Origin of the sequence: Phenylobacterium conjunctum, assembly GCF_042679085.1 — a bacterium.
Taxonomy (GTDB): domain Bacteria; phylum Pseudomonadota; class Alphaproteobacteria; order Caulobacterales; family Caulobacteraceae; genus Phenylobacterium; species Phenylobacterium conjunctum.
Window position 1 is genome coordinate 1 of record NZ_JBHTLQ010000026.1, and the last position, 55,859, is coordinate 55,859.

General features: G+C 67.8%; 50 protein-coding genes, 1 other RNA gene and 1 pseudogene (1 of these 52 running past the window's edge). 25 read left to right on the top strand and 27 right to left on the bottom strand.

From position 1 onward, the window contains the following. Nucleotides 1–372 precede the first annotated feature (372 nt). Nucleotides 373–1,122 (top strand): hypothetical protein, encoded by a 750-nt coding sequence (locus ACFQ27_RS12245; protein WP_377353785.1) that lies wholly within the window; start codon nt 373–375, stop codon nt 1,120–1,122. Between the two features lie 733 nt (nt 1,123–1,855). Here ACFQ27_RS12245 and ACFQ27_RS12250 read toward each other — a convergent pair. Together ACFQ27_RS12250 and ACFQ27_RS12255 are read right to left on the bottom strand one after the other, a co-directional pair. Beyond that, a complete protein-coding gene (locus ACFQ27_RS12250; protein WP_377353786.1) occupies nt 1,856–2,593 on the bottom strand; it encodes an NYN domain-containing protein in 738 nt (245 codons plus the stop codon). Nucleotides 2,594–2,761: 168 nt separating this feature from the next. Continuing rightward, nucleotides 2,762–2,893 (bottom strand): annotated as a pseudogene (locus tag ACFQ27_RS12255) (IS1595 family transposase); the annotation flags it as partial. A 343-nt stretch (nt 2,894–3,236) separates the two neighbouring features. Here ACFQ27_RS12255 and ACFQ27_RS12260 point away from each other — a divergent pair. Together ACFQ27_RS12260 and ACFQ27_RS12265 are read left to right on the top strand one after the other, a co-directional pair. Further along, nucleotides 3,237–3,461, top strand: a complete 225-nt coding sequence (locus tag ACFQ27_RS12260) for a hypothetical protein (protein WP_377353787.1) — start codon at nt 3,237–3,239, stop codon at nt 3,459–3,461. 272 nt (nt 3,462–3,733) lie between these two features. Continuing rightward, nucleotides 3,734–4,516, top strand: a complete 783-nt coding sequence (locus ACFQ27_RS12265; protein WP_377353788.1) for a tetratricopeptide repeat protein — start codon at nt 3,734–3,736, stop codon at nt 4,514–4,516. Here the strand turns inward: ACFQ27_RS12265 and ACFQ27_RS12270 are convergent. Next, nucleotides 4,513–4,740: a hypothetical protein gene (locus tag ACFQ27_RS12270; RefSeq protein WP_377353789.1), complete on the bottom strand. Its 228-nt coding sequence runs from the start codon at nt 4,738–4,740 to the stop codon at nt 4,513–4,515. The two genes, ACFQ27_RS12265 and ACFQ27_RS12270, sit on opposite strands and share 4 nt — an antisense overlap. A 656-nt stretch (nt 4,741–5,396) precedes the next feature. On the opposite strand from ACFQ27_RS12270, the gene ACFQ27_RS12275 reads away from it, so the two are divergent. After that, a complete protein-coding gene (locus tag ACFQ27_RS12275; protein ID WP_377353790.1) occupies nt 5,397–5,702 on the top strand; it encodes a hypothetical protein in 306 nt (101 codons plus the stop codon). Between the two features lie 165 nt (nt 5,703–5,867). On the opposite strand, the gene ACFQ27_RS12280 is transcribed toward ACFQ27_RS12275, so the two are convergent. From ACFQ27_RS12280 to ACFQ27_RS12295, 4 genes are all read right to left on the bottom strand, one after another. After that, nucleotides 5,868–6,446: a hypothetical protein gene (locus tag ACFQ27_RS12280; RefSeq protein ID WP_377353792.1), complete on the bottom strand. Its 579-nt coding sequence runs from the start codon at nt 6,444–6,446 to the stop codon at nt 5,868–5,870. A 68-nt stretch (nt 6,447–6,514) separates the two neighbouring features. After that, a complete protein-coding gene (locus tag ACFQ27_RS12285; protein ID WP_377353793.1) occupies nt 6,515–7,156 on the bottom strand; it encodes a DUF2306 domain-containing protein in 642 nt (213 codons plus the stop codon). 75 nt (nt 7,157–7,231) lie between these two features. Further along, the gene (locus ACFQ27_RS12290; protein ID WP_377353794.1) at nt 7,232–7,630 is read right to left on the bottom strand and encodes a DUF2442 domain-containing protein; all 399 of its coding nucleotides are present in this window, start codon (nt 7,628–7,630) and stop codon (nt 7,232–7,234) included. Beyond that, nucleotides 7,623–7,871, bottom strand: a complete 249-nt coding sequence (locus ACFQ27_RS12295; protein ID WP_377353795.1) for a DUF4160 domain-containing protein — start codon at nt 7,869–7,871, stop codon at nt 7,623–7,625. Before ACFQ27_RS12295 ends, ACFQ27_RS12290 begins: the two co-directional genes overlap by 8 nt. 168 nt (nt 7,872–8,039) lie before the next feature. Here ACFQ27_RS12295 and ACFQ27_RS12300 point away from each other — a divergent pair, with 168 nt between their 5' ends. Continuing rightward, nucleotides 8,040–8,771, top strand: a complete 732-nt coding sequence (locus tag ACFQ27_RS12300) for a hypothetical protein (protein WP_377353796.1) — start codon at nt 8,040–8,042, stop codon at nt 8,769–8,771. 60 nt (nt 8,772–8,831) lie between these two features. Beyond that, a complete protein-coding gene (locus ACFQ27_RS12305; RefSeq protein ID WP_374343492.1) occupies nt 8,832–9,290 on the top strand; it encodes a hypothetical protein in 459 nt (152 codons plus the stop codon). Between the two features lie 19 nt (nt 9,291–9,309). On the opposite strand, the gene ACFQ27_RS12310 is transcribed toward ACFQ27_RS12305, so the two are convergent. The 4 genes from ACFQ27_RS12310 to ACFQ27_RS12325 form a co-directional block, all read right to left on the bottom strand. Continuing rightward, entirely contained in the window at nt 9,310–10,146 is an 837-nt protein-coding gene (locus ACFQ27_RS12310) for a TIGR00282 family metallophosphoesterase (protein ID WP_374343490.1), read from the bottom strand. A gap of 37 nt (nt 10,147–10,183) precedes the next feature. Continuing rightward, nucleotides 10,184–10,759, bottom strand: a complete 576-nt coding sequence (locus ACFQ27_RS12315; RefSeq protein WP_377353797.1) for a 5-formyltetrahydrofolate cyclo-ligase — start codon at nt 10,757–10,759, stop codon at nt 10,184–10,186. A gap of 34 nt (nt 10,760–10,793) precedes the next feature. Further along, nucleotides 10,794–10,956, bottom strand: a non-coding RNA gene (gene ssrS, locus ACFQ27_RS12320) — 6S RNA. Nucleotides 10,957–10,979: 23 nt separating this feature from the next. Continuing rightward, on the bottom strand, nt 10,980–11,963 hold the full coding sequence (locus tag ACFQ27_RS12325; RefSeq protein WP_377353799.1) for a DODA-type extradiol aromatic ring-opening family dioxygenase: 984 nt from the start codon (nt 11,961–11,963) through the stop codon (nt 10,980–10,982). A 127-nt stretch (nt 11,964–12,090) separates the two neighbouring features. On the opposite strand from ACFQ27_RS12325, the gene ACFQ27_RS12330 reads away from it, so the two are divergent. Genes ACFQ27_RS12330 through ACFQ27_RS12340 form a run of 3 tightly spaced genes read left to right on the top strand, consistent with a single transcriptional unit; the run spans nt 12,091 to nt 14,988 of the window. Next, nucleotides 12,091–13,326 carry an acyl-CoA dehydrogenase family protein gene (locus ACFQ27_RS12330; protein WP_374343484.1) on the top strand — a complete coding sequence of 412 codons (1,236 nt, stop codon included), beginning with the start codon at nt 12,091–12,093 and terminating at the stop codon, nt 13,324–13,326. 11 nt (nt 13,327–13,337) lie between these two features. Then, entirely contained in the window at nt 13,338–14,309 is a 972-nt protein-coding gene (locus tag ACFQ27_RS12335; RefSeq protein WP_377353800.1) for a fumarylacetoacetate hydrolase family protein, read from the top strand. Nucleotides 14,310–14,349: 40 nt separating this feature from the next. Continuing rightward, the gene (locus ACFQ27_RS12340; RefSeq protein ID WP_377353801.1) at nt 14,350–14,988 is read left to right on the top strand and encodes a TetR/AcrR family transcriptional regulator; all 639 of its coding nucleotides are present in this window, start codon (nt 14,350–14,352) and stop codon (nt 14,986–14,988) included. 3 nt (nt 14,989–14,991) lie between these two features. On the opposite strand, the gene ACFQ27_RS12345 is transcribed toward ACFQ27_RS12340, so the two are convergent. Next, the gene (locus tag ACFQ27_RS12345) at nt 14,992–15,318 is read right to left on the bottom strand and encodes a cell division protein ZapA (RefSeq protein WP_377353802.1); all 327 of its coding nucleotides are present in this window, start codon (nt 15,316–15,318) and stop codon (nt 14,992–14,994) included. 3 nt (nt 15,319–15,321) lie between these two features. Then, nucleotides 15,322–15,612, bottom strand: a complete 291-nt coding sequence (locus ACFQ27_RS12350; RefSeq protein WP_374343476.1) for a DUF4164 family protein — start codon at nt 15,610–15,612, stop codon at nt 15,322–15,324. A gap of 147 nt (nt 15,613–15,759) precedes the next feature. Here ACFQ27_RS12350 and tkt point away from each other — a divergent pair, with 147 nt between their 5' ends. Next, the gene (tkt, locus tag ACFQ27_RS12355) at nt 15,760–17,733 is read left to right on the top strand and encodes a transketolase (RefSeq protein WP_377353803.1); all 1,974 of its coding nucleotides are present in this window, start codon (nt 15,760–15,762) and stop codon (nt 17,731–17,733) included. Here the strand turns inward: tkt and ACFQ27_RS12360 are convergent. Continuing rightward, the gene (locus ACFQ27_RS12360) at nt 17,730–18,734 is read right to left on the bottom strand and encodes an AraC family transcriptional regulator (protein ID WP_377353804.1); all 1,005 of its coding nucleotides are present in this window, start codon (nt 18,732–18,734) and stop codon (nt 17,730–17,732) included. The genes tkt and ACFQ27_RS12360 overlap by 4 nt on opposite strands. 100 nt (nt 18,735–18,834) lie before the next feature. Here ACFQ27_RS12360 and ACFQ27_RS12365 point away from each other — a divergent pair, with 100 nt between their 5' ends. The 5 genes from ACFQ27_RS12365 to fba all read left to right on the top strand — a co-directional run bounded on the left by ACFQ27_RS12365 (nt 18,835) and on the right by fba (nt 24,592). Next, nucleotides 18,835–19,674 carry a DUF2306 domain-containing protein gene (locus ACFQ27_RS12365; RefSeq protein WP_377353805.1) on the top strand — a complete coding sequence of 280 codons (840 nt, stop codon included), beginning with the start codon at nt 18,835–18,837 and terminating at the stop codon, nt 19,672–19,674. A gap of 62 nt (nt 19,675–19,736) precedes the next feature. Beyond that, the gene (purT, locus tag ACFQ27_RS12370) at nt 19,737–20,939 is read left to right on the top strand and encodes a formate-dependent phosphoribosylglycinamide formyltransferase (protein WP_377353806.1); all 1,203 of its coding nucleotides are present in this window, start codon (nt 19,737–19,739) and stop codon (nt 20,937–20,939) included. Nucleotides 20,940–21,141: 202 nt separating this feature from the next. Then, a complete protein-coding gene (gene gap / locus ACFQ27_RS12375) occupies nt 21,142–22,152 on the top strand; it encodes a type I glyceraldehyde-3-phosphate dehydrogenase (protein ID WP_377353808.1) in 1,011 nt (336 codons plus the stop codon). A 157-nt stretch (nt 22,153–22,309) separates the two neighbouring features. After that, nucleotides 22,310–23,500 (top strand): phosphoglycerate kinase, encoded by a 1,191-nt coding sequence (locus ACFQ27_RS12380; RefSeq protein ID WP_377353809.1) that lies wholly within the window; start codon nt 22,310–22,312, stop codon nt 23,498–23,500. A gap of 24 nt (nt 23,501–23,524) precedes the next feature. Beyond that, nucleotides 23,525–24,592: a class II fructose-bisphosphate aldolase gene (gene fba / locus ACFQ27_RS12385; protein WP_374343462.1), complete on the top strand. Its 1,068-nt coding sequence runs from the start codon at nt 23,525–23,527 to the stop codon at nt 24,590–24,592. Between the two features lie 61 nt (nt 24,593–24,653). Here the strand turns inward: fba and ACFQ27_RS12390 are convergent, their stop codons facing one another. Both ACFQ27_RS12390 and ACFQ27_RS12395 read right to left on the bottom strand, forming a co-directional pair. Beyond that, on the bottom strand, nt 24,654–26,294 hold the full coding sequence (locus ACFQ27_RS12390) for an MFS transporter (RefSeq protein WP_377353810.1): 1,641 nt from the start codon (nt 26,292–26,294) through the stop codon (nt 24,654–24,656). A 70-nt stretch (nt 26,295–26,364) separates the two neighbouring features. Beyond that, complete coding sequence (locus ACFQ27_RS12395; RefSeq protein ID WP_377353811.1) at nt 26,365–27,084, bottom strand: hypothetical protein; 720 nt, start codon at nt 27,082–27,084, stop codon at nt 26,365–26,367. 127 nt (nt 27,085–27,211) lie between these two features. On the opposite strand from ACFQ27_RS12395, the gene ACFQ27_RS12400 reads away from it, so the two are divergent. After that, nucleotides 27,212–29,155: a winged helix-turn-helix domain-containing protein gene (locus tag ACFQ27_RS12400; protein WP_377353812.1), complete on the top strand. Its 1,944-nt coding sequence runs from the start codon at nt 27,212–27,214 to the stop codon at nt 29,153–29,155. Nucleotides 29,156–29,234: 79 nt separating this feature from the next. Here the strand turns inward: ACFQ27_RS12400 and ACFQ27_RS12405 are convergent, their stop codons facing one another. Further along, nucleotides 29,235–30,437 carry an acetyl-CoA C-acyltransferase gene (locus ACFQ27_RS12405; RefSeq protein WP_374343448.1) on the bottom strand — a complete coding sequence of 401 codons (1,203 nt, stop codon included), beginning with the start codon at nt 30,435–30,437 and terminating at the stop codon, nt 29,235–29,237. 107 nt (nt 30,438–30,544) lie between these two features. Then, entirely contained in the window at nt 30,545–32,626 is a 2,082-nt protein-coding gene (locus ACFQ27_RS12410; RefSeq protein ID WP_374343446.1) for a 3-hydroxyacyl-CoA dehydrogenase NAD-binding domain-containing protein, read from the bottom strand. A 173-nt stretch (nt 32,627–32,799) separates the two neighbouring features. Between ACFQ27_RS12410 and ACFQ27_RS12415 the strand changes: the two genes are divergently transcribed. The 5 genes from ACFQ27_RS12415 to ACFQ27_RS12435 all read left to right on the top strand — a co-directional run bounded on the left by ACFQ27_RS12415 (nt 32,800) and on the right by ACFQ27_RS12435 (nt 38,659). Continuing rightward, entirely contained in the window at nt 32,800–33,576 is a 777-nt protein-coding gene (locus ACFQ27_RS12415) for an SDR family oxidoreductase (RefSeq protein ID WP_374343444.1), read from the top strand. A gap of 94 nt (nt 33,577–33,670) precedes the next feature. Then, on the top strand, nt 33,671–36,733 hold the full coding sequence (locus ACFQ27_RS12420) for an intermembrane phospholipid transport protein YdbH family protein (RefSeq protein ID WP_377353813.1): 3,063 nt from the start codon (nt 33,671–33,673) through the stop codon (nt 36,731–36,733). Nucleotides 36,734–36,768: 35 nt separating this feature from the next. Beyond that, nucleotides 36,769–36,954 (top strand): YnbE family lipoprotein, encoded by a 186-nt coding sequence (locus tag ACFQ27_RS12425; RefSeq protein WP_374343440.1) that lies wholly within the window; start codon nt 36,769–36,771, stop codon nt 36,952–36,954. Between the two features lie 13 nt (nt 36,955–36,967). After that, nucleotides 36,968–37,330, top strand: coding sequence for a YdbL family protein (locus ACFQ27_RS12430; RefSeq protein WP_374343438.1), 363 nt, complete (start codon nt 36,968–36,970; stop codon nt 37,328–37,330). Nucleotides 37,331–37,429: 99 nt separating this feature from the next. Further along, nucleotides 37,430–38,659 (top strand): TetR/AcrR family transcriptional regulator, encoded by a 1,230-nt coding sequence (locus tag ACFQ27_RS12435; RefSeq protein WP_377353814.1) that lies wholly within the window; start codon nt 37,430–37,432, stop codon nt 38,657–38,659. 108 nt (nt 38,660–38,767) lie between these two features. Here the strand turns inward: ACFQ27_RS12435 and ACFQ27_RS12440 are convergent, their stop codons facing one another. The 4 genes from ACFQ27_RS12440 to ACFQ27_RS12455 form a co-directional block, all read right to left on the bottom strand. Beyond that, a complete protein-coding gene (locus ACFQ27_RS12440; RefSeq protein ID WP_377353815.1) occupies nt 38,768–40,213 on the bottom strand; it encodes an MFS transporter in 1,446 nt (481 codons plus the stop codon). A gap of 37 nt (nt 40,214–40,250) precedes the next feature. Further along, entirely contained in the window at nt 40,251–41,738 is a 1,488-nt protein-coding gene (locus ACFQ27_RS12445; RefSeq protein WP_374343432.1) for an MFS transporter, read from the bottom strand. 269 nt (nt 41,739–42,007) lie between these two features. Beyond that, on the bottom strand, nt 42,008–44,683 hold the full coding sequence (locus tag ACFQ27_RS12450; protein ID WP_377353816.1) for a TonB-dependent receptor: 2,676 nt from the start codon (nt 44,681–44,683) through the stop codon (nt 42,008–42,010). Between the two features lie 527 nt (nt 44,684–45,210). Next, nucleotides 45,211–47,952, bottom strand: coding sequence for a TonB-dependent receptor (locus ACFQ27_RS12455; protein ID WP_374343428.1), 2,742 nt, complete (start codon nt 47,950–47,952; stop codon nt 45,211–45,213). 241 nt (nt 47,953–48,193) lie between these two features. On the opposite strand from ACFQ27_RS12455, the gene ACFQ27_RS12460 reads away from it, so the two are divergent. After that, nucleotides 48,194–49,063 (top strand): SDR family NAD(P)-dependent oxidoreductase, encoded by an 870-nt coding sequence (locus ACFQ27_RS12460; RefSeq protein ID WP_374343426.1) that lies wholly within the window; start codon nt 48,194–48,196, stop codon nt 49,061–49,063. Here ACFQ27_RS12460 and ACFQ27_RS12465 read toward each other — a convergent pair. Then, entirely contained in the window at nt 49,060–50,040 is a 981-nt protein-coding gene (locus tag ACFQ27_RS12465; RefSeq protein WP_377353817.1) for an NAD(P)H-quinone oxidoreductase, read from the bottom strand. The two genes, ACFQ27_RS12460 and ACFQ27_RS12465, sit on opposite strands and share 4 nt — an antisense overlap. An 84-nt stretch (nt 50,041–50,124) precedes the next feature. Between ACFQ27_RS12465 and ACFQ27_RS12470 the strand changes: the two genes are divergently transcribed. Both ACFQ27_RS12470 and rcdA read left to right on the top strand, forming a co-directional pair. Next, nucleotides 50,125–50,337: a DUF1192 domain-containing protein gene (locus ACFQ27_RS12470; RefSeq protein ID WP_377353818.1), complete on the top strand. Its 213-nt coding sequence runs from the start codon at nt 50,125–50,127 to the stop codon at nt 50,335–50,337. A 105-nt stretch (nt 50,338–50,442) separates the two neighbouring features. Continuing rightward, nucleotides 50,443–50,952 (top strand): protease adaptor protein RcdA, encoded by a 510-nt coding sequence (gene rcdA, locus ACFQ27_RS12475; RefSeq protein WP_374343420.1) that lies wholly within the window; start codon nt 50,443–50,445, stop codon nt 50,950–50,952. A gap of 145 nt (nt 50,953–51,097) precedes the next feature. Here rcdA and rpmE read toward each other — a convergent pair whose 3' ends face one another. Then, nucleotides 51,098–51,322, bottom strand: a complete 225-nt coding sequence (gene rpmE, locus ACFQ27_RS12480; protein ID WP_374343418.1) for a 50S ribosomal protein L31 — start codon at nt 51,320–51,322, stop codon at nt 51,098–51,100. A 121-nt stretch (nt 51,323–51,443) separates the two neighbouring features. Here rpmE and ACFQ27_RS12485 point away from each other — a divergent pair, with 121 nt between their 5' ends. Then, nucleotides 51,444–53,294, top strand: a complete 1,851-nt coding sequence (locus tag ACFQ27_RS12485) for an ABC transporter transmembrane domain-containing protein (RefSeq protein WP_374343415.1) — start codon at nt 51,444–51,446, stop codon at nt 53,292–53,294. Here ACFQ27_RS12485 and ACFQ27_RS12490 read toward each other — a convergent pair. From ACFQ27_RS12490 to thiE, 3 genes are all read right to left on the bottom strand, one after another. Further along, on the bottom strand, nt 53,291–54,355 hold the full coding sequence (locus ACFQ27_RS12490; protein ID WP_377353820.1) for a glycerophosphodiester phosphodiesterase: 1,065 nt from the start codon (nt 54,353–54,355) through the stop codon (nt 53,291–53,293). The genes ACFQ27_RS12485 and ACFQ27_RS12490 overlap by 4 nt on opposite strands. Before the next feature lie 204 nt (nt 54,356–54,559). After that, the gene (locus ACFQ27_RS12495; protein WP_377353821.1) at nt 54,560–55,354 is read right to left on the bottom strand and encodes an inositol monophosphatase family protein; all 795 of its coding nucleotides are present in this window, start codon (nt 55,352–55,354) and stop codon (nt 54,560–54,562) included. 207 nt (nt 55,355–55,561) lie between these two features. Continuing rightward, on the bottom strand, nt 55,562–55,859 hold the final stretch of the coding sequence (gene thiE, locus ACFQ27_RS12500; RefSeq protein WP_377353823.1) for a thiamine phosphate synthase. Its footprint extends 353 nt past the window's final position; only the last 298 of its 651 coding nucleotides appear in the window; the start codon falls outside the window, past its right edge; the stop codon is at nt 55,562–55,564.

Consider the following 55,859-nt stretch of genomic DNA (forward strand, 5'->3'; position numbering starts at 1 on the left):
GGCTCTTTGCGTCGGGCCATGGGAGGTCTCCTTCTTTCCCATTATGCCCGCCCACACACGAAATTCCTGACAGTCCCCCAGGGTTCCTGACCCTGAAAAACCTCAATCAATACAATCTATAGTGGCCAAAAGGGTCAGGAGGGACAGGAGATTTCAAAACTAACTGGAATTGGTCTGAGGGAGGTGGGGCGAGCCCCCGCGCTGGCTGCGGGAGAAGCCAAAAATATTCCGACCGTCCCTCCTGACCCTCCTGACCCTGCCGACCGCCGCATCCACCCCGACCATCAAACCCAAAACACCCAAACCACCCCGACCAGTCATCCCCCACTGACAGTCACCCGGCGCAGCGTCGCGCCACACGGAGTAACACCGATGACATCACCTCAAATCCTCGCCTCGGACTGCACGGGCGTCCGCGTCCGCCGCCTTGAGGGCCTCTGGCTGGGCGAAGCCTACTTCCCGGACGGCGTCACAAAGACCACAGCACGCGCCGCGTCGCCGGGGCAGGCTTGGCTGGATCTCGCGGATAGTCTTGCGGGTCGGCCGTCCCCATCCAAGCCATGGGCTTCCGACGTGGACGCCCTGGCGCACACGCTGGACGCCCTGGCTCAGTCGATGGGGTGGGCCGTCACTTTGGCGTACAACCCGGCTGATGAGGTTATGTCAGGCGAGCCGCCGCCTTTAGGGCGTGACGAGCTTGATGTCGTTGGCACGCATGCAATGGCGCACAACGACCTGTACGGCGCGCTGATCTCAGCGCTGGAACACGCCGCCGCACTAGAGGCTGACCCCCAGGCGACAGCGCTTCGCACCTCCAACCTTTGGCGGTTGTTTGAGGCAGTGACGGAGCGAGCCCAGCAGCGTGTGCTCAGGTCGGCCATCGACCTCGGCCTGCTGGACGTCTCCATAGGCTCAATTTCAGAACTGGCTGATGGCGGGAAGGTGCTTCAGGGCATCGCCCAAATGCGGCCGGTCAAAATCGCGCCCGGCGGTGTCGCAGAAGACTGGGCGGTCGCGGTGGCGCAGCGCTGGGCGAGCAATAGGCGACGGCACGCCGAGCACCGTATGCGGTCAACGAGGCTCGCCAACGCTGAGATCATTGCCGCGGCTGGGCTCATGTAGACTGTCTTGCAGGTTGTCTCGGCTCGTTGGGGGCAAATGCGCACCAGCGCGTCTGTTGAAGAGGTGAGCGGTGGCGCGCCGCGTTGGCTGCGGTCTGGCTGACGCGGTGGGCGGCGCGGGGGCCCTCAAAATTGGCCCTACTTTGTCCATGGTGCGGAAGCGTATCGGGGCGACGCTCAAGGCCCTACATCACAAGGGAGCCGTCAGGCAGGACGGCCACCTTGAGGGGCGGAGCGGATGGCAGATTTGCAATTTTGATGAAGTCCCCTCGGCCCCCATCGAGATAAGGATATAAGCAATCCTTTAAGTCGTCAGAACGCTACATCTTGTAGCGTTCAAGACCAGAGACACCCAAATTAGAGTGAAGGTGTTGCAATCTCTTTGGAGGCGCCGTACTGAAGCTGCTGGCGCTCGTCGCGTCTTTTCTGGCCATCCACCCCTCGGTGCAAATTGCACACGCACATGGGGTGCTGTGGAGGCCCGGCTTTTTCCGGGACACCAGAGGAGAAATGACATGAGCAGTCGTGTTGTTTGTTCGTGGCCGAAAGCGGTTAGCGTTATTCGCTATATCCGCTTCCGGTTCGGCCGTTGGGAGCATGTTTGCGCCCACTGCCGTAGCTATCCGTCCCGCTAGGTCGGTAGTCGAACTTGAGCGGCGAGCGCCACCCAGGAAGCGTTTGAATCACACCCTGGATAGATTGTCCATAACCGGTTGGAAAAGTAATTTTCGCAATCAGACCGGTTCTTCAGACTCAACGGCGCTCGTTCTGGGCTCTTCAGATTTTGCCAATTTCGCACGTTGCCGGCGGCGACGTTGTTTCTCGCGCTTGACCTCCTCGGGGGTCGGTATAGCCGTCAAGCGCAAGTCGCTATGCTCAATGAGCTCCGGCCTAGGGCGAACGCCTAGAGTGTCCAGGTAAACTCGAATGCCTTCTCGCCTGGCAAACTTGAAGGCTGGGACGAAATCGGAATCAGCCGTCACGACAACAAGGGATCGAACGGTGTCTCGCAACGACAGCCGCGCGATATCGAGGCCAATCCTGATGTCGACCCCCTTCTGTCGGATGTTCGGCTTTAAATCGTTCGGTCCAATCTCCCGTGGTCCCCGCGCTAGTTTGCCAACCGTGTTTTCACTGACCTTCCACCCCCCGACGACAACATCACCCATGCGCATGGCGACGTTTGGCGCAGATGCAAGATCGGCATGAAGCTTCATCGCGTCCCGGCATCTATCGGTGTTCTGCAGAACTAGATCGCTTCCATCCAGGGGATTGGTCAGCGATGTCTGGGCTGGGGGAGCGTCATAATAATATATGCGCAACAGGTCGCAGCCGGAAACCGCGTCATGCGCGATGATCCGATTACACTCGGCGAGCACGTCTGCGGCTGAAGGGAAATGACCAAGGCGCTTGGTCAGAACCTTCTGAATGAAGCCGCCATCAACGCATAATGCGAATCGCGGTTTAAACACGCGACCCGTTTAACAGTTTAGGTTGAATTTGGAAACGATCGTCCGCCCGTGGCGTCCCTTGCGGTCCGCACTTACAATGTGAAACGGGCGGACGACCTGTTTACGCGTTGGGTATATGCGCCGTCTTGAGAAAGTGTCAACGGCGACGGGCAAATCTCGCGCTCCAGATTAGCGGGTGCGTGGCCAGTAGCCTCTCCGCGCGCGCGAAACCGGATGAGCCAGGGCGGCCACCGTGGCCATCAGGAATTGCTCGCCGTTGGAGATGCGGCGGTAGTCCTCGTGCAACGCGGGCTCCTGAGCCTAAACGTGCGGGTGACTCTCCGCGGATTCATCTAGTACCGCGCCTAGCAGGCGAACTTGCGGCCACCACATAACATCCAAGGTATAGGTCCGAGGGGGGCACATGTTCGGTTGGGTGAAGCGCGTTGTCGCCCTCGGAACGCGTCATCGTAGCGCCTCCGGCATACAGCCCGGACCTGGCCGACGATGTGGCACGCCAGCCGTGATGGCCCGTCATCGTGTCGCATGTCGGAACGCCTGGGCGCGAGCAAACGCCAGGGCCCTGGCCGAAGGGCGGGATACGCGTCGCGCTGAAGTCGAGAGCTATGAGCTGACAATGATCTTGGCGCATGGGCCGCGTGTCATGGCCGCAGCCGAGAGCTACGAGGCCGAGGTGCGCGCGATCCTGTCGGTTATCGGGCCTGTTCAGGCCGAGCCGTTCCTGAGCTCCGGGCATGCGGAGCGGTTCTGGCGCATGACGTGGATGGCCCTGGCTGCACATGAGATCGATGAGTTCGACGCCATCGACAGCGCGCGGCTAAGGATCGATCTGCACTACGACTACCCCTCCCGAATCTCTAGGGCTTAGGGCTAGGGCGCTGTGCAGATGAACTATGAGCGACGCTGTCGGCGGCTGCCAGCTGAATTGGATAGCTCTTGGCGCATCTCGCGAAGGTGATCGAAGAGGCTGCTGAGATCGTGGGGTGCAGACGAAGCCATGATTGACGGTTCAACGCCAACTGCTCGCGCTTGGGTGCTCGCGACTGCCGCGGGGCGTGCGCTGCGCTCCCACTGGCGGGGGGTGTTGCTCCCCTGATACAGTGAAAAGTGGCGTCACAAAGTTGTTCTATCGGAGGGCGTATGCGTACCCGAACTCTGCCCCTAGCGGTGTTTGCCGCCCTGTCGGCCCATCCCGCGCTCGCCTTCACCAGTGCCGCAAAGCAGTCTGTGGACCAGTGCGTACCCTACTGGCAGGCCGAAAACCTCCCGCAGCTCGCTGAAGCTAATGATCCGGTGGCCCAGCGATGCTTATCGCTTCGCCTCGAGAATGAGAAAGATCCTGTTGCTGCTGCTCAGTGGAGGGGGCGTTCAGCAAGAAGTGGTGACAGGTATGCCATGTATGACATGGGGCTTTTTGCTGGTGGGTCAGGTGATCTCGCGGAGGCTGTGAAGTGGTTTCGGGCCGCCGCAGCGCAAGGCCTTCCAGATGCAATTACACAACTTGGGGCTTATTATAGCTCACCATCCGAAGCCGGAGATCGTTTAAACTACAAAATCGCCGTCGAATATTTGGAACAGGCGGCAGGCATGGGTGATCCGGAAGCTCAGTATAGATTAGGAAGCATGTATTTCAGGGGGCGACCTCTGACTATGAATTATGCGGAGGCCTTCAGGTATACAAAGATGGCCGCGGAATCTGGCCATGCGAAAGCCGCGGCGATGCTGTCCCGACTATACGTTGGTGGCAAAGGAACGCCTGTCGACGAACGTGAGGCTTACTTCTGGTTATTGATTGCGGCGGCGAAAATCCAAGGTTCCGACGAAATCCTTGATGCGGTGCGTGACTACCTAGAAAAGCGGCTGGATGCGGCCACTGTCGCGGCAATCCAAGATCGCGCGCTGCGCTGGAAGCCGGCGTCCTAGGTGGCCGTATCGGGCAGCATAATGTTGATGCTGAACCTCGGGGCCTCCACGCCAGTGGGTGCGTCGCTGTAGACCCCTTGCATCTTGCCGATCGACTCCAGCGCCTTGTGGATCTGGCCAGACAGGGCTGCTAGCGAGGCGTAGGACGATGCCGCCGCGGCGTCATCGGCTGCGGTCTCCAGCCGCTCCAGGGAACGGGCGAACCGTGAAGTCAGCCCTCTCAATGATGTGAGCTCCGCCTCAGATGGCTCAACTGCGCCACTGGCGACGGCTCGCATGCGCCTGGTCTCGGCGTGGACGACGGTTGGAGACGTGAGCGCCCTGGCTGCGGCGTTTATCCTTGGCGCGAGGCAGTTGGCGCGATGCCTGGCCAGGGCGCTTTTGGAAAGGCCGTACTGCGCGGCAGTCGGGATGAGCTTTCCACCAGCCATAAGGGCTGTGTTGATCTCGTCATGGAGGCTGTGGGTGCAGACTGAACAGGCGACGCCGGGCATAGAAACATATTACACCCGTAGTATCCGGATTTCCCACCTTTTTGCGCTGGGGTTTGCCCTGTGCAGCACCATTTAGATGGGGTGGGGTAGGGGGTGGGGGTTGGTCCCACCCCGGGGGGTGGGTTGCCAGACATCCCAGGTGGCGGGCCCGCATCAAACCCAAACCATCTAGTTGAACATTCCGAGGCTGAGCCCCGGGCCTATGGTTGTGGTCGGGGCGAACGTATTCGTTATGTTATGATTTTTGCTTGTATTGTTAGCGTGTCGAACAATGCACGCTAACAATACAATTCGCTCTGAGTTCTACTGATTTCATTGCAAACACATTCATCAGGTTCATTGTCAGTATCGCTAATCTGATGAGCGGAGGGCTTGTTGTGGGTGTTGTGGGTGATCTGATCGCGGACTTGGACCGTGAGGTGGGGCTGATCTTGGATGATCTCGGCGGCGAGGTTCCTTCCCGGGCAGGCGAGGCGAATGTGGTGCTGCTTCCCAGGCCCGCGCCCGAGCTTGTCGAGTTGCCCCAGTACTGGTCCGACAGCGAGTTCTGCCTCGCATGGGCTGACCTAATGGAGGCTCTGCTGGGCGACGCGGAAGATGGCGAGCTGTCGGAGGTTCAGTGGGCTGCGCTTGCCGATGCGGCTGAGCGCGTGACCCTGGCTGGATACCGGCTCACAGAAACACAGATGTGATCTCGCTCTACGGTTTGTGGGATGCTTTGTGGGATGGGGCCGGGGCGGGCAAAAAAGCGTTATAATTCAATATAGATGGCGGACACCCTCTCCGCCACCGAACCTCGGTGAAAGCCCCGGACGGCGATCCTGCGACAATGAGAAAGACCTGAGGCCCGCAGGGTCTCATGGAGGCGTCGGAAACGACGAACGGATTCGTACCTGGGCGTTTGACGTCAACATGGACGAGGGGGGTGCGGGCAGGCGGCAAGGGTTGGTCGCCCAATCCAAGTCCCTCGACGCGAACGCTCCTAGCCTCATGTCACGCGTATCGCGCCTGATTCCCGTCAGGCTCGAGAACGCAAAGCTGCTGACGCTGCTTTCCTCTGCATCCCGCTCCACCCAGATCATCATGGAGCGCCATAGCGTGCCGAGGCAGAAGATCGTCCGGCTAAGCGTCTCCTCTGGCAGGAAGAGCCCGGCATAGAAGTCGAGGCCCTTCATCGCGGCCGGGCTGCTCTCCCAAACACCGACTGTGGCGGGCCCATCGGGCCCGCCCGCTTGGCGGATGAGGTCTCGTGGCATCGGGCTCAGCCAGACCTCAATCGACTTCGAGTGGTGCTCAGCCGGTGAGGTGACAACACCTCTAATGTTGATGGTTTGAACGCAGGAAAGCCCCTCTCCCGCATGGGAGCCGCCGATGGCGCCCACATGAAGCGGCCAATCCCAACTTTCGATTTCTATGACGAAGAGGGTCGAGGACATTTCGCAAGCGTACTGTTTTTGTTCTTTCAATCAAGGTGGGAGCGGACAGCGTCTATCCCAATCGAACCCTACTGCTGCCCCGCCCGCTTGGCCGCCAGCTTGCGGTTCCTGCGCACCGTCTCCACCACTTCGACGCCCAGCAGGGCCACGAAGATCTGGCCGAACTCCAGGGCGGTGTTGCCGGCGTCGTCGAGGTGGAAGCCTGGGAGGGCGTCGGGCGCGCGCAGGGTGATGAATAGCAGGCACATGGCGTAGCTGCGCATCATCCAGAGGCGGTGGTTGTCGAAGTCGCGCAGGCGCACGCACCAGAAGGCCATGGCGGTGGCCAGCATCCAGGTGACGGAGTGGGCGTAGGCCGCCCACTGGAAGGCGCCCTCGGCGTTGAGGATCTGGATGTAGAGGGCCGAGGGGCCGCCGAGCGCCGTCGCGGCCAGATAGGTCTTGCCCATCAGCCGGTGAATGTCGGGCCGGGCCCGGCGCAGGCGATGCGAGAACTGGAAGGCGCCGACGAAGAGGGCGACCACGCCGCCCACGATGTGCAGGGTCAGTACGGCCAGGAAGGGGCGGATGTGGTCCCAGTGCGGGTGGGCCGGCTGGAACCAGAAGGCCTCGTCCGCCCACAGGGCCGGCACGGCCAGGGCCAGGATCGCCAGGATGAAGAGCTGCTTGGCCCGGTCGGGCGCGGGTCCGCTGCGCGGCGTGTCGGTCATAGGTCGTCCCCCTGGCGCCAACCTGCGCAAGCCGGCGGTCGGGGGCAAGGTCTGCAAATTGTTACAGGCGTTGGGCTAGCTGGTCGCCGCCGCTTCGCGCTTCGGGCGCCCGCCTCGCTTGCCATTCTCCCTTGAGGCCAGCGCTCGAGCTTCCCGCCTCGTCCAATCCAGGGGGCCGAGGAAGCCTTCCAGCAGCCGCGAGACGGTGAAATCCGCGTCGAGCCGTGGGAAGTGGAGCGTGCTCCCCATGCCTTCGACCGTGACGCCCACCAGGTCGTCCGGGCTGGCGTCGTTCAGGCCCGCGGCCAGCCTCGGATCGAACGCGAACTCGATCCCGGTGTTGAGTTTAATCACCACCTTTTGGGTCCGGCGGTCGAAGCGCGCTGAGGTCGCGCGCGGCGTGCTGGACGCTTGCCGCCCCCGCCTTGCCGCCTGCTCAAAGGCGGCGGCGTCCACCGGCTTGAACTCAGCCATGAACCTCCCTCCAAACCGTGCAACAGCGATCGAGCTGGGCGGCGACCTCTTCGCCGAGGTCGTTCAGCTGCGCCAATGTCCAATCCCCGACAAAATCCCAGAGCTCAACCGGTCCATCGGGGCAGTTGAGTTTGAACCTCGCCTCACGGCCTTTTCCGAACGCGTGAACGTGTGGCGGCGGGTGATCATTTGAGTTCACGGCGACGCGATATCGGCGGCGACTATTGAAAACGGTCGCCATCACTACTCCTAACACAAAACCTAACGTCCATCTAGGTTTTCGCGACCTTACGGGTTGAGTTGACGTGTTCTATTTATGTTCTTGCATTCCGGTCAAGCTGTGAGATGATCTTCTGGTTGCAATTTGCCGGCGCTCCCGTGAGTGTCCGGCTCACGCCAAGGAGACCATATGGCCAGAATGCCACGCGGCGAGCCGCGTAGTGTCCCGGATCCCGCGGGCGACCAGTACGACGCCGAAATGGCCCAGGCCAGGGCGCAGCGCGAGGCCGAGGACCGGGGCTTTGAGTCGCCACTCGACATGGCGCAGGACGCCCTCGAAGACTTCCAGAATGGCCCTAAAATCGCCCGGCCAAATGCAGTCGCATCCTTCATTCCGGTGGTTGGCCCGGCCTGGGAGGCCGCCGCCGATCTTCAGGACGGCAATTATGGTGGCGCGGTCTTCAACGTCGCTATGGCGGCTGGCGATCTCTTGCCCGTGGGCGCGGTCGTCAAAGGCGCTCGCGCAGCCCGCAAGGGGATCGGTCTTCTAAAGAGTGGTTCGGTGAGCGCCGATGCCGCCAGAAAGGCGATTCGGCGCGTTGAGCTCGCCGGCAAGGGCGAGGAGATTCATCACACCATCCCATTGAAGGGGTTGAGCCGGAACGCCCAGGATTGGAGAAATCACTATCCCCTTCTCAAGGTCCTTCCCAAGGCCACACATCGTCGCTTGACGGGAAAGTGGGATGGGATGCCGCGCTTCGATCCTCTTCGCCAAATCTGGCATGGAACGACGGACTGGCAGAAGACCGTGCCCACCGCGATTGTGTCGTCGGCCGCCGACGCCGTGGAGAACGTGACGCGTCCGTTCCAGCCGCCGCCAAAGACAACCGCCCCACAGCCCAAACCAAAGCCGAAGAAATAGCCGTGGTGGCAAGCCTGTTGGCGACGCCATCCAGTTTGCAGTCCTGACCTGGAGCCCATCATGAAATCCAGTGAGATCGAGATCGCGTTTCCGGTCCTCGGCTTTACGCCGGACCTGGAGAACTGGGGGTTTCCGGACTTGAACCGGCTGACCAAGTGCGGGACTCGGACGCTGAAGGAGAACAAGCAGGACGGGATGGAGATCGTCGACGCGCAGGGGCGATGCTGGCGCGTCCTGTCCATTCGCCGGCTCGGGCGGGCGGGGTCGATCCTGAACCTGATCCCAGGCTTTGGTCCGCCGCAGTTCCGTATCGAACAGGAACTGGAGGCGTTGCCGCCTGTGCCCCTGGCGGAGCTTAAACGCCGGGCCAGGGCGTCCATGGAGAAGTTCCAGGTGGATTACATGGGCTTCGACGGCGACGAAGAGGCGTTCGCGGATCGGATGCGCCAGCTGGAGGCCGCGCCTTCATACGCCGAGCTCTATGACGTGGTCGGCGCCGACACCTTCGAGCCGTACTGAAGCCTGGCGCTCGGGGACCTCAGGCCCCCACCGCCTCCAGGCTCGGCACCGTCTCCTTCAGGCGGCCGCCCATGCGGATGGGCTCGACGCGTAGGGCGAGGCCCGTGCGGTCGTCGGTTTCCACGAACACGCCGCAGATGGTGGCCGGGCCCTCGGCGGGCTTGTAACGGCCGCCGGAGATGCGGGTGGTGAAGCGCCGCAGGGGCTCTTCCTTCTGGTTGCCGATGACGCTGTCATAGTCGGCGCAGGCGCCGGCGTCGGTCTGGTAGGCGGTGCCGCCGGGCAGGATCTGGGCGTCGGCGGTCGGCACGTGGGTGTGGGTGCCCACCACAAGGCTGGCGCGGCCGTCGCAGAAGTGGCCCATGGCCATCTTCTCCGAGGTGGCCTCGGCGTGCATGTCCACCAGGACGGCGTCGGCGACCATACCGAGCGGCGCCTTCTCCAGCTCGCGGTCCACGGCGGCGAAGGGGTCGTCGAGGCTGTCCATGTGCACCCGGCCGAGCAGGTTGATCACCAGGATGCGGCGGCCCCGGGGGGTCTCGAACAGGTTGGCGCCGCGGCCCGGCGCGTCCGACAGGATCGGATAGTTGAGGGGCCGGATCAGCCGGTCCTCGCGCACGATATAGGTCAGGGCTTCCTTCTGGTCCCAGGAGTGGTTGCCGAGCGTCAGGCAGTCTGCGCCGGCGTCGAACAACTCGCGGGCGGTGTTCTCGGTGATGCCGAAGCCAGCGGCGGCGTTCTCGGCGTTGACCACCACGAACTCCAGGTCGAGGCGGCGGCGCAGGGCGGGCAGGTGGTCGGCGAGGCCGTCGCGGCCGGCGCGGCCCACGACATCTCCAAAAAAGGCGAAGCGCATTCTTGTCTTTCTAGACCCCCGTTTGCGGGGCGTCGGTTCAGGGTCTCTTGACCTCGATATAGCCGGTTTCCGTCAGGATGGCGTCCAGACGTTGATCATGCGGCTCCATGTCCAGGTGGTCCACCTCCTGGCCGGCATAGGCCAGGCCCAGGACGAAGATGGGCTTTGCGGCGCGCAGCAGGGCGAGCGTCCGGTCATAGTGGCCGCCGCCCTGGCCAAGCCGGCCGCCCTTGCGGTCGAAGGCCAGCAAGGGGGTGATGACCAGGTCCGGTTGGATCACCCGGGCGTGCGGCGGCGGGGCGGGGATGCCCATGGCGTCGGGAACCGGGCGGTCGCGCTCGTCCCACTCGCGGAAAATCAGGGGGCGGTCGGGGCCTTCGCAGACCGGCATGCCGAACACGGCGCCGAGGCCCGCCAGCCGGCGGATCAGCGGGCTGGGGTCCAGCTCGGCGCCCAGGGCGTAGTAGCCGGCGAAGCTCGCGATGGCCGGCAGGCGGTGGAGCGGGGCGTGGGCGGCCGCGCGCTCGGCGGCGTCCGGGCTGGCCTTGGCCAGTTCGGCGCGCAGGCTGCGCAGGCGCTTGCGCAACTGGGATTTGGGGGCGGTCGAGCTCACCGCCGTCCTATAGCAGGAAAGTGGCGAGAAGGGTGGCGGCGCCGCGTGAGCCGTGAAGGACGGTTTAAACCCCCTCGGACCTGGTAGACCAGGTGGGCGCCATATACCCGGCCCCACGGGACCGGACAGGGACAGCTCCCTTCAAGAGAATTAAGGTCTCTGGGATTAGTTGCCTTCGACGAGAGCCGCAGCAGGACCCGCCACCTCGCAAGGTAGGGGCTCAGGGCGCCGGGCTCAAGGGCGAAGGCCCGGCCTCGGCGACGCCGAACCCGATGCCGATCTCCTTGGCGATCTCCTGGAAGACGGCGCGGGGCCTTGCGCCCCCGGCCGCCTGCATGGCGGCGGCGGCTGCGATCCAGGCCTGGGTCTCCACCGCGCCGATGCCGGCCTCGGCCATCACCTGGTCGGGATCCCAGGCGTCGAACACCGAAAGATCGCCGGCGCAGTAGGCGGCCAGGAAGGCCTTGTCCCAGGCGTCTTTCAGGCCGGCCATCTCCGGCGTCACCTGGTCGGCGGCGAGCATCTGGGCGCCCATCTGGTGGGCCTGAATCTCGAAGTCGATCCAGGCCTGCTGCGGGACCTCGGCCTGGGCGCGGCCGTGCAGGATGTAGGGCCGCCATTCGGGGCCGACGCTGTCGATGGGCGGGAAGAGGGCGGCGGGATTGTGCGCCAGGCCGCCGGAGCCCACAAACAGCACCCGCTGGCGGTCCAGGGTCTTCACGAAGCCGCCCACCGCCTCGCCCAGGGCGCGGGCCCGGGCGAAGGGGCTGAAGGGCGGCTGGATGCAGCTGACGAAGATCGGCAGGACCGGATAGCGGTCCACCCCGCCCAGCAGCCGGCTGAGCGCCTGGGAGAAGCCGTGGTCCACGGCCATGTCATAGGAGACGGCGGTGTCGACGCCGGCCTTGCGGATCGCGCCCACCGCCTGGATCGCCAGGTCGCGGGGGACATCCAGGCGTCCCGGCGTTCCGCCCACATCGGCCAGGGCGGTCGCCTCAACCCCGACGCAGAAGGACGGCATGCAGGCCATGTGCTGGCCGCCGTAGTGGTCCACCCCGAACAGCACCACCAGGTCGGGATCGAAGCCCTCGATCCGCGCCCGCGTGGCCGCCAGGGCGGCGCGGACATTGAGCACCGCCGGACTTTCCTTGGCCGGGAAGTCGAGCAGGGGCGAGTGCGAGGCCGAGACCATGAAGAGCTGCATGCGGTTTCCTCTGGCGCGGCTCTGGCGGCCGCGTGCCCGCATCTTTGCGCTTGTATGATCGTTCAAACAAGGCCTACTTGAGTGATCATACAAGAGCGGGCGCGCCCGCCGACCAGGAGGAACACCCATGGCTGACGGAGCCTTCGGCCGCGACCAGGTGGCCAGCGTCCATATCCCCCCGATCCCTGAGCAGGTCCGCCGTGGGGAGGCCCTGCAGGACCGCGTCCGCGCCTTGCTCCCGACCCTGGCGGCCAACGCCGGCAAGGCCGAGGCCGAGCGCAAGGTCCCGGAGGAGAACATCCGGCTGCTGCGGGAGGCGGGCTTCACCCGCGCCCTGCAGCCCCTGGCCTATGGCGGGCTGGAGCTGAGCCCCGAACAGTACTGTCCGCTGATCGTCGACATCGCCGGAGCCTGCGCCTCCACCGCCTGGGTGGCGGGGCTGCTGGCCCAGCACGGCCACGGCCTGGCGCTGATGTCCAAGGCCGTGCAGGACGAGGTCTGGGCTGATCCCGAAGCCCTGCTGTCGTCCTCGGTGGCGCCGATCAACGAGGGCAAGGCGGTCGACGGCGGGGTGATCCTGTCCGGCCGGTTCGGCTGGTCCAGCGGCTGCGACCACGCCCAATGGGCCTGCCTCGGCTTCCGCAAGGCCGTGCCGGAGCTGGGCGGGATGATGCTGCCCTTCTACGCCGTCGTGCCGCGCAAGGACTATGCGATCCTTGACGACTGGCACGTGGCGGGCCTGGCGGGCACGGGGTCGAAGACTCTGGAGCTGAAGGAGGTCTTCGTGCCCGAGCACCGGATCGACTCGGTGATCGGCATGAACACCGGCGCGTCCAAGGGCTATGGCCTGCACGACGGGGGCATCTATCGCGCGGCCTTTGTCCCCTACTTCTCCTTCGGCTTCTCGGCCGTGGCGGTCGGGGTCGCGCGGCGGTTCCTGGACGTCTACGCCGACAAGACCGCCGGCCGGGTCCGGGCCTATACCGGCGCCCAGGTGGGTCAGACCGCCCCGGCCTATATGCGGCTGGCCGAGGCCACCCACATGGTCCGAGCGGCCCAGGCCACCCTGTCCCAGGACTGGGCCGAGATCGCCTCGCGCAGCCGCTCCGGCCAGCTGCCCTCGGCGGCCGAGCTGGCCATGTGGCGGACCAACCAGGCCTATGCGACGCGCACCGCGATCGGGGCGGTGAACCTGTTGTTCGCCGGATCCGGCGGCTCCGCCTGGTTCCTGCACAACGAGATGCAGCGGCTGTGGCGCGACGCCAACATGGCCGGGGCGCACGCCTATTCCGACTACGACATCGCCACCCAGCGCCTGGGCCGCGACCTGCTCGGGCTCGAGCCCGACATGGCGATCTTCTAGGAGGGCGGGCGATGAAACTCTGCAGCTACGAGACCCAAGGCCGCCGCAGCTACGGCGTCCAGCGCGAGGACGGCCTGGTGGTCGACCTGAGAGCCCTCTTGGGGCTCGGCGCGCCCCCGACCCTGGAGGATCTGATCGAGGCCGGGCTCGACCTGGCCGCGCTTGCGCCCCGCCTCCAGGGCGCGCCCGGGCTCGACCCGGCGACCCTGACCTGGCTTCCGCCGCTGCGCAGGCCGGGCAAGATCATCGGCGTGGCGATCAACAACCGCATGGGACAGGCCGCCGCCTTTCGGCCCTTCGCTGACCCGGCCTTCTTCTTCAAGCCGTCCACCAGCCTGGTGGGTCATGGCCAGCCTGTGGTGGTGCGGGGCGACTATGGCCTGACCCATCCGGAGCCGGAGCTCGCGGTGGTGATCGGCAAGGCCGGCCGGGCGATCCCGGAGGATCAGGCGCTCAGCCACGTCTTCGGCTACGCCATCATCAACGACATCACCTCGCCGGGGCTGAAGGAGAAGGACTCCATCGAGATCGTCACCCCGCCCCAGGCCACCGGCGGCTATTCGGATTTGCTGGCCTGGCGTCAGGTGCGTGACGCCGATCATGCGCGGTCGATCTATCTGACCTATCACGCGCGCTCCAAGGGCTCGGACACCTTCGGTCCCATGGGGCCTTGGCTTGTCACCGCCGACGAGATCGCCGATCCCAACGCCCTGCCGATCCTGTCCTATGACGGGGATGAGCTGGTGTTCGAGGACTCCACCGCCAACCTGACCTTCAGCGTCCAGCGGATCATCGCCCACGTCTCGGCCTATATGACCCTGGAGCCCGGCGACATCATCCACTGCGGCACCGCCATGAAGCCGGCCGAGGGCGGGCGCTACCGGACGCTGACCGGCTGGGACCTGGCCAGGTCGGGCCGGCCGATGGCCATCGAGATCCCGGGCCTGGGGCGACTGGTCAATCCGGTCGTGGTCGAACCGTGAATCACGCCATCTAGGGCGGGAAAGTCTCGAAGAAGCGACCATGACCAAGGCCGATCCCGCCGACGCTGCGTCCGCCAGCACCCGTCAGCGCATCCTGGCGGCGGCGCGGGAGCTGTTCGCCGAGATGGGCTATTCGGCCGCTTCGATCTCCAAGATCGCCGCCCGCGCCGGGGTGCTGGCCGGATCGATCTACTGGGCCTTCGAGTCCAAGGAGAAGCTGTTCGCCGAGGCCCTGACCCAGGCGTCTGACGAATGGGGCGAGACCGCGCGGTTCTCGGCCAATGACCGGCGGATCGGGGTGGCCACCCTGCGCGAGGACCTGACCCTGCTGGCGGGGACCTTTGCGGACGGCCCGGAGTTCCTGCGGCTCCTGATGGTGGTGGCGACCGAACACCAGGCCTCGAGCCCCGAGATCCTCGCCGCCGCCGCCGCGGTCCGCCGCATGTGGCGCGAGACCCTGGAGCAGGGGCTGATGGCCGATCTCGCCGCCTATGACCCCGAGGCGGCCCTGGCCCTGGTCCAGCGCATCAGCCGGTTGGTGCTGCAACTGCTCGACGGCGTGTTCATGTCGCTGCAGATCGAGCGGGATCAGGTCTCGGCCCAGGCCCTGGTCGCCGAGGCCGCGGACCTGGCCGAGCGGGAGCTGAGCCTGGGCGTGGGACGCCTGCCGAGGGCTTGAGCCCTACTCCGCCGCCAGCTTCTCGATCTTGCGGGCGGCGTTGTCGATGGCGAGCGCGGCGCGGACCTCGACCCGGGCGTAGTCGGACTGCAGGCGGGCCAGCTCGGCCTGGGCCATGGCCAGCCGGGCCTTGGCGTCGGTCAGCTCGTCGGCGATCAGGAGGGCGCCCATCAGGAACAGGCGAGTGTCGCCCAGCTGGCCGACATCCTGGGACACCTGGCGGACCTGGCGGTCGAAGATGCGGGCCAGTTCGAGCAGGTGGGCTTCCTGGCCGTCCTCGCAGCCGACGGTGTAGGGCCGGCCGTTCACCTCAATGGTCATCTGGGCCATGGGTCAGGCCTCCTCGCCGACGGGTTCGTCCTCGGCCGCCTCTTCGGCGCCGGTGTCCAGGGCCGCCTGGATCTCGGCGATGGCGCGGCCAAGCGCCGCGGAGGCTTCGGCGCCCGCGGCCTCCAGGGCTTTTTCGCGCGCACGAGCCTCATCGAGCTCCGCCGCCAGGCGGGCGCGATCCTCCCCGAACAGGCCGCCGTCGGCCTTGTTCAGACGCTGCTCCAAAAGGGCGACCGCGCGATCCAGCCGCTTGACGGCCTGGTCGAGGGCGCTGTCGCCGGACTCCCGGTTCATTCGACGCTCCGAACTGTGACCGTTAATCTATAGACCGGGCCGGGGCGCCGCCGGAACCCGTTACGTTCCTGACCTTGGCTTGACCCTGGCCGGCGTGCGTGCCAACCCGCGCCCCAACAGCGACGCCGAAGGATTCAGAGGCCCCCCATGCCCGTTCAGATGCAGACCATGGCCGACGCCATCCGGGTCCTTTCGATGGATGCGGTCGAACAGGCCGCCAGCGGCCACCCCGGCATGCCGATGGGCATGGCCGATGTCGCGACGGTGCTGTGGACCAAGTTCCTGAAGTACGACGCCTCGCGTCCCGACTGGGCCGACCGCGACCGGTTCGTGCTGTCGGCCGGCCACGGCTCGATGCTGCTCTATTCGCTGCTGCACCTGACCGGGTTCAAGGCCATGACCCTGGACCAGATCAAGGCCTTCCGGCAGCTGAACTCCAAGACCCCCGGCCACCCGGAGGTGTTCCACACCCCCGGCGTCGAGACCACCACCGGCCCCCTGGGCCAGGGCCTGGCCACCGCCGTCGGCATGGCGATGGCCGAGCGGCACCTCGCGGCCAAGTACGGCGCCGACCTGGTCGACCACCGCACCTGGGTGATGGCCGGCGACGGCTGCCTGATGGAGGGCGTCAGCCACGAGGCGATCAGCCTGGCCGGCCGCCTGAAGCTCAACAAGCTGACCGTGATGTGGGACGACAACAACGTCACCATCGACGGGCCGGTGACCCTGTCCGAGAGCGGCGACCAGATCGCCCGCTTCAAGGCCGCCGGCTGGGCGGTGAAGGCCATCGACGGCCATGACGTCGGCCAGATCCGCCGGGCGCTCGCCTGGGCGACCAAGCAGGACCGTCCGAGCCTGATCGCGTGCAAGACCAAGATCGGCAAGGGCGCGGCCACCATGGAGGGTCATCATAAGACCCACGGCGCCGCTCTTGGCGCGACCGAGATCGCCGCCACCCGCGACAAGATGGGCTGGGGCGCTGAGCCGTTCCACGTGCCGGAAGACGTGAGCAAGGCCTGGCGCTCGGCCGGCCGCAAGGGCGCCAAGCTGCGCAAGGCCTGGGAAGCGCGCCTGGCCGCCTCGCCGGCCAAGACCGACCTGACTCGCGCCCTGAAGGGCGAACTGCCCGCTGACGCCTTTGCTCGCCTCGACGCCCACATCGCCGAGGCCGTGGCCTCGAAGCCGGCGGCCGCGACCCGCCAGCACTCTGGCTCGGCCCTCGACGCCCTGTTCGGATCGATCCCGGAAATGGTCGGCGGCTCGGCCGACCTGACCGGCTCCAACAACACCTTCGTCAAGAACACCCAGATCCTGGACGAGCCGGACTATTCCGGCCGCTATGTGAACTATGGCGTGCGCGAGTTCGGCATGGCGGCGGCCATGAACGGCATGGCCCTGCACGGCGGCGTCATCCCCTATGGCGGCGCCTTCATGGTGTTCTCTGACTACAGCCGCCCGGCGATCCGCCTGGGCGCCCTGATGGGCGTGCGGGTGATCCACGTCATGACCCACGACTCCATCGGGGTCGGCGAGGATGGCCCGACCCACCAGCCGGTGGAGCATCTGGCCGCCATGCGCGCCATGCCCAACCTGAACGTCTTCCGCCCGGCCGACGCGGTGGAGACCGCCGAGTGCTGGCGTCTGGCCCTGGAAGCCGCCAAGACCCCGTCCTTCATGGCCCTGTCGCGCCAGAAGGTCCCGGCGGTGCGCACAGAGGCCTCGGCTGAGAACCTCAGCGCCAAGGGCGCCTATGAGCTGCGGGCCGCTGATGGCGCGGCCAAGGTGACGATCTTCGCCTCGGGCACGGAAGTTTCGGTGGCCCTGGCCGCCCGCGACCTGCTGCAGGCCGAAGGGATCGGGACCCGCGTGGTGTCGACCCCCTGCTGGGAGCTGTTCGCGGCCCAGCCGGCGGCCTATCGCACCAAGGTGCTGGGCAAGGGCACCGTCCGCGTGGCCGTCGAAGCCGCCGCCAGCTTCGGCTGGGAGCGCTTCATCGGCGAGGACGGCGCGTTCGTGGGCATGGACGGCTTCGGCGCCAGCGCCCCGGCTGACCAGCTCTACAAGCACTTCGGCGTCACGGCCGAGGCCGTCGCCGCCGCGGCCAAGTCCAAGCTGGGCTAAGCCCTGCTGCGGGTCCAGGTTCGGGGCGCCTTCCCCGTCCAGCGCTTGAAGGCGCGGGAGAAGGCGCTCGGATCGGAAAAGCCCAGCAGGTAGGCGGTCTCGTTCACCGACAGCCGGCCGTCGCTGAGATAGGCCTGGGCCATGTCCCGGCGCAGGGCGTCGAGAACGGCCTCGAAGCTGGCGTCCTCCGCGGACAGCCTGCGGCGCAGGGTGGCCTGGGACATGCCCAGCGCCTTGGCCGAGGCGGCCATGCTGACCGCGCCGCGATGCATCTGGGTGATCAGCAGGCTCTCCAGCCGCGACCGCACCGAGCCCTGGGCCTCCAGCTCGGCCAGCAGCCGTTCAGCACGCTCGTTGAACACCCCGAAGACATAGCGGTTCGGATTGGCGGTCGGCAGGGACAGCCAGGCCGGATCGATCCGCAGGGCGTTGCGGGCCGCCCCGAAGGTCACCGGAACCTTGAAGATCGCATCATAGGCCCTGGCGTGGTCCGGCCTTGGATGGGTGACCTGGACCTCGAGGATGAAGGGCGTGTCACCGTTGCGGCGGGCGAACTCGCAGGCGAAGCGCGCAAAGGCGGCTTCGGTCAGTTCCGGGAAGGCGTTGGGGTCGGGTCGGCGATCCTCCAGCCACAGGCCATCGGCGTCCGGGACCAGCTGGAACCGCGCCTCGTCGCCGCCGGCGTCCACCTCGGCGATCAGGCGGCGATAGCGGCTGAGCTCGGCCAGCGCCTCGCCCATGGTCGGGGCCGCAAGGCAGATCAGGCCGACGATGCTGAACGCCTCGAAATTGGTCTCGGCGCTGAAGGCCAGGGGCAGGGCCGGGTCGGCGCTGGCCGCCTTGGCCGCCCGGACCAGGGTCACATATCGGGCCATGGGCACGCGACCGTCCTGGTCCTCAAGCTGCCTCGGGGCGATACCGGCGGCGCGCAGCAGGGCGTCGCGGTCGCAGCCCCGGCTGACGGCGAAGTCCAGGAAGGCCCGCGCATAGCCGGCGGACACCGTGCCGCCGGCGCGTCGCCGCGGTCTGGCGGCTGAGGTTGGATTCCTGACGTCTGCGGTCATGTACGGGCGGGGCTTCAGGTCCTTAGGTCCGGACGCCATGAGCCACACAAATCCCCACCCTGGCCAGACCCTCCGCGGCGGCGCGCCAGATCTGTCGTCCCGGGCCCTCACCCTCGCCGCCGGCCTCTGGGTCGGGACGACCGCGGCCGGGCTCGTCGTCTTCGCCGGCTATATCGCGGCCCTCTACGCCTGGGGCCTGGCCACCGGCGACCTGGACCGTTGGAACGCCGTGCTGCCGGCCGGGCATGGCTATGTGCCTGGCGATGTGAGGGGCAACCTGGCGCTCGGCCTGCATGTGTTCGCCGCCATCGCGGTGGCGCTCTGTGGCGCGATCCAGCTGATCCCGGCGGTTCGGCGGCGGGCGCCGCGCCTGCATCGCTGGAGCGGTCGGGTGTTCCTGACCCTGGGCGTGGGCGCGGCCCTGAGCGGCGCCCTGATCGCCCTGACCCGCGGGCCGGTTGCGGGACCCTATATGGCGGCCGGGAACCTGCTGGACGCCGTCCTGGTGCTGATCTTCGCAAGCATCGCCTGGCGGGCGGCGCGGCGGCGGGCCATTGACCAGCACCGGCGCTGGGCGCTGCGGGCCTTCATCGTCGTCTTCGGGGTCTGGTACTATCGCCTGCTGATGATGCTGTGGTTCGCCGCCCAGGGCGGTCCGGTCGGCCATACCGACGCCTTCGACGGCCCCTGGGACATCTTCCTGGCCTTCGCGCACTTCCTGCTGCCGCTCGCCGTGCTGGAGACCTACTTCCTCGCCCAGGCGCGGGGCGGGCCGACGGGGCGTCTCGCCGGGGCGGCCCTCGTGGCGCTTGCGGCGCTGGCGACGGTGGGCGGAACGGTGCTGGCGGCGCTTGGGATGTGGCTGCCCAGGCTGTGAGGCGGTTCCGCTCGCAGCCATCCTGATCTAATGCGGGGGACGCACCCTTTCAGGAGCCTCCCATGCGCCTCGGCACCCCGCTCAGCCCGTCCTCCGTCAAGGTCATGCTCCTCGGCTGCGGGGAGCTCGGCAAGGAGGTGGCGATTGAGCTGCAGCGGCTGGGCTGCGAGGTGATCGGGGTGGATCGCTACGCCAACGCCCCGGCCATGCAGGTGGCCCACCGCAGCCACGTGATCCAGATGACTGACGCCGCGGCCCTGCGGGCGGTGATCGCGGCCGAACAGCCCCACCTGATCGTGCCGGAGATCGAGGCCATCGCCACCGACGAGCTGGTGCGCATCGAGGCTGAGGGCCTGGCGACGGTGATCCCGACCGCGCGTGCGGCTCAACTGACCATGAACCGCGAAGGCATCCGCCGGCTGGCGGCGGAAGACCTTGGCCTGCCCACCAGCCCCTACGCCTTCGCCTCCTCCGAGGCGGAGCTGGCCAAGGCGGCGGCCGAGGTCGCGGGCTTCCCGTGCTTCGTAAAACCGGTGATGTCGTCCTCCGGCAAGGGCCAGTCCTATGTGGAGGCGCCTGAAGGGATCGCCTCGGCCTGGCGCTATGCGCTGGAAGGCGGCCGGGTCGAGCAGCCCCGGGTGATCGTCGAGGGGCGGATCGCCTTTGACTACGAGATCACCCAGCTCACCGTGCGCCACCGCACGGCCGACGGCGGGATCGCCACGGCCTTCTGCGCCCCCATCGGCCACCGCCAGGTCAAGGGTGACTATGTGGAAAGCTGGCAGCCCCAGGCCATGAGCCCCGCGGCGCTGGCCGCCGCCCGCGACATCGCCGGCAAGGTGACGGAGGCCCTGGGCGGGGTCGGCCTGTTCGGGGTCGAGCTGTTCGTGAAGGGCGACCAGGTCTGGTTCTCGGAGGTCAGCCCGCGGCCGCACGACACCGGCCTCGTCACCCTGGCCACCCAGACCTATAGCGAGTTCGCCCTGCACGCCCGCGCCATCCTCGGCCTGCCGGTAGACGCCACCCAGCGCGAGCCGGGCGCCAGCGCTGTCATCTATGGCGGCATGGAGGCTGAGGGCGTGGCCTTCGAGGGCGTGGCCGAGGCCCTGTCGGTTCCCGGCGCGGACCTTCGCCTGTTCGGCAAGCCGGAAGCCTTTGAGCGGCGGCGCATGGGCGTCGCCCTGGCCCGCGCCGCCGACACCGACGAGGCCCGTCGCCTGGCCAAGGCGGCGGCGGACAAGGTGCGGGTGGTGCGCGGCGGCTGAACCGCCCCGGCGAAGCTCTTTAAGAACACCATTGATAGATGGAAACCGGTGTCATGAACTATGACAGCGTTGTCTGACATAGTTCGCGACCGAACTTGACCCTGCGAGGGGTTGACTCAAGGCCCCCTGGACTCAAGAAACCCCCGCAAATCAAAAATTCGTGGCCAACGGGCCAGCCCAAACTCTCAAAGGAGTGATCTCGATGACTGTTCGCGTCGCCATCAATGGCTTCGGCCGCATCGGCAGGCTGGTCCTGCGTTCGATCGTCGAGCATGGCCGCAAGGACATCGAGGTCGTCGCCATCAACGACCTGGGCCCGGTGGAAACCAACGCCCACCTGCTGCGCTATGACAGCGTGCACGGCCGCTTCCCCGGCGACGTGAAGGTCAGCGGGGACACCATCGACGTCGGCTTCGGCCCGATCAAGGTCACCGCGATCCGCAACCCGGCCGAGCTGCCGCACAAGGACCTTGGCGTCGACATCGCCATGGAGTGCACCGGCCTGTTCACCTCGAAGGACAAGGCCGCCGCCCACCTGGACGCCGGCGCCAAGCGCGTGCTGGTCTCGGCCCCGTGCGACAACGCTGACAAGACCATCGTCTATGGCGTCAACCACCAGACCCTGACCAAGGACGACCTGGTCGTCTCCAACGCCTCGTGCACCACCAACTGCCTCGCCCCCGTCGCCAAGGTCCTGCAGGACCTGGCCGGCATCGAGCGTGGCTACATGACCACCATCCACTCCTATACCGGTGACCAGCCGACCCTGGACACCATGCACAAGGACCTCTACCGCGCCCGCGCGGCGGCCATGAGCATGATCCCGACCTCGACCGGCGCCGCCAAGGCCCTGGGCCTGGTGATCCCGGAACTGAAGGGCAAGCTGGACGGCTCCTCGATCCGCGTGCCGACCCCGAACGTCTCCGTCGTGGACCTGACCTGGGTTCCGGGGCGCACCATCACCGCCGAAGAAATCAACGAGGCCCTGAAGGCCGCCGCCGCGTCGGGCCCGCTGAAGGGCGTGCTGGGCGTCACCGACGAGCCGCTGGTCTCCATCGACTTCAACCACGTGGCCTATTCGTCCACGGCGGCCCTGGCCCAGACCCAGGTGATCGACGGCGGCCTGGGCCGCATCCTGACCTGGTACGACAACGAGTGGGGCTTCTCGACCCGCATGAGCGACACCGCCCTGGCCCTGGCGAAGCTGATCTAAGGGACATGATCCCGGCGTTCACCGCTCAAGCCGGCGGACGCCGGGACCCGGATCGCAGGGCGCATCGCCTCGCAGACGGGTCCCTCCTGACATTCCGGCCAATGCGGCGCTCCTTCATCTGGTCCCCGGCGTTCGCCGGGGTGAGCGGGTAACTGTCATGACCTTCAAGACCCTCGACGACGCCGACCTCCAGGGCCGACGCGCCCTGGTGCGGGTGGACTTCAACGTGCCGATGCACGACGGCCAGGTGTCGGACGACACCCGCCTGAAGGCCGCGGTCCCCACCATCGCGAAGCTGCGCGCGGGCGGCGCCAAGGTGGTGCTGCTGGCCCACTTCGACCGGCCCAAGGGCAAGGTCGTGCCGGAGATGAGCCTTGCGCCCATCGCCCCGGCCCTGGCCAAGGTGCTGGGCGCGCCGGTGGCCTTCGGGTCTGACTGTGTGGGGCCGGCCGCCGCTGACGCCATCGCCGCCATCAAGGCTGGCGACGTGCTGCTGCTCGAGAACGTCCGCTTCCATGCCGGCGAAGAGAAGAACGATCCCGAGTTCGCCAAGGCCCTGGCCGCGAACGGCGACCTCTATGTGAACGACGCCTTCTCGGCCGCCCACCGGGCCCACGCCTCCACCGAGGGCCTGGCCCACCTCCTGCCGGCCTATGCGGGCGAGCAGATGCGCCTGGAGCTCTCGGCCCTGGACAAGGCGCTGGGCAAGCCCGACCGCCCGGTGCTGGGCATTGTCGGCGGCTCCAAGGTCTCGACCAAACTCGACCTGCTCAGCCACCTGGTGACCAAGCTGGACAAGCTGGCCATCGGCGGCGGCATGGCCAACACCTTCCTGTTCGCCCAAGGCCACGAGGTCGGCGCGTCCTATTGCGAGAAGGACATGGCTGAGACGGCGCGCGAGATCATCCGCGTCGCCGGCCAGAACAACTGCGAACTGCTGCTGCCCATCGACATCGTGGTCGCCGAGGTGATGCAGCCCGGCGCCGCGGCCCGGGTGCGCAAGCTGGGCGCCGTGGACGAGCACGAGCGGATCCTGGACGCCGGGCCTGAGACCGTCGAGCGCCTCAACAAGGCCATGGACGCCTCCAAGACCCTGATCTGGAACGGCCCCTTGGGCGTGTTCGAGATGCCGCCCTTCGACAAGGGGACCATGGGCGCGGCGCACCACGCGGCCGAGCTGGCCAAGGCCGGCAGGCTGGTGGCGGTGGCCGGCGGCGGCGATACGGTCGCGGCCCTGAACGCCGCGGGCGTGGTGGGCGACTTCACCTTCGTCTCCACGGCGGGCGGTGCGTTTCTTGAATGGATGGAAGGCAAGGAGCTGCCCGGCGTGGCGGCCTTGTCGAAATAGAACAGATTTGATGGAGAACGGCCGATGGCCCGCGTAACCCTTCGCCAGCTGCTGGATCACGCCGCCGAGTACGGCTACGGCGTGCCGGCCTTCAACATCAACAACATGGAGCAGGCCCTGGCGATCATGGAGGCCGCGGAGGCCACCAATTCGCCGGTGATCATGCAGGCCTCCCGCGGGGCCCGGTCCTACGCCAACGACATCGTGCTGAAGCACCTGATCGACGCCATGGCCGAGATGTACCCGGACATCCCGATCTGCATGCACCAGGACCATGGCAATAACGAAGCCACCTGTGCGACCGCCATCCAGTACGGCTTCACCTCGGTGATGATGGACGGCTCGCTGAAGGCCGACGGCAAGACCCCGGCCGACTACGACTACAATGTCGCGGTCACCAAGGCGGTGGTCGACATGGCCCACTGGGTCGGCGCCTCGGTGGAAGGCGAGCTCGGCGTGCTGGGCAGCCTCGAGACCGGCATGGGCGAGAAGGAAGACGGCCACGGCTTCGAGGGCAAGCTCGGCCATGACCAGCTGCTGACCGATCCGGACCAGGCGGTCGAGTTCGTGAAGGCCACCGAGGTCGACGCCTTGGCCATCGCCATGGGCACCAGCCACGGCGCCTACAAGTTCACCCGCAAGCCGGACGGCGACGTCCTGGCCATGCACGTGATCGAAGAGATCCACCGCCGCCTGCCCAACACCCACCTGGTGATGCACGGCTCGTCCTCGGTGCCGCAGGACCTGCAGGAGATCATCAACAAGTACGGCGGCGAGATGCCCCAGACCTGGGGCGTGCCGGTGGAAGAGATCCAGCGCGGCATCAAGCACGGCGTGCGCAAGATCAACATCGACACCGACAACCGGATGGCCATCACCGGCGCAATCCGCAAGGTGTTCGCCGAAAAGCCCGGCGAGTTCGACCCGCGCAGCTATCTGAAGCCGGCCAAGGAAGCCATGCGCAAGATCTGCATCCAGCGCTTCGAGGAGTTCGGCACCGCCGGCCACGCCTCCAAGATCAAGGCCCTGCCGCTGTCGGCCATGGCCAAGCGCTACGCCGCGGGCGAACTGACCCCGAAGACCGGCGCCTGAGCTGACCAGGCTTGAGTTGAACGAGCCGCCGCAGGACGTCTGCGGCGGCTTTTTCGTGCGCCTAGCCGTCGATGGGCGCGCCGCGCATCTCCTTCACGAACAGGGCGCCGATGACCACGGTCACGGCGGCGACGACGATCGGGTACCAGAGGCCGAAATAGATGTTCCCCGTCGCCGCCACCATGGCGAAGGCGGTGGTGGGCAGGAAGCCACCGAACCAGCCGTTGCCGATGTGATAGGGCAGGGACATGGAGGTGTAGCGGATGCGGGCCGGGAACATCTCCACCAGGGCCGCCGCGACCGGCCCGTAGACCATGGTCACATAGAGCACCAGCAGGAAGAGCAGGCCCACGACCTTCACCTTGTCGATCTTCGCCGGGTCAGCCTTGGCGGGATAGCCGTGGTCGGCCAGCACGCCGGTCAGGTCCTTGGTCCAGGCCTTCTTGGCGTCGGCCAGCTCGGCCTTGGGAATGGCCTTGCCGTCCAGGCCCGGAACCACGGCGTCGCCCACCAGCACCTGGGCCGGGGTTCCGGCCGGGGCGGCCTTGTTGAGATAGGAGACCCCGGCGCCGGCCAGGGCCGACTTGGCGATGTCGCAGGACGAGACGAAGGCTTTCTTGCCCACGGGATCGAACTGGAAGGCGCAGTCGGCCGGGTCGGCGACGACGGTCACCGGCGATGTCGCTGTCGCTGAGGCCAGGGCCGGATTGGCGGCCACGGTCAGGGCCTTGAAGATCGGGAAATAGGTGAACACCGCCAACAGGCAGCCGGCCAGGATGATCGGCTTGCGGCCGATCTTGTCCGACAGCCAGCCGAACACCACGAAGAAGGGCGTGCCGATCAAGAGCGCCATGGCGACCAGCTCATTGGTGAGCACGCCATCGACCCGCAGCATCTTCTCCAGGAAGAACAGGGCGTAGAACTGGCCCGTGTACCAGACCACGGCCTGGCCGGCGGTGAGGCCCACCAGGGCCAGAATGACCAGCTTGAGGTTCGACCAGGTTCCGAGCGCCTCGGTGAGCGGGCGCTTCGAGGTGGTGCCCTCGTCGACCATCTTCTGGAAGATCGGGCTCTCGTTCAGCTTCAGGCGGATCCACAGAGAGACCAGCAGCAGGGCCAGGGAGACCAGGAAGGGGATGCGCCAGCCCCAGGCCTTGAAGGCGTCCTCGCCCAGCTGGGTGCGCACGGCGATGATGACGATCAGGGACAGGAAGAGGCCCAGCGTCGCCGTGGTCTGGATCCAGCTCGTATAGAGGCCGCGTTTGCCGTCCGGGGCGTGCTCGGCGACGTAGGTGGCGGCGCCGCCGTACTCGCCGCCCAGGGCCAGGCCCTGCACCAGGCGCATGACGATCAGGGCGATGGGGGCGGCGACCCCGATGGTCTTGTAGTCAGGCAGCAGGCCGACGGCGAAGGTCGACAGGCCCATCAGGAGCATCGTGACCAGGAAGGTGTTCTTGCGGCCCCACAGGTCGCCCAGCCGGCCGAACACCAGGGCGCCGAATGGCCGCACCGCAAAGCCGGCGGCGAAGGCCAGGAGGGCGAAGATGTAGCCGGTGGTCTCGTTGACCCCCGAGAAGAAGTGGGTGGTGATGAACCCGGCCAGCGAGCCGTAGAGGTAGAAGTCGTACCATTCGAACACCGTGCCGGCCGACGCCGCCCCGATGATCAGGCCGTGCCTGCGGCCCTCGGTTTCCCCCGCCATAGTCCGTTCCCCCCTAGGCGTCTGTTTGGAGCGGAGCCTAGGGGGAGTGGGGCGGGGGAGGCAACCGGCTTCACCCCTGCAGGCGGGCGGCCAGGGCCAGGACCGGCGGCGTGAAGGACAGGCCCGCGATGGCCAGCTGGGTGGCGATGATGGCGCCGGCGCCCCAGGCATAGGCCGGATGGACGCGGCCGCGGGTCCCGCGGTCATAGAGCACGGCGGCCAGCACGTAGAGCAGCATGGTCCCCGAGACCGCCCAGCTGCCCCAGGGGCCCAGCAAAGGCATGGGCAGCAGGCGGCCAAGCGCCGGCGACATGACCATGATCGTGCCGCACAGCATCAGCCGCTTGTGCCAGGCGGGATCGCGGCGCAGGGCGATGGCGGTGAAGGTCAGGCCTGCAAAGGTCAGCACGCTGGTGATGTCCAGCACCAGGAAGACCCCCGGCGGAAAGAAGGGCGGCACCCGGTGCATCTTGAGCGCCAGGACCGTCGTCAGGACCCCCAGCGCGACCATCACCAGGGCCAGACCCGCGCCGAACATCCCCAGCGCCCGGTGCAGGGCGATGGAGCCGCGCACCACCAGAGCGTTCTGGACCAGGTAGAAGAGGATCCAGAGGCTGAACACCGCCCCGTGGATGTGGACGTGCAGGGGCGCGGCGGCGAAGGCGGTCTGGGGTCGGGCCAGGGAGACGCTGAAGCCGACAGCCACCGTGACCGCAATGGCGCCGGCCATGGCCAGGAAGAAGGATCGGTCCGATCGGACCCGGGTGTCGTTCTGCGTCATCGCCGTCATGGCGGGCCTCCCTCGAATGTTGCGGGAAGGCTGGTCCGGGCGGCGCGAGGTCGAAAGGACCGCAGCCTGTCGGGAAACTGATTTTTTCCTGACGGACATGGCGTATCTAGGTTGTGGGGGAGGGGCCATGCCCGGGGGACTCGCCGATCAGCCGGATCTGAACCTGGGGCGCGCGCTTCTGCGGCCGTCCGCCTGCGAGGTGCTGGCCGAGGGTCAGCGCCTGGTGCTGGAGCCCCAGGTGATGCGGGCCCTGCTGGTCCTGGCCGAGCGGCCGGGGCAGGTGGTCTCCCGCCAGGCCCTGGTGGACGGCGCCTGGGATGGCCGCGCGGTGAGCGAGGACGCCATCAACCGGGTGATCTCGCGCATCCGCCGGCTTGCGGCCGAGACCGGGGCCTTTGATCTCAGCACCCAGCGCAAGGTGGGCTGGCGGCTGGAGGTCGCCGACACCTCCGAGCCTGCACCGCCTGCCGTTGAGGTGGGCCGCGAACCGGCGAGGCGCGCGCCACCGGTCTGGGCCTTGTTGCTCGCCGCCCTGCTGGTGGCGGTGGCGGGGCTTGGCGCCTGGCGGCTGCTGGCGCCGCGGCCCGTGGAGGTCTCCAGCCTGGCGGTCGCGCCCCTGCGGGCTGAGACGCCGGCGCTGACGCCCGAGGCCGCCCATCTGACCGCCGACCTTCAGACCACGTTGTCCCACATGCAGGGCCTGAGCCTAGTGGACGCCCAGGGGGGCGCCCGGCCGCCGGACCTGGTGTTGAGCGGGACCGTGTCGCCGGACGTCCCGCAGTCGGCGGTGAGCCTGGTGCTGACCGACCGGCGCAGCGGCGCGCGGGTCTGGGCGGCGCGGTTCGACGCCCATGGGGTGACCGACCCGACCGTGCGCGAGCGCGCCTTGTCGGCCGCGGCCCGCTACCTGGCCATCTGGCTGGGCGATCGGGTGCGGGGCGCGCCGGCCGCCCGCGAGCCGGAAGACCCCGAAGTCACCCGCATGATCCACGAGGCGCGCCAGACCCTGTCCGCGGCCCATCAGGCCCGGCACAACCGCGACTGGGCGACCTTCGCCCGGCTGGTGCGGCAGACCCAGGCCGCCCAGGCCCGGGTGCTGGCCCTGGACCCGGAGTCCTCCGCCGCCCTGATGCTGGGCTACCAGGTTGAGGGCGTGCCGGCCTTTCCCCGCCCTGAAGAGACGGAGGCCGACTATGCGGCCCGGCGGCAGAGGGCCGCCCAGTTGCTGGCCCGGGCGCTGGCCGCCAATCCGGATGACCCGGACGCTCTGGCGGCTACGGCGCGGGACTACACCTACGCCCTGCGCTGGGAAGAGGCTGAGACCCTGTACGCGCGGGCGGTCGCCATCGACCCCAACTCGCCGGACGCCAACACCTGGTACGCCTACGCCCTGGCCACCTCCGGCCGGTGCGAGGCGGCCCTGCGCCACGCCCGGATCGCGGCGGGCCTGATGCCCGGCGACAGCTGGCGCCAGATGGCCGTGCCGCGGATGCAGCACTGTGCGGGCCGCACCTCAGAAGCGGCCAAGGGCTATCGCGCCCTGCTGACCCGCGACCCCGGCAATGTCTTCGTCCTGCACGACCTCTACCTGATGCTGCTGGGCGCGCGGGATGCGAGGGTCCTGCGCAGGACGGCGGACGAGATTGCGGCCAGCCTCTGGCGGGGACGCCCGCCCACGCCGGTCGCCGCCCAGCTCGACCGCATGCGCCTGGCCGCCGACGCGCTCGAGGGGCGGCCCCAGGGCTTCCTGACGCAGCTGCGGGCCGAGGACCGGGCCCTGGCCGATCCCGGCGGGGTCTCCGGCGATGGGGAGGCCAAGTTCGGCAGTTCCTGGGGCGACCAGGCCTTTGTGCTGGCCTTCGAATACGCCCAGGCCGGCGAGAGGAAGCGCGCGCTGGAGCTGCTGCGCGGCGCGGTCAACGCCGGGTCCCTCTACCTGCCCTGGGCCCTGCCCTATGGGGCGCACGAGTTCCCGCCGGCCATCCGCGCCGACCCGGCCTATGGCGCGATCTGGAGATCATCGCCGGGCGTCGCGGACCTCATCGCGCGGCGCAAGGCGGCGAAGGGCTGACACTTGCTCTCGGGGAATAGGAAAAGGGGCCGCCCTTGCGGACGGCCCCTTCGGATAGTTCAAGCTTAAACGAAATCGCTTAGAAAATTTCAAAGAGGCCGGCCGCGCCCATGCCGCCGCCGACGCACATGGTCACGACGCCGTACTTCAGGCCGCGGCGCTTGCCCTCGTGCAGGATATGGCCGGTCGCGCGGGCGCCGGTCATGCCGTAGGGGTGGCCGATGGAGATGGCGCCGCCCGAGATGTTGTACTTGGCCGGGTCGATGCCGAGCTTGTCACGGCAGTACAGGCACTGGGAGGCGAAGGCCTCGTTCAGTTCCCACATGTCGATGTCGTCGATCTTCAGGCCGTTACGCTCGAGCAGCTTCGGGATCGCGAACACCGGGCCGATGCCCATTTCTTCCGGGCCGCAGCCGGCCACGGCCATGCCGCGATAGGCGCCGAGCGGGGTCAGGCCGCGACGTTCAGCTTCCTTGCGCTCCATCAGCACCACGGCGGCGGCGCCGTCGGACAGCTGCGAGGCGTTGCCGGCGGTGACGTACTTGCCTTCCTTGACGAAGATGCCGCCCTTGAAGACCGGCTGCAGCTTCTGCAGGTCTTCCAGGGTGGTCGAGGGACGGTTGCCCTCGTCCTTGGTCAGGGTGACTTCCTTTTCCGAGAACTCACCGGTTTCCTTGTTCTGGACCAGCATGATCGAGGTCAGCGGGGCGATCTCGGCGTCGAACACGCCAGCGGCCTGGGCGGCGGCGGTGCGCTGCTGGGACTGGAAGGCGTACTCGTCCTGGTACTCACGGGACACGCCATAGCGCTCGGCGACGATCTCGGCGGTCTCGATCATCGAGGTGTGGATTTCCGGAACGTGCTCGTTCAGCCACTTATCGCTGGTGCGATAGCGGTTCATCTTGTCGTTCTGGACGAGGGAGATGGACTCCAGCCCGCCGCCGACCGCGACGGTCGCGCCGTCGTTGATGATGTACTTGGCGGCCGTGGCGATGCCCATCAGGCCCGAGGAGCACTGGCGGTCGAGCGTCATGCCCGAGACGGTGTTCGGCAGGCCGGCGCGCAGGGCGGCCTGGCGGGCGATGTTGTTGCCGGTCGAGCCCTGTTGCAGGGCCGCGCCCATGACCACGTCGTCGATCTCGCCCGGATCAACGCCAGCGCGGGCCACGGCCTGGGCGATGGCGTGACCGGCGAGCTCAGCGCCCGAGGTGTTGTTGAAGGCGCCGCGATAGGCCTTGCCGATCGGCGTGCGCGCAGTGGAGACGATGACGGCTTCCCGCATGTTTTGGACTTCCTCTTACGGTTGGGGAGCGCGCCCCTTGACGTAAGGGGAGCATAGGGGCCGAAAAAACCGCCCGAACGCAGAGCGCCCGGGCGGTCCTTCAGAACTTAGAGTTGGCCGAACTTCTTGCCTTCGGCGACGACCTTTTCGAGCAGGGCGGCCGGCTTGAACTGGTCGCCCATCGTGGCCTGGAATTCCTTCATCTTCGCCAGGACCTTCTCCGGGCCGACGAGGTCGCCGTAGAACATCGGGCCGCCGCGATAGACCGGCCAGCCGTAGCCGTTCTGCCAGACCACATCGATGTCCGAGGCGCGGATGGCCTTGCCCTCTTCGAGGATCTTCAGGCCTTCGTTGATCATCGGGAAGATGCAGCGCTCGAGGATTTCCTCGTCGGAGATCTTGCGCGGGTTGGCGCCCGACTTGACGATGAAGTCGTTGATCACCTTCTCGGTGAAGGCGCTCGGCTTGGCGTTGCGGTTTTCGTCGTAGTCGTAGTAGCCGGCGCCGGTCTTCTGGCCCCGGCGGTCGGCTTCGCACAGCACGTCGCGGATGCTTTCGCCGTTGGACTTTTCCTTGACCCAGCCGATGTCCAGGCCGGCCAGGTCGCTCATGGCGAACGGACCCATGGGGAAGCCGAAGTCATAGAGCACCCGGTCGATATCCCAGGGCATGGCGCCTTCCATGACCAGCTTCTGGGCTTCGCGCTGGCGGGCGCCTAGGATGCGGTTGCCGACGAAGCCGGGGCAGACGCCGACCAGGACGGCGATCTTGCCGATCTGCTTGGCCAGCTTCATCGAGGTGGCGATCACGCTGTCCGAGGTGTGGTCGGCGCGGACGATCTCCAGCAGCTTCATCACGTTGGCCGGCGAGAAGAAGTGCAGGCCGATGACGGCCTCGGGACGCTTGGTCACCGAGGCGATCTCGTCGATGTTCAGGCCCGAGGTGTTGGTGGCCAGGATCGCGCCCGGCTTACAGATGGCGTCGAGCTTCGCGAAGATGTCCTTCTTGATGTCCATGCGCTCGAACACCGCCTCGATCACGAGGTCGACGTCCTTGAAGCTGTCTTCCATGGACAGGGAGCCGGTGATCAGGGCGCAACGCTCTTCCACCTGGGCCGCGGTGAGGCCGCCGCGCGAGGCGGTGCGCTCGTAGTTCTTGCGGATGGTGGCCAGGCCGCGGTCCAGCGGCTCCTGCTTCTGCTCGACGATCACCACCGGGATGCCGGCGTTGGCGAAGTTCATGGCGATGCCGCCGCCCATGGTGCCGGCGCCGATCACGCCGACCTTCTTGACCGGGATCAGCGGCACATCGTCGGCGATGCCCGGGATCTTGGCCGCGGTGCGTTCGGCGAAGAAGGAATAGCGCTGGGCGGCCGACTGCGAGCCGGTCATCAGCTCCATGAACAGCTTGCGTTCAACGGCCATGCCCTCGTCGAAGGGCAGGTTCACCGCCGCTTCGATGCAGCGGATGTTGTATTCGGGGGCCAGGAAGCCGCGGAACTTGCGGGCGTTGGCCTTGCGGAAGTCGGCGAAGATTTCCGGCTTGCCGCGGTCGGCGGCGACCTTGGTGTCGTTGTCGCGGACCTTCACCAGCGGCTTGTTCTCGGCCACCAGCTTGCGGGCGTAGGCGATGGCGGCGTCGCGCAGCTTGCCTTCCTCGGCCAGCTCGTCGACCAGGCCCATGGCCAGGCATTCCTTGGCCGGCACGTGCTGGCCCGAGGTCATCATCTCCATGGCGCGCTGGGCGCCGACGATGCGGGGCAGGCGCTGGGTGCCGCCGGCGCCGGGCAGCAGGCCCAGGTTCACTTCCGGCAGGCCGCACTTGGCCGAGGGAACGGCCACGCGGTAGTGGGCGCAGAGGGCCACTTCCAGACCGCCGCCGAGGGCGGTGCCGTGGATCGCGGCGACCACCGGCTTGGGCGAGCCTTCCATCATGTCCTGGACTTCGTTCAGGCCCGGACCCTTGGAGGCGCCGCCGAACTCGGTGATGTCGGCGCCGGCGATGAAGGTGCGGCCTTCGCAGATCAGCACGATGGCCTTGGCGGCCGGCTCGGCGATGGCGGCCTTGAAGCCCTCGAACAGGCCCTCACGCACATTGGCGGACAGGGCGTTCACGGGCGGCGAATTCAGGGTGATGACGGCGACGTCGCCTTCGATCGTCAGGTCGGTCACCGAATTGATGGCGGTCATGCGGCGGATCCTCGATTTGAAATGACTGGTGGTCCGCTCTTGGTCTGACGGACCTTGATTCAAACGCTTGTTATAGGCCCGCTTGGCTTGGCGCGAGTCAAATGTGCGGAGGCTTTGCGGGGCTCCGGAGCGGGTCTATGAGCCTTCCATAACGTCAAGCAAGGAAGCGCCCCATGGCTCTCGACATGTTCTCCCTGGAAGGCCGCGTGGCCCTCGTCACCGGCGGTTCGCGCGGCATCGGCAAGATGATCGCCAAGGGCTTCATCGACCAGGGCGCAAAGGTCTATGTCTCCTCGCGCAAGCCCGCCGCCTGCGACGAGACCGCCGCCGAGCTGGGGCCGAACTGCATCTCCCTGCCCCAGGACGTCTCGACCGTGGAAGGCTGCCAGCAGCTGGCCAAGCGCCTGACCGCCCTGGAGCCCAAGCTCGACATCCTGGTGAACAACGCCGGCGCCGCCTGGGGCGCGCCCTTTGACGATTTCCCGGAGAGCGGCTGGGACAAGGTCATGGACCTGAACCTGAAGTCGCCCTTCTTCCTGACCCAGGCCCTGCACGGCGCCCTGAAGGCGGCCGGTAGCCATGAGCGGCCCTCGAAGGTCATCAATATCTGCTCGATCGACGGCATCCGCCTCAATCCGCAGGAGACCTATTCGTACCACGCCTCCAAGGCCGGGCTGATCTACCTGACCCGCCGCATGGCCGCCCGCCTGGTCGAGGACGGCATCGTCATGACCGGCATCGCGCCGGGCGCTTTCGCCTCGGAAATGAACCGCGTGGCCCGCGACCAGGGCGACATCATCGCCAAGCGCATCCCCATGCGCCGGATCGGCCGCGACGAGGACATGGCGGGCTGCGCCATCTACCTGGCCAGCCGGGCCGGCGACTATGTGGTGGGCGAGACCATCGCGGTGGACGGCGGCGTGGCCCTGGCCACCACCGGCCCGCTCTAGGACGCGTCCCGGCGCCCTACTGGCGCCACGGAAACCGGAACAACTCCGCTTCGGCGCGATTTGAGCTAGCTTCAGCGCCGAAGCGGACCCTGACTTGACGACACACGACGCCCCGCCACAGCCGAAAGCCCGCCCGCGCCCCACCGTCTGGCGCGTGGGCCTGGTGTTGGGCCTGACCGCCGCGGCGGCCGGGGCGCTGGGCGTCTACGCCGCGCGCCGCAGCCTGGCGCGCGACGCGGTGACCAGCTGGCTGCGCGCGCAAGGCGTCGAGGCCGAGATCGCCTTCCAGGCCTTTGATCCCGGCGGCTTCACCGGCTCCCTGCGAGTGGGGCCGGCCAAGGACCCGGACCTGACCGCCGAGGTGGCGGAGATCCGCTACAACCTGGTCGGCTTCTGGACCGGCGATCCCTTAGGCGCGCGGGTGACCTCGGTGCGTCTCGTGCGGCCGACCCTGAAGGCCCGGCTGAAGGGCGGGGCGCTCAGCCTGGGCGCCCTCGATCCCCTGGTGGCCAGGCTCAAGGCGCGGCCGAGCACAAACCTGCCCTTGCCTGACATCTCCATCGAGGCCGCCCGGCTGCGGCTGGACACCGATCAGGGCCGGCTGGCCGGCGGCCTGGACGCCCGGGTCGACCACGGCCGGCTGCAACGACTGGACGCCAGCCTGGATGCGGCCCGCCTGGCCGGGCGCGGCTGGAGCGCGGCCCTCAGCGGCGGTGAGCTGCACCTGGTCACCCATGGGTCGCGGGTGGCGGTGGCGGCGGCGGCGCGGATCGACGCCGCCCAGGTCCAGGCCGGGCGTATGGAAGCCGGCCAGATCAATCTCAGCGGCGAACTGCCCTATCCGGACCTGGCGCGAAAGCAGGTGCTGGGCGAGGCGGTGCTCACCCTGACCACCGAGGCGCGGCGGGCCGCCTGGGGCGACGGCCCCCGCGAGATTTGGGCGACAGGCCTGCGCCAGACCGCCACCTTCCGGGGCCAGGGCGGCGGCTGGGCGGATCGCCTGACCCTGGACGGCGCCGTGACCGGATCGGCCCACGCCCAGCGCGCCTCGGCGGGCGGGGCCAGACTGCACGGCCTGGACCTCGGGCTCGACCTTTCCGACCTGACCTGGATCCGCGCCGGGGGCGACCAGGCTCGCGGCCAGGCGCGGGTGACCCTGGCGGCGGCGGGCCTCTCCCAGGGCGATCTGAACCTGACCGGCCTGGCCGCGGCCCTCAATGGCCCGGCGGCGTTCAGCGGCGAGGGCCTGAGGACCCGACTGGACGCGCACCTGGGCGCCCGCGGCGGCTGGACGGGCTTGGGCGCGATCAAGGCCGGCGATGCGCCGGGGGACGCGGCCCTGAAACGCGCCCTGGCCAGGTTTGACGTCACCGCGCCGGGCCTTGTCCTGGCGGTGGCGCCCGAGGGGCTCAGTATCGCGGCGCCCCGCCCGATCAACCTGCTGACCTCGACCGGGGGGCGGGTCACCCTGACGGCGGCGGGACCCGCCCTCTACGCCAAGGGCCAGGGCGGCTTCCGCCTGGTCGCCGACGGGGGCGGCCTGCCGGCCGCGGACCTTGTGGTCGATCACTATCAGGCGGACGCGGCCGGCGTGACCGCCCAGGCCCGGCTGGTGGCGGCGGGCTCCATTGGCCCGGTGGTGGATGGCAGGGTCGAGACCCGGGGCCAGGCCCGGATCGCCGGCGGCGGCCTGAGCTTCACTGCGGATAATTGCGCGAGCCTGGCCGCCGGGCGGCTGGAACTGGGCGCGAATGACGTAACCGACCTGGCCGGGCGGCTGTGCCCGGACGGGGCGCCCCTGTTGCGGCTGGACAAGGGCTGGAGCGTCCGCGGCCTGGCCCGCGACCTGGCGGCCCGGGCGCCCTTCCTTGAAGCGCAGGTGAGCGAAGCCGCCGGGCCCCTGAGCCTGCAGGCGCGCGGGGGCGACCTGGCCCTCACCGCCGACGTCCGTTCCGCCCGCCTTCAGGACACCGCCGCCCAGACGCGGTTCAATCCGGTGACCGCCAGCGGCGTCGTGCGCCTGGCCGGCGGTGACTGGACCGGCGATCTGCGGCTGGCGGACACGGCCCGGCGGCCGCTGGCCCGGGTCACCCTGGCCCATGACGGCGCGACCGGCGAGGGCGGGCTGAAGCTCGACACCGGGACCCTGGCCTTTACGCCAGACGGCCTGCAGCCCGCCGCCCTGTCGCCGGCCGCGGGGGTGGTGGGCTCGCCCGCCGAGGGCCAAGCCAGCTTTGTGGGCCGCGTCGACTGGACGCCGCAGGGCGCGTCCAGCGAGGGCGTGCTGAAGGTGGACGGCCTGGACTTCACCAGCCCGGCCGGGGCGGTGAAGGGGCTGGAGGGGCAGGTGGTGTTCACCAGCCTTTCGCCCCTGCGGGCCGCGCCGGGCCAGAGCCTGAAGGCCCAGAGCATCGCCGCCATGACCCCCTTGACCGGCGCCGAGGTCCGCTTCGGCATCGACCGAGAGGCGGTGCAGGTCGAGGGCGCCCAGGTCGGGGTCAGCGGCGGTCGGGTGACCCTGGAGCCCTTCGAGATCCCGCTGGCCGGCGGGGTCTGGCATGCGGCGATCCAGGTCGACCGGGTGCAGCTGTCCGACCTCGTGGAGGCCTCGCCCTTCGCCGACCGCATGGACCTGACCGCGCGGGTGAGCGGCCGCATCCCCTTCGCCATCACCGCCGAGGGCGTCCGGATCGAAGGCGGGGACCTGCACGCCGTGGAGCCCGGCAAGATCACCATCCGCCGCGACGCCCTGACCACAGTTCAAGGCGAGGGCGGCGAGGCGGTGGCGAAGGGCGCGCCGGCCGCGGCCCAGGCCGCGGTGGCCAATCCGGCGGGCGCCCAGGACCCCTATTCCGACTTCGTCTACCAGGCCATGGAGGACCTGGCCTTCACCGAGCTGTCGGCCAAGGTCGCCTCGCGGCCGGAGGGGCGGCTGGGGGTGATCTTCCACATCAAGGGCGAGCATTCGCCGCCGACGCCCCAGGCCATTCGCCTGACCCTGCGCGAAATCCTGACCCGGCGGTTCCAGCGTCAGCTGCCCCTGCCCTCGGGCACCAAGGTGGATTTGACCCTGGACACCTCGGTCAACCTGGATCAGCTCTTGTCCGACCTCGCCGACTATCAGCGGCTGCGCGGTTCACGCCCGGTTCAGCCATGACCATCCAGCCTCAAGCCCAGACGTGGAGATCCGTAATGACATCCGCCCAACGCCCGGTGTTCGGGCCCGCGCTATTGGCGCTCGCCCTGGCGGCCTGCGCGCCGACCCTGCATGTGGATGTGAAGCCGATCACCATCTACGCCAAGCTGGACGCTGACGTCCGCCTGCGCCTCGACGCCGACGTCAAGGCGCTGATCCAGAAGAACCCGGACCTGTTCTAAGGTGACCCTGCCGATGCGAAATCCCCTGTTTCCCGTGGCCGCCGTAGTGGTCGGAACCCTGATCGCCGGCGCCGCCCACGCCGACGTCGCCGCCGCCAAGGCTTTGGTCGACGCCGCCAAGACCGCCGGGACCGTCGGCGAGCAGGCCGACGGCTTCCTGGGCTTTGTGAAGGGCTCGGCTGACAGTGAGACCACTGACGCTGTCAACGAGATCAACGCCGGTCGCCGACAGGTCTATGCCCAGGCGGCGGCCAAGAGCGGCCCCGCCGTGACCCCGGAGGCCGCGGGCGCCGCAGCCTTCCAGAGCGTGATCTCGGCCAAGATCAAGCCGGGCGAGTTCTACAAGCCCGCGGGCGGCGGCTGGGTGCGCAAGTAGGGCGCCCCGCCTTCAGTTCGGCTTGGCGCTTGGCCCCCGGCTCCGATACACAGGTCGTCTAGGTCCGCGCCGAAGACGCGCGGCGGGGGTGGAGACCACATGTCCGAGCGCGGCGGGGGCCGGTCGACCGATCGTTTCGAGAGGAAGCGCGAGGCCATCCTCGACGCGGCGACCCTTATCCTCAACCGCGAGGGGGTGAAGGGCCTGACCCTCGGCGTCGCCGCCGCCGGCGTCGGCCTGTCGACCACCTCGGTCACCTATTATTTCAAGCGCAAGGACGACCTGGCGGCGGCCTGCCTTATGCGCGGGATCGCCTGGCTGAACGCCGCCGCGGACGAGGCCCTCAAGGCGCCGACCCCGCCGGATCGCCTGCACCTGTTGCTCAGCCTGCACCTGGAGCGGCTGAGCAAGGCCGCCACCGGCGAGGGCCCGGCCATGCCGTCCCTGGCCGACATCCGCGCCCTGAACAATCCTTGGCGCGGCGAGGTCACCGAGGCCTTCATGAAGCTGTTCCGCAAGGTGCGGTCGCTGTTCGACGCCCCGGACATGGCCTGGCTGGGCCGGGGGCGCAGGACGGCGCGCACCCACATGCTGCTGGAACAGCTGTTCTGGGCCGGGGCCTGGCTGCCCAAGTACGACCCTGAGGACTATCCGCGCATCCGGGACCGGATGTTCGACATCCTGGTGGGCGGGTTCGCCACAGAGGGGGCGGAATGGGCCCCGGCGCCCGCGCCGCTCGCCGAACTGGCCGCCCATGACGGCACCGAATCCGGCCGCGAGACCTTCCTGCTGGCCGCCACCCGGCTGATCAACGCCCGGGGCTACAAGGGCGCGTCGGTGGACAAGATCTCGGCGGCGCTCAACGTCACCAAGGGCAGCTTCTACCACCATCACGACGCCAAGGATGACCTGGTGGTCGCCTGTTTCGACCGCACCTTCGAGGTGATGCGCCGGGTGCAGCGCCTGGCCATGGCCCAGGCCGGCGACCAGTGGACCAAGCTGTCCAGCGCCGCGGCGGCGCTGTGCGAATACCAGCTCTCGGAGTTCGGGCCGCTGTTGCGCACCTCGGCCCTCTCGGCCCTGCCCGAGGCCATGCGCGACGAGCAGGTGGCCCATTCCAACCGGGTCTCGGACCGCTTCGCCTCGATGATCTCGGACGGCATCGCCGAGGGCTCGATCCGGCCCATCGACCCGGCTATCGCCGCCCAGATGCTGAACGCCACCCTGAACGCCTGCGCCGAGCTCGGCTTCTGGGTGCCGGGCGTGACCCAGAAGGCGGCGCCCTCGGTCTTCGCCCGGCCCCTGCTGATGGGCGTCTTTACGCGCTAGAGCGTGATAGCCGAAAGTGGAAGCCGGTTTCGGCGGCCATCACGCTCTAAACTATTGAAGTAGAGCCCTATTTGTCCCGACGAATGTTCCATTCGACGGGATAGGGCTCTAGCCTTCTTCCATGCGCTCGGCCGCGGCCGCGAGCTTGCGCAGGGACTCGGCGTGGCTCTCGCGGGTGATGCGGTAGCGGCTGATCAGGGTGATGGCGATCGCATAGAGCCCCAGCAGGATCGGCAGGTAGACGAGGCCCAGATTGCGCACGATGGCTGGGTCGACCTCGCCCGGGCGGGCGTGGGCCGGGAACTGGACCAGGGCCAGGATCATGCTCGAGGCGAAGATGCCGATGCCGGAGACCGCCTTGTTGACGAAGGCGGCGGCGGCGAAGAACAGGCCCTCGGACCTGCGCCCCGTGCGCAGTTCGCTGTCTTCCACCACGTCGGCGATCATCGAGGAGACCAGGATGGCGCCGCCGATGGACAGGGCGGTGGAGACGATGGTCTGGGCCAGCAGGATGTAGACCACCGCCGGCTCGCCATTGGCCGGGAAGATCCCCAGCAGACGCAGGGCGATGGGCGCGCTGCCCAGGAGCAGGCTGGAGATCATCAGCATCACCGCGCCGGGGCGTTTGCCCATGCGGCTGGCCAGCGGGGCGGTGAAGGCGAAGGCCAGGATGGCCGACAGGAAGTTGCCCAGGGTGAAGGCCGCGATCTGGTTGGCCGACAGCTCCCAGAAGTAGGTGTTGAAATAGAGGTTCAGCGACAGGACCAGGCCCGCGCCCATCGAGGTGAACAGGCTGGCGCTGAGCAGCAGCAGGAACGACCGGTGGCTGAGGGTCCCCAGCATCTCGCGGGCCAGCTGGGGCAGGGTCAGCTTGCGGTGCGGCGGGGTCTTCAGGTGCGGGATCTGGTTGTGGGTGCCCACCGCGGAGATCAGGATGGCGCAGAGCATCACCGCCGCCGCGGCCAGGCCGTAGTGCGAATAGCCCGCTGCGTTCAGCTGGCCGACCTTGTGGGAGGCGTCCGGCGCCAGGAAGATCTTGAAGGCCGCCAACGTCATGGTCAGCCCGCCCCACCAGCCGAAGAAGTAGCGGTAGGAGAGCAGCCGGGTGCGCTCGTCATAGTCCTGGGTCAGCTCGGCGGACAGGGCCGAGGACGGGATCTCGTAAAGGGTGATGAAGCTGCGGATCAGGATCGCCACGACGATCAGGTAGAAGAACAGCGCCTCATGGCTCCAGGCCGGCGGGTTCCACAGCAGCAGGTAGGAGGCCGCCACCGGCAGGGCGGCGGCGTACATGAAGGGGTGCCGCCGGCCCCAACGCGAACGCCAGTTGTCCGAGGCCTGGCCGACAATGGGATCCAGGAGGGCGTCGACCATCAGGGCGACCATGATCGCCAGGCCCACCGTCGCCGAGGGCAGGCCCACCACCTGGTTGTAGAAGATCAGCAGGAGATAGGAGAAGCCCTGGTCCTTGACCCCGAAGGCCACGGAGCCGAACCCGTAGAAGAACTTGGTGGGGAAGCTCAGCCTGCGCCCTGAGGCGGCGGTGTCGGACACGCGGGTTTCCTTGATCGGTTGAAAAGGGAAAATGGCTCTAGCGGGTCCCGCCGGAGCCGCCGATGGGGGCGCGGCCCTCGTGCTCCTCGACCGTCTCGGCCAGGGCCGCGGCCTCAGCCAAGGTCGCGAGGTTGCGCTCATGGGTGTCCTGGTCGATCCGGTAGAAGGCCAGTGCGATCAGGGACAGAGCGCTCATGCCGATGGAGATCGGCAGGAACAGCAGGGACAGGTGGCGCATGGTCTCCTCACCCACCGTGCCGGGCGCGGCGTGGGTCGGGAAGGCCACGATGGTCAAAAGCAGGCCCGACAGGAACACCCCGAAGCCGGAGGTGAACTTGTTGAGCAGGCCATTGGCGGCGAACAGCAGGCCCTCGGAGCGCACGCCGGTCTTGACCGCGGCGTCCTCGACCACGTCGGCGATCATCGAGGAGATGATGATGTAGCCGGTGATGCCCAGCGTCGTGGAGACGAACAGGTCGCCGACCAGGATGGTGACGATCCAGGGCGACCCATTGGCGGGCATCAGGCCCAGCAGGCGTAGAAGTTGGGGCAGGGCGCCGGTCACCACCGAGATGGTGAACAGGGTCAGCATCGCCTTCTTCTTGCCCAGCAGCTTCGAGGCCGGGGCGGCCAGGGCGACGCCCGCGAAGGAGGCCGCCACCCCGGCGATGGCGATCAGGCCCACCGCCTTGGCGTCCAGGCCCCACAGCTCGACATAGAAGTACTGGCTGAGCGCGCTGGAGAGCCCGGTCGAGACCCCCGAGCACAGGCCGGAGATCATCACCACGATGAGCGACGGGTTGGAGATGGTGCCGATCACCTCGCGGACCACCTGGGCGGTGGGGACCTTGCGCTCCACCGGACGGATCAGGTGCGGGATGCGGCTGTGAGTGCCCAGGCTGGAGACCAGGATCGAGGCGGCCATGACCAGGGCGGCGGTGACGCCATAGCGGCCATAGCCCTCGGGGTTGAGGATGCCGCCGGCCTCGGGGCTCAGGAAGACGCGGTAAAGCACCACGTTCATGGCCAGGCCGCCGATCACGCCGAAGAAGAAGCGGTAGCTGAACAGGCCGGTGCGGTCGTTGTAGTCGGGGGCCAGCTCCGGAGCCAGGGCGGCGCTGGGCACCTCGTACAGGCTGACCGAGATGCGCAGCAGCACCAGCAGGCCCACCAGGATCGGCCCGGCCTTTTCCGGTCCCCACTCCGGCGGGGTGTTCCAGAAGGCGATGCAGGCCAGGGCGACGCAGGGAATGGCCAGGTACATCAGGGGGTGCCGGCGCCCGAACGGGGTGCGCAGCTTGTCGGAGATGTGGCCGATGACCGGATCGATGATCGCGTCCAGCATCAGGGTCAGCATGATTGCCGTGCCCACCCACAGGGCCGGCAGGCCGATCACCCGGTTCAGATAGGGCTGCAGCAGGGACGACGAGAGGCCCAGCGTCGAGACCCCGAAGGCCACCGAGCCCAGGCCGTAATAGAACTTGGTCCGGAAGGTCAGGCGATCAGGGGCGGCGGGCGAGGTCATGCGTCGGGTTTCGCTTTAGAATTTCGGGTATGTCCGGGGGCGCTGAAGGCGGACCGGACGGGTGGCCCGGCCTTGCGGCAAGGTGTGAAGTCTTGGGATCTGGCGGAGCGTCCCCTCCGCCTGGTCGTCTCCCCCGGTCATGGGCGCTGGTTCGTGACCGCGCATCCTTGACGGGAAACCTGAGGGAGCCTGCGGGGGGCGTCAACGTCTTTGATGTTGCGCCATGGAAACAGCCGGGCGGGCCGCAAGGGCCCGCCCGGTCAAAAGGATCAGTTGAACTTGTACTGGAGCTCCAGACCGAAGGTCCGGGGCGCGGTGAGCGGATAGCTGGACGCGATCCCCTCGACAAAGTTTGTCTGGGCCTGGCCCAGCAGCGGGTTGTTGTAGTTGGAGCCGGCGCGGCGAGCGGCGCCCGGGCCGCCCTCGTAGCCGAGCTCGTCCAGCAGGTTCTTGCCCCACAGGATCACGGTCAGCTTGTCGCCCGGCGCGCGCCAGGTGAGACGGGCGTCCACCTGATCCCACGAGGGCGAGCGGGTATAGGCCCGGTTGAAGATGCTGCCGTACTGGGCGTCGCGCCACAGGTAGCTGGCCGAGGCGATCAGCGACCCGCCGTTGGCGAAGTCCCAGGTGTAGTTGGCGTTCAGGGCCACCTTGTTCTTCGGCGCGTTCGGCATCTGCTGGCCGGCCAGGTTCTGGCCGCGCTGGAAGCCGCCGCCGGGCAGGCCGGCGGTGAAGATGTCGGCCGAGGTGGTGGTTCCGACCGGGCGGGCCAGCGGGTCCAGGGCGGATGGATCCACCGGGTCCACGGTGCCGACAGACTCGGTCACGTGGGCGTCCAGGTAGGAATAGTTGAACAGGATCTGCAGGTTGTTGATCGGCTGCCAGATCGTCTCCAGCTCCACCCCCTGAGAGATCGCCTTGGGGATGTTGTAGAAGATCGAGTTGGCCTGGCCGAGGCCGCCGGCGGTCTGGGCGACGGTCAGCGGCACCTGGGCGTTCTGGTAGTTATAGCGGAACACCGCGATGTTGGCCTGCAGGGTCGACCAGTTCTTCTTCAGGCCGATCTCGAAGGCGTCCACCGTTTCCTCGGCCGTTTCCGGCGAGGCGCCCAGGGTGGTGTCGATGCCGATCCGGAAGCCGCCGGCCTTGTAGCCGCGGCTGTAGCGGGCATAGGCCATGGTGCTGGAATCGGGATCCCACTGCACGCCGGCGGTGCCGGTGACCGCCGACCAGCTGTCGTCATAGGTCCGGTGCGCGAAGCCGGTGGTCGGATCATAGGTGGTGTAGCTGGTCACCCCCTTGGGCAGCGGCGTTCCGGGCGCCGGCGCGCCGACCACGCTGGGCGTCTGGGTCAGGTCGATCAGCGGGATGCCGCCGGGGATGAAAGCGTTCAGCTCCGGCTTGGCGAAGCAGCCGGCGATGGCGAAGCAGCGCAGGCGCAGGTCCTCGTAGCCCGACTTGCGGTCGTGCGAGTAGCGCAGCCCGATCGTGGTCTTCCAGGTGGGGGTGAACTGCCAGTCGATCTGGCCGAACACCGCCTTGGACTTGATGTCGAGGTGCGGGACATCGTCATAAATCCGCCGGCCCTGCTGGGGCGCGCAGATCCCGCCGGTGGCGGCGCAGAAGGTCCCCGGCAGGCCGAACGGGCCGGAGGCCTGGGCCTGGTCGGGCAGGTAGGTGTAGGTCGGCTGCTCGTAGGCCTCGCTGTAGTAGTAGGCGCCCAGCAGCCACTGGAAGTCGCTGTCGCTGGTCGAGGCCAGGTTCAGCTCGTGGCTCACCCAGCGCAGGTCCTCCTGGTAGTTGAAGGCGTAGCGCGGATTGATCACCAGGCCGCCCGGCAGGGTGTAGGCGGTGATCGGCGCGGTGTGGTCCACCGGCGTCGGGCCATCGAGGTAGTAGTGGTACATCTGGCCGCCGCCGACGTACTTCAGGTCCATGTCGGCGAAGTGGTAGGTCCACTCGCTGGCCAGGCTGTAGGTGTCGTCGAGGCGCACCTTGTACGGCACGGTCGAGGCGATCTTGCGCGGATCGGTGAGGGCCGGGTTCACGCAGCCCATGGGCGAGGCGTTGACCACATTGGTCACCTTGCCGGAACAGCCATAGCCGGGGTTGAGCACCAGGGCGGCGTTGGCCGCCTCGAGGGTCGGGAAGGGCGCGGGCGTCCAGGTGGCGCGGGAGCCGGGGCCGCCGCCGCCGTTATTCCATTCGCTGGCGGACAGCTTCACCCAGCCCTCGAAATTGTCGTTGAAGTCGAACTTCAGCTGGCCTTCGAAGTACTTGGTGTCGACCACATTGCCTTCGTCCGGCATGCCCGGGACGATGTTGTCGATCCAGCCCTTGGTCTGCTTGTCCCAGTTGGCGCCCAGCCGATAGCTGACGCCCGGGATCGGGGTCGGGCCCGAGATCGTGCCTTCCAGGGTGCGGCGATTGTAGTTGGCGAAGTTCGCCCGGATCTCGCCCTGGAAGTCATCGGTCGGACGCTTGGAGATCACGTTGATCGCGCCGCCGATGGAGTTGCGGCCATAGAGGGTGCCCTGCGGCCCGCGCAGCACTTCGGTGCGGTCCACGAACAGCGGCGTCTTGCCCGCCTCCACGGTCGAGGAGGTGTAGATGCCGTCGGAATAGATGGCCACGGCGCCGTCCGCGCCATGGACGTTGGTCAGACGACCGACGCCGCGCAGGCTGATGCGGTCCAGCTGGCTGGAATACTGCAGGCCCGGCGTGAAGTTGGTCAGGTCGGCGACGCTGTTGATGCCGACCAGGTCCCGCTTTTCCGAGGTGAAGGCGGACACGGCGACGGCGATGTCCTGCAGGCTCTGCTCCCGCTTTTCGGCGGTGACCACCAGCTCCTCAATGACGTTGGACGCCCCCTGGGCGTGCGCCGCCCCCGCGATCAGCGACACTGCAAGCGCAGACGTCGCAAACAGTCCCAGCCTGTTGGCCATATCGTACTCCTCCCCATGGATTCTGGTCAGCGCGTCTTGATCGGCGCTTGTCTCGAAGATGAGGTATGGAGATCGCCGCGTCAACGAGACTCTAAAAGCGCATATTTCAGCGTAATTTAGTGAGATTTTACGCTGTAATTAGAAGAGGCGGTCAACGACATGGGGTGCAAATTCCGGCCTGAAATTGGCCGAGGTAGCATCCTCAATCATAGAATTCGGAATTCACGGCGCTTGTGGCGCAGACATGAAAAAGCGGGCGCGCCTGGTTCAAGCGCGCCCGCCAAGGGGATGGTTCGAGGATTACAACACGTTATGCGCAGGGCCGCGGGGCGGCCTGCCCGCCCAGCCGCTCATCGATGCGGCCGGGACAGCCTGTCAGGCCTCCCCCGCGCTAGAGCGTGATAGCCGAAAGTGGACTCCGGTTTCGGCGGTCATCACGCTCTAACCTTTTGAAGTAGAGCCTTGTTTGCCCCGTCGAATGTTTCCATTCGACGGGGCAAGGCTCTGCGCGGGAGAGGCTTAGAGGGTCAGAAGAACCGGTACTGGAACTCGATGCCGTAGGTGCGCGGCGGGGTGAGTTCGAGGTTCTGGCCGCCGTTCAGGAACTGGTCGCTGGCGACCGTGGCGCTCCGGTTGCGGTTGGAGGCCACCACCGCGGCGTCGTAGCCGAGGGTGTCCCCGACGTTCTTCACGTAGGCGATGATGGTGTACTTGTTGTCCTTCGGCGCCCAGTGGGCCCGCAGGTCCACCTGGTCCCAGGACGGAGCCTCGTTCCAGGGCTTGGTGAAGATGTTGGCGTAGGCCTCATCGCGGTAGATGTAGCTGGCGCTCAGCGTCAGGGTGCCGGGCTCCATGAAGAACGAGTAGCTGCCGTTGACGGCCACCTTGTTCTTCGGGGCTTGCGGCAGGCGGTTGCCGACAATGCTCACCGCGCCGGTGTTCACGTTGTCGTTCACGTCCACGAACTTGTCCGCTTCGCGGATGCTCGTGTCGTTGTACGAGTAGGACACGTTGAGGCGCAGGGGCTGGATCGGCTGCCAGGTGGCGTCCAGTTCCAGGCCGCTGGAGCGCGACTTCGCGATGTTGACGAACTGGTTCACGTTCGTCGGGCCCACCCGCACCGTCACCGGCGCCTGCAGGTCGCGATAGTCGAGATAGTAGAGCGCGGCGTTCAGCTGCAGGGTGCGGCCGAAGTTGGTCTTGAAGCCGATTTCGTAGGAGTTCACGAACTCCGGCGCGGCTTCGGGGGCCACCAGGAAGCTGCCGGCCGACAGACCGAAGGCCTTGTAGCCGCGGCTATAGCGGCCATAGACCATGGTGTCTTCGTTCGGATCCCACTGGACGCCGAAGGTGCCGGTGAGCGCGTCCGAGGTGTCGCCGAGGTTGCGCGCGGCGACGCCGGTGGCCGGATCGATCGTGTACTGCTTGCACACCGCGCCGGTGCAGACCACCGGGCTGGTGACGCCCTTGGCGCCCGCAGCGGTCGTGGTCGGCGCAAGCGTCGCCGTCAGGTCCATGCCGCCGTTGCCCAGGCCGCCGAGGGGGGCCAGCGCATTGCCGAGGCCCAGCGCCTGGCCGACCGCGGGCAGAGCCGCGAGGTTGCCGAGCAGGCTGCCCCAGTTGGCCGCGGTGCCCGGGCCGAAGCCCGACAGACCCAGCGCCGGATAGAGGCCCGTGTAGCAGACGTCCGAGTTACAGACGATGCGGCGGAACTCGGTGCCGAACTTGCGGTCCTTGGTGTAGCGCAGGCCCAAGGTGAACTTGAGTTGCTCGGTGGCCTGCCAGTCGATCTGGCCGAACGCCGCCTTGCTCTCGGTGGTCAGGGCGTAGTGGCCCGAGGACCAGATCCCTTCGGGGTTCGCCGCCGCGCCCAGGATCGGGGTCTGCAGCGAGGACGAACCGTTCAGGAAGAAGTCGGCCGTGGAGCCGGTGCCGGTGTACTTCTCGTTGTAATAGTACAGGCCGGCGATCCACTGCAGCGGGCCATCGGTGGTGGACGCCAGGTTGATCTCGTGGCTGTACCACTCCGGATACTCGAAATAGTGGTAGATGTTATCGGCGTTCACCGTCTGCGGCGCGCAGTTCACGGCGGAGCGGCCGATGGTGAACAGGGTGGCGATGGTGCCGCAGATCGAGCCGGGCGCCAACGGGATCTGGTAGGACTTGACGCTGGTGGCGTCCGTGTCGCCGCGCAGGTCGTAGCGGTAGTTCTGCAGGCCGCCGACATACTTAATGTCGAAGGTCGGCATGTGATAGGTGAAGTTCGCCGTGAACGAGTGCACGTCGGTCAGGGTGACGTGCTGCGGATAGTTGGTGTTGAACTTCCGCGGATCGGACAGGGCCGGGTTGGTCGTGGCCGTCACGCCGTTGAACTGCTGCAGGCTGCCGGGGACGATGCCGGCGAGGCCGGTCTCGGGCGAGTAGCCGTGCGCTGAGGCGTAGACGATCGAGTAGTTCGGATCGGTCAGGCCGGTTTCATAGGGACCGTTCAGGAAGCCCGCGCGGGCGCCCGGGCCGCCCCGGTTGTCCCATTGCAGGGTCATGTACTTCATCCAGAACTCGGCGTTCTCGCCGAGCTGGGCCTTGGCCTGGAACTGGATCTCGTACTCGTCGCGGACATTGCCTTCGGACGGCATGCCCTTGGCGATGTTGGTGTAGTAGCCCTTGGACTGGTCGGCCTTGTAGCCGGACACGCGCACCTGCAGGCCTTCCGCCAGCGGGCCGGAGGCCGCGAACTGGAAGTTGGTCACGCCGTAGTTCTCGGCGATGGCCCGCACCTCGGCATAGGGCGTCTCGGTGGGCCGGGCGGTGATGACGTTGACCGTGCCGCCGATGGCGTTGCGGCCATAGAGGGTGCCCTGCGGGCCGCGCAGGATCTCAACCCGGTCGGTTTCGATGGGCGGGCCGCCGGCCAGGACGGTCGAGGTGGTGAACAGGCCGTCGACATAGATCGACACGGCGCCGTCGACGGAGTGGACGTTGGTCAGGCGGCCGATGCCGCGCATGGAGGCCCGGTCGTTGGCCGACTGGTAGACGAAGCCCGGCGTGAAGTTGGTCAGGTCCTGGATGGTGTTGATACCCACCAGGTCCCGGCTCTTGCTGGTGAAGGCCGAGATGGCCACCGGCACGTCCTGCAGGCTCTGCTCCCGCTTTTCGGCGGTGACGACCAGCTCTTCGATGACGTTGTTGGTCTGCGCGTGAGCCGCGCCTGCGATCAGGGCGCCTGCCAGCGATGCAGACGCAAGTAGTCGAATCCTATGACGGATCATGTAGTCGCCTCCCCGTGTAGTGGCTCTATGGCCGCGCGATCATTCGCGTTGGGTTCAGACTGTGGGTCGCTTTCCGGAGCGTCAAGCGGGGCTTGCGACTTTCATTAAGGTTTTGTCACTTTCTCCCGCATTCCGTGCATGCGGCGTGCGAAATGCAATTTCTGGAAATTGGTATGCAGGGCTCGCCTCCAGGCTATATGGAATGTTCGAAAACTAAGTATGCCTAATAGGGGGGCGCATCATGGGACGGCTTTCAGGCAAGGTGGCGGTGATCACCGGTGGGGTATCGGGCATCGGTCGGGCGACGGTTGAGCGCTTCGAGGCCGAGGGGGCCAAGGTGGTGGTCGGCGATATCGACGACGCGGCCGGCGCGGCTCTGGCGAACAGCTATCCGGGAACCGTGGCCTTCCAGCATTGCGATGTGATGGTCGAGGCCCAGATCGAAGCCCTGATGGCCTTCGCGGTCGAGCGGTTCGGCGCCCTGGACATCCTATTCAACAACGCCGGGGCCGGCGGCTCCTACAACACCCTGGCCGAGATGACCGGCGAGGCCTGGGACTACAGCCAGAACCTGCTGCTGCGCTCGGTGGCCTTGGGCATGCGCTACGCCCTGCCGCACATGAAGGCGCGCGGCGGCGGCGCCATCGTCAACACCGCCTCCATCGCCGGAACCCAGGCCGGGGCCGGGCCGATCGCCTATTCAGTGGCCAAGGCCGGCGTGATCCACCTGACCCGCGTGGCGGCGGCCGAGGTGGCGCGGGACGGGATCCGGGTGAACGCCATCTGCCCGGGCCTGATCCTGACCAACATCTTCACCCCGGCCAGCATGACGACGCCGGACATGGCCTCCGCCATCAAGGCGGGCATGGCCCAGACCGCGCCGGACTCCCAGCCCATCGCCAAGCCGGGCCTGCCGGAGGACATCGCCAATGCGGCCCTGTTCTTCGCCAGCGAGGAAAGCGCCTTCGTGACCGGCGTCCATATGCTGGTGGACGGCGGCATGTTCGTCGGACCCCGGCACAGCTGGGATCCCGAAATGCGCGCCGAACGCCAGAAGATGGCCGAGGCCCGCCGCGCCGCTTTCGAGGCGGCGCAGAAGGCCGAGGGCTAAAGCGTCAGGATCACCTTGCCGACCACCTCGCCGGCTTCCAGGGCCGCATGGGCCTTGGCGGCTTCGGCGAGGGGGTAGGTGCGGTCGATCACCGGCTTCAGCTTGCCGGCGGCGATCCACGGCCAGACGGTGGCCTCCACGGCGGCCGTCAGCCGGGCCTTCTCGTCGGCGTCGCGGGGGCGCAAGGTCGAGCCGGTGACCAGGGCGCGCTTCTGCATCAGCCGGAAGATCGGCAGGGCCACCTCGCCGCCGCCCTGGGCCGCGATGTAGACGATGCGGCCACCGGTCTTCAGGGCGTCCAGGCCCTTGGCGAAATAGTCGCCGCCGACCATGTCGAGGATCACGTCGACCCCGCCCTCGGCCTTGGCCACCTCTGCGAAGTCCTGCGCCTTCACGTCCACGCTGACATCGCAGCCCAGCTTCAGGGCCTCGGCGGCCTTGGCCGGCCCGCGGCTGGTGCCGATCACCTTGGCGCCGGCCGCCTTGGCCATCTGGATCGCGGTCGCCCCGATGCCGGAGGTGGCGCCGTGGATCATCAGGGTCTCGCCGGCCTTCAGGCTCCCGTGCTCGAACACATTGGCGAAGACGGTGAAGACAGTCTCGGGCAGGCCCGCGGCTTCCACCGCCGTCAACCCGATCGGGATCGGCAAGGCGTGCCGGGCGTCGACCACGGCGTACTGGGCATAGCCGCCGCCACCCAGCAGGGCGCAGACGCGGTCGCCGACCTTCCAGCGCCCGGCGGCCTCGATCACCTCACCGGCGACTTCCAGGCCCAGGGTGTCCGGCGCGCCCGGCGGCGGGGGATAGGCGCCCATGCGCTGGACCAGGTCGGGACGGTTCACCCCGGCGGCCTCGACCTTGATCAGGATCTGTCCGGGACCAGGAACCGGGCGCGGGATTTCCACGGCCTTCAGGGCCTCGGCGGGTCCGCGGCCGCCCTCGATGGCGATGGCGGTCATGGAGCTCGATTGGCTCATGGGTGTGGTCTCCGTGGTCTTGCGCCGGGGCTGCGTCCCGGCTCAGATAGTCCTTTGAGGCAGGCTGGTGAAGGAGGCTTCAGGATGGACGAGCCCGTGAGCGCCCGCATCGGTCGCGGCCAGCGGCTGGCCGAGCTGGTCCGCGAGGACCTGGAGCTCTATGCCGTCGTCGAACTGCAGGAGCGGATCAGCGTCCTGAAGGACGAGATCGCCCGCTGCGAGGCCCAGATCAGCAAGAAGCAGGCAGGCCGCGCGGCCGCGGATGCGCTGTTCGGTCCCAGGCCGGGGTCGGACTGAAACGTGTAGGGGTGCAGGCTTGGCACGGGGGTTGCAGCGCTGCGGGTCGAAAGACTGCGCCTGTCCGCACTCCGCGCCGGGCGTGACTTAGTCGGGGACGAATTGATGATTGAAGGCGCCACGCCGGCTTCCGAGCTTCGGGCCACTGTGATCCGGGATTTCGCGAAGTCCGAGCTGTTCGACCGGACCTTCCAGGAAGGCATGGACATGGTCGAGGAGACCGCCGGCTACCTGGACGGCTCGGGTCGGCAGGAGTCCAAGCTCCTGTCGCGCAACGCCGCCCTGGCCTATGCGGCCGAGAGCATGCGTCTGACCACGCGCCTGATGCAGGTGGCGTCCTGGTTGCTGGTCCAGCGCGCGGTGCGCGAGGGCGACATGGCGCCGGAGTCGGCCTGTGACGATCGCTATCGGCTGGGCGCCGAGGAGGTCTGCCGCAACGCGCCGCCGCACGAGGATCTGCCGTCGGGCCTCCTGGTGCTGCTGGATCGCTCCGAGCGGCTCTATGAGCGGGTCCGCCACCTGGATCGTCGCATGTATGTCGAGGACGGCGAGTCCGAGGCCCCAAACCCGGTGGCCAGCCATATGGACCGCCTGCGCACCGCCTTCGGCGGCTGATCGGCGAACTCGACACGGAAAAGGCCCCGCCGCCCTGCGGCCGGGGCCTTTTTGCTGTCCGGAGCCAGACGCAGAAAAAGCGCCGCGCGGAGTCCGCACGGCGCTCTTGAATCTGTCAGCTCGGGCGGCGCGACGCCGCCGCCGCTTACTTGCGCGTGAAGGCGCCGAACTTGGCGTTGAAGCGCGACACGCGACCACCACGGTCCAGCAGCTGCTGGTTGCCGCCGGTCCACGCCGGATGGGTCTTCGGATCGATGTCCAGGTTCAGGGTCGCGCCTTCCTTCCCGTAGGTGGAGCGCGTCTGATAGCTCGTGCCGTCCGTCATCACGACGGTGATGAAGTGGTAGTCGGGATGGGTGTCTTGTTTCATTTCGGAGTCATCCGACCTAAAGGAGCGGCGGTTCTAAAAGGACGTCCCGCCGAGGGGGCGGGCGCGAACGAAGCCGCGCCTATACAGGAAAAGGCGGGGCGAGAGCAAGGGCGCGATTTCCATGAGTGATTTGGGCGTTGAGCCGCAGGTTGAAGGCCGCCCCAGCGCAGGGGCGACCCTGGCCCAGGACCTGTCGGAGGCCGCCCAGCGTCGCGACCGCAGCCGCAACGTCCGCGCGCTCGGCCGATTGGCCCCCTTCGTGGCGGCCCACAAGTCCGACGCCCTGTTCGCCACCGTGTTCCTGCTGACCTCGACAGCCTCGACCCTGGGCCTGTCCGGGGCGGTGCGCCAGCTGGTGGACCACCTGACCACGGCCAAGGCCACCGGCGCCTCCATCGACGGCTGGTTCTATCTGCTGGGCGGCGTGGCCCTGGCGCTCGCGGCGTCCTCTGCCCTGCGCTACTTCTTTGTCACCAAGCTCGGCGAGCGGGTCGTGGCCGACCTGCGCAAGGCGACCTACGCCCACATCCTGACCCTGGACCCGGCCTTCTTCCTGTCCACCCGCACGGGCGAGGTGCTGTCGCGCCTGACCACCGACATCCAGATCGTCGAGAACCTGTTGTCGACCTCGGTCTCGGTCGCCCTGCGCAACCTGCTGACCCTGATCGGGGCGATGATCATGCTGCTGATCGTCAGCCCACACCTGACGGGCCTAGTGCTACTGATCTTCCCGGTGGTGCTCGCGCCGCTGTTCCTGTTCGGCCGTCGGGTCCGCAAGCTGACCGCCTCGACCCAGGACGAGTTCGCCCGCGCCGTCGGCTATGCCGGCGAGGCGCTGGACGCGCTTGAGATCGTCCAGGCCTTCGGCCGCGAGGAGACCAGCGCCGGCCGCTTCGGCCAGGCGGTGGAAAGCTCGTTCCAGACCTCCCTGCGCCGGATGTCGGCCCGGGCCATCATGACCGCCGCGGTCATCGGCCTGGTGTTCGGCGGCGTCGTGGCGATCTTCTGGCTGGGCGTGCACGCGGGCCTGCGCGGTGACATGACCTGGGGCGCCCTGTTCCAGTTCGCCCTGCTCTCGGTGCTGGCCGCCGGCAGCGTCGGCGCCTTGGGAGAGACCTGGGGCGATGTCCAGAAGGCCGCCGGGGCCATGGAACGCATCGCCGACCTGATGGACGCCCGGCCCGGCATCGCCGCGCCCGCAGTTCCCAAGCACCTGCCGGTGGCCGGCGCCGGCGAGGTGGAGTTCGCCGACGTCACCTTCGCCTATCCGGGCCGCCCGGACCTGCCGGCCCTGTCGGGCTTCAACCTGCGGGTCGCGCCCGGCGAGCGGGTGGCCCTGGTGGGGCCGTCCGGCGCGGGCAAGAGCACGGTTTTCCGCCTGCTGCTGCGCTTCTATGACCCCACCGAGGGCGCCGTGAAGGTCGATGGCGTGGACCTGCGCGAGGCCGATCCGGCCGAGGTGCGCCGCCGCATGGCCCTGGTCGCCCAGGAGAGCCCGCTGTTCTCCGGCTCCCCGGCCGAGAACATCCGCTTTGGCCGCGAAGGCGCCACCGAGGCCGAGATCCGCGCCGTGGCCAAGGCGGCCCAGGCCGACAGCTTCATCGAGGCCTTGCCGCAGGGCTATGACACCCCGCTGGGCGAGCGCGCCCGCAGCCTGTCCGGCGGCCAGCGCCAGCGCCTGGCCATTGCGCGGGCCCTGGTGCGCGAGGCGCCGATCCTGCTGCTCGACGAGGCCACCAGCGCCCTGGACGCCGAGAACGAGCGCCTGGTCCAACAGGCCCTCGACCAGGCCATGGACGGCCACACCACCCTGGTGATCGCCCACCGCCTGGCGACCGTCCTCAAGGCCGACCGGATCGTGGTCATGGAGGACGGCCGGGTGGTCGAGCAGGGCAGCCACACAGAGCTGGTCGCCAAGGGCGGCCTCTACGCCCGCCTGGCCGCCCTGCAGTTCGGCGACGCCGCCGCCTAGGCCTTCAGGAACCGGGTCCGCGCCTGGACCGCCAGGCCCGGGAAGTCACTGAACAGGCCGTCGACCCCGGCCTTGAACAGGGCGTCATAGAGGGCGTCCACATCGCCGTGGACGGCCGGGTCGGCGCCGCGCTTCAGCTTGGCCGGCAGGAAGATGTTTTCGGCCCGGACGGTCCAGGGATGGACCTTCAGGCCGGCGGCGTGGGCGTCAGACACGAAGGCGGTGGGGGCGGCGAGGCCGCCGTCCGTCACCGGGACCACCATCTTCCACTCCGGCCCGACCCCGTCGGCATAGGCCGAGATGGCCTTCAGCCCGTCCGCCGTGGCCATCTGGGCGTAACTGACGGCGCTATTGTCCGCAGGCCCGCCCTCGAGGCTCATCAGCTGCACCAGGGGCGCGCGGGTGAGCGGGCGCAGCGTCTTCAAGGGGGCGACCTCGAAGCACTGGACGAACACGGGCGCGTCGTGCGCGTCGAGGCCTGCGGCCTTCAGCGCCGCCGCCATCCGGCCTTCGAAGGCCAGGCCGCCGCCGGCGAAATAGGACGGGTGCTTCATCTCCGGATAGACGCCGATGGTCCGGCCGGTGCGCTTGGTCTCTGCCCGGGCGATCTCCACCACCTCCTCGAAGGTCAGGATCGGATCGGTCCCGTCAAAGGCGGCGCTGGCCGGGCGGACCTGGGGCAGGCGCTCGCGGGCGCGCAGGGTCTTCAGCTCGGCCAGGGTGAAGTCTTCGGTGAACCAGCCCTCGATCCGCTCGCCGTCTATGGTCTTGGCGGTCTTGCGGGCGGCGAACTCGGGATGGGCGGCGATGTTGGTGGTTCCGCCGATCTCGTTCTCGTGGCGCACGACCATGTGGCCGTCCTTGGTCAGGCACAGGTCGGGCTCGATGAAGTCCGCGCCTTCCTGGATCGCCAGCAGATAGGCCGATCGAGTGTGCTCGGGCCGTTCGCCGGACGCGCCCCTGTGGCCGATGATCACGGGGGCGGGCCTGTCGGCGGCGAAGGCGGGGGTGGCGATCGCGGCGGCGGCGGTCGCGGTAAAGGCGCGGCGGGTCAGGGTCATGGGCCTCCCACTAGGCTTCGACTGTGACGTTCAGGTGATCGTCTCACGAGGCCCCGGATTCCGGCGACCGAATTCGACCCGCGCCTTTGACGTCAACATGGACGAAGGGAGTCCGGGCGGGCGGCAAGTCCAAATTATTCAAATAAAGCAGATATATAATAACGTCATGGCCGGGCTTGTCCCGGCTATGACGTTCGTGAAGGGCTAGGCCGCCAGCTTGAGCTTTTCGAGGACCAGGGGGTGCAGCTCGAGGTTCGAGGCCAGCACCGTGCCCGTGCCCAGCACGTCCTCGCCGCCGTCCAGGTCGGTGACCTTGCCGCCGGCTTCGGAGACCAGCAGCAGGCCCGCGGCCAGGTCCCAGGGCTTCAGGTCGCGTTCCCAGAAGCCGTCAAAGCGCCCGGCGGCCACGAAGGCCAGGTCCAGGGCCGCGGCGCCGAAGCGGCGGACGCCGGCCACGCGCTGGCTGATCTGGTGCAGTTCCTTCAGGAACTTGGCGTGTTGGCCGTGGCCCAGGAACGGAATGCCGGTGGCCAGCACCGCCTCGTCCAGGTGCTTGCGGGCGGCGACGCGCAGGCGCTTGTCATTGACGAAGCAGCCCTTGCCCTTCTCGGCCCAGAACAGCTCGTTGGTGATGGGGTTGTAGGTCACCGCGGCGACCACCACGCCCTCGCGCTGCAGGGCGATGTTGATCGCAAAGTGCGGGATCGCGTGCAGGAAGTTGGTGGTGCCGTCGAGCGGGTCGACGATCCAGGTGTGGGTCTTGTCGGTGCCCTCGATCAGGCCCCGCTCTTCGCCGAGGAAGCCGTAGCCGGGGCGGGCCTTGCTCAGGGCTTCGAACAGCACCTGCTCGGCCTTGATGTCTGCGGCCGAGACATAGTCGGCGGCGCCCTTGCGGGAGACCTGCAGTTCGGCGAGCTCGCCGAAGTCGCGATTGAGACCCCGGGCCGCCTTGCGGGCGGCGTCGGACATGACCTTGAGAAGGGCGGATTGGGTCGACATGAGGGCGCGGAACCTAGTCGCGGCAAGGCCTTAAGGCAAGGTCGCGGTTTGTCCGCCCCTCGGTTCCTCCAAGGCTGTCATCCCGGAAAGCCGCGAAAGCGGCTTGTCCGGGACCCATATGCGCGGGGGTTTGCCGGCAAGGGCGGCGTCTTTGGGTCCCGGTCTTTCGCTGCGCGAAAACCGGGATGACACCGTGGGGTTGGGGCCCTACCCCCGCGCCGCCAGGCCTTGTGCGATGGCGGCGTTGAGGGCTTTGACGGCGGTTTCAGGGCCTTGGGGGTGGTTCCAGACTCCGGCCGAGACGGCCAGGAAGTCGGCGCCGGCGGCGGCCAGGCCCTGCGCGTTGTCCGCCGTGATCCCGCCGATGGCGACGCAGGGGATCTCCATGGTCTCCTGCCAGATGGATAGGATCTCCGGCTCGGCCCGGGTGGGCGCGTCCTTGGTGGTGGTGGGGAAGAAGGCGCCGAAGGCGACATAGTCGGCCCCGCCCTCGGCGGCCTCCATG

Bases quoted from the DNA above. Each gene is read 5' to 3' on its own strand.
- ACFQ27_RS12245 (WP_377353785.1), top strand. From the start codon at position 373: ATGACATCACCTCAAATCCTCGCCTCGGACTGCACGGGCGTCCGCGTC.
- ACFQ27_RS12260 (WP_377353787.1), top strand. From the start codon at position 3,237: ATGGCCGCAGCCGAGAGCTACGAGGCCGAGGTGCGCGCGATCCTGTCG.
- ACFQ27_RS12265 (WP_377353788.1), top strand. From the start codon at position 3,734: ATGCGTACCCGAACTCTGCCCCTAGCGGTGTTTGCCGCCCTGTCGGCC.
- ACFQ27_RS12280 (WP_377353792.1), bottom strand. From the start codon at position 6,446: ATGTCCTCGACCCTCTTCGTCATAGAAATCGAAAGTTGGGATTGGCCG.
- ACFQ27_RS12285 (WP_377353793.1), bottom strand. From the start codon at position 7,156: ATGACCGACACGCCGCGCAGCGGACCCGCGCCCGACCGGGCCAAGCAG.
- ACFQ27_RS12290 (WP_377353794.1), bottom strand. From the start codon at position 7,630: ATGGCTGAGTTCAAGCCGGTGGACGCCGCCGCCTTTGAGCAGGCGGCA.
- ACFQ27_RS12295 (WP_377353795.1), bottom strand. From the start codon at position 7,871: ATGGCGACCGTTTTCAATAGTCGCCGCCGATATCGCGTCGCCGTGAAC.
- ACFQ27_RS12300 (WP_377353796.1), top strand. From the start codon at position 8,040: ATGGCCAGAATGCCACGCGGCGAGCCGCGTAGTGTCCCGGATCCCGCG.
- ACFQ27_RS12305 (WP_374343492.1), top strand. From the start codon at position 8,832: ATGAAATCCAGTGAGATCGAGATCGCGTTTCCGGTCCTCGGCTTTACG.
- ACFQ27_RS12310 (WP_374343490.1), bottom strand. From the start codon at position 10,146: ATGCGCTTCGCCTTTTTTGGAGATGTCGTGGGCCGCGCCGGCCGCGAC.
- ACFQ27_RS12325 (WP_377353799.1), bottom strand. From the start codon at position 11,963: ATGCAGCTCTTCATGGTCTCGGCCTCGCACTCGCCCCTGCTCGACTTC.
- ACFQ27_RS12330 (WP_374343484.1), top strand. From the start codon at position 12,091: ATGGCTGACGGAGCCTTCGGCCGCGACCAGGTGGCCAGCGTCCATATC.
- ACFQ27_RS12335 (WP_377353800.1), top strand. From the start codon at position 13,338: ATGAAACTCTGCAGCTACGAGACCCAAGGCCGCCGCAGCTACGGCGTC.
- ACFQ27_RS12340 (WP_377353801.1), top strand. From the start codon at position 14,350: ATGACCAAGGCCGATCCCGCCGACGCTGCGTCCGCCAGCACCCGTCAG.
- ACFQ27_RS12345 (WP_377353802.1), bottom strand. From the start codon at position 15,318: ATGGCCCAGATGACCATTGAGGTGAACGGCCGGCCCTACACCGTCGGC.
- ACFQ27_RS12350 (WP_374343476.1), bottom strand. From the start codon at position 15,612: ATGAACCGGGAGTCCGGCGACAGCGCCCTCGACCAGGCCGTCAAGCGG.
- tkt (WP_377353803.1), top strand. From the start codon at position 15,760: ATGCCCGTTCAGATGCAGACCATGGCCGACGCCATCCGGGTCCTTTCG.
- ACFQ27_RS12365 (WP_377353805.1), top strand. From the start codon at position 18,835: ATGAGCCACACAAATCCCCACCCTGGCCAGACCCTCCGCGGCGGCGCG.
- purT (WP_377353806.1), top strand. From the start codon at position 19,737: ATGCGCCTCGGCACCCCGCTCAGCCCGTCCTCCGTCAAGGTCATGCTC.
- gap (WP_377353808.1), top strand. From the start codon at position 21,142: ATGACTGTTCGCGTCGCCATCAATGGCTTCGGCCGCATCGGCAGGCTG.
- ACFQ27_RS12380 (WP_377353809.1), top strand. From the start codon at position 22,310: ATGACCTTCAAGACCCTCGACGACGCCGACCTCCAGGGCCGACGCGCC.
- fba (WP_374343462.1), top strand. From the start codon at position 23,525: ATGGCCCGCGTAACCCTTCGCCAGCTGCTGGATCACGCCGCCGAGTAC.
- ACFQ27_RS12390 (WP_377353810.1), bottom strand. From the start codon at position 26,294: ATGGCGGGGGAAACCGAGGGCCGCAGGCACGGCCTGATCATCGGGGCG.
- ACFQ27_RS12395 (WP_377353811.1), bottom strand. From the start codon at position 27,084: ATGACGGCGATGACGCAGAACGACACCCGGGTCCGATCGGACCGATCC.
- ACFQ27_RS12400 (WP_377353812.1), top strand. From the start codon at position 27,212: ATGCCCGGGGGACTCGCCGATCAGCCGGATCTGAACCTGGGGCGCGCG.
- ACFQ27_RS12405 (WP_374343448.1), bottom strand. From the start codon at position 30,437: ATGCGGGAAGCCGTCATCGTCTCCACTGCGCGCACGCCGATCGGCAAG.
- ACFQ27_RS12410 (WP_374343446.1), bottom strand. From the start codon at position 32,626: ATGACCGCCATCAATTCGGTGACCGACCTGACGATCGAAGGCGACGTC.
- ACFQ27_RS12415 (WP_374343444.1), top strand. From the start codon at position 32,800: ATGGCTCTCGACATGTTCTCCCTGGAAGGCCGCGTGGCCCTCGTCACC.
- ACFQ27_RS12425 (WP_374343440.1), top strand. From the start codon at position 36,769: ATGACATCCGCCCAACGCCCGGTGTTCGGGCCCGCGCTATTGGCGCTC.
- ACFQ27_RS12430 (WP_374343438.1), top strand. From the start codon at position 36,968: ATGCGAAATCCCCTGTTTCCCGTGGCCGCCGTAGTGGTCGGAACCCTG.
- ACFQ27_RS12435 (WP_377353814.1), top strand. From the start codon at position 37,430: ATGTCCGAGCGCGGCGGGGGCCGGTCGACCGATCGTTTCGAGAGGAAG.
- ACFQ27_RS12445 (WP_374343432.1), bottom strand. From the start codon at position 41,738: ATGACCTCGCCCGCCGCCCCTGATCGCCTGACCTTCCGGACCAAGTTC.
- ACFQ27_RS12450 (WP_377353816.1), bottom strand. From the start codon at position 44,683: ATGGCCAACAGGCTGGGACTGTTTGCGACGTCTGCGCTTGCAGTGTCG.
- ACFQ27_RS12455 (WP_374343428.1), bottom strand. From the start codon at position 47,952: ATGATCCGTCATAGGATTCGACTACTTGCGTCTGCATCGCTGGCAGGC.
- ACFQ27_RS12460 (WP_374343426.1), top strand. From the start codon at position 48,194: ATGGGACGGCTTTCAGGCAAGGTGGCGGTGATCACCGGTGGGGTATCG.
- ACFQ27_RS12465 (WP_377353817.1), bottom strand. From the start codon at position 50,040: ATGAGCCAATCGAGCTCCATGACCGCCATCGCCATCGAGGGCGGCCGC.
- ACFQ27_RS12470 (WP_377353818.1), top strand. From the start codon at position 50,125: ATGGACGAGCCCGTGAGCGCCCGCATCGGTCGCGGCCAGCGGCTGGCC.
- rcdA (WP_374343420.1), top strand. From the start codon at position 50,443: ATGATTGAAGGCGCCACGCCGGCTTCCGAGCTTCGGGCCACTGTGATC.
- rpmE (WP_374343418.1), bottom strand. From the start codon at position 51,322: ATGAAACAAGACACCCATCCCGACTACCACTTCATCACCGTCGTGATG.
- ACFQ27_RS12485 (WP_374343415.1), top strand. From the start codon at position 51,444: ATGAGTGATTTGGGCGTTGAGCCGCAGGTTGAAGGCCGCCCCAGCGCA.
- ACFQ27_RS12490 (WP_377353820.1), bottom strand. From the start codon at position 54,355: ATGACCCTGACCCGCCGCGCCTTTACCGCGACCGCCGCCGCCGCGATC.
- ACFQ27_RS12495 (WP_377353821.1), bottom strand. From the start codon at position 55,354: ATGTCGACCCAATCCGCCCTTCTCAAGGTCATGTCCGACGCCGCCCGC.